Annotated in this window: 45 protein-coding genes and 2 pseudogenes (1 of these 47 only partly in view); 21 read left to right on the forward strand and 26 right to left on the reverse strand. The window is 69.9% G+C overall.

What is annotated here, in order from left to right; translation table 11 throughout:
* Window positions 1-495, forward strand: the 3' portion of a protein-coding gene (locus ACZ60X_RS24410; RefSeq protein ID WP_469602145.1) for a golvesin C-terminal-like domain-containing protein. 3,786 nt of this gene lie to the left of the window's left edge; the window shows 495 of its 4,281 coding nt (coding positions 3,787-4,281); the start codon falls outside the window, past its left edge; the stop codon is at window positions 493-495.
* A gap of 75 nt (window positions 496-570) precedes the next feature.
* On the opposite strand, the gene ACZ60X_RS24415 is transcribed toward ACZ60X_RS24410, so the two are convergent.
* The gene (locus tag ACZ60X_RS24415) at window positions 571-1,179 is read right to left on the reverse strand and encodes an SMI1/KNR4 family protein (protein ID WP_469602148.1); all 609 of its coding nucleotides are present in this window, start codon (window positions 1,177-1,179) and stop codon (window positions 571-573) included.
* 583 nt (window positions 1,180-1,762) lie between these two features.
* Here ACZ60X_RS24415 and ACZ60X_RS24420 point away from each other — a divergent pair.
* Window positions 1,763-2,464: a hypothetical protein gene (locus ACZ60X_RS24420; protein ID WP_469602151.1), complete on the forward strand. Its 702-nt coding sequence runs from the start codon at window positions 1,763-1,765 to the stop codon at window positions 2,462-2,464.
* A gap of 302 nt (window positions 2,465-2,766) precedes the next feature.
* On the opposite strand, the gene ACZ60X_RS24425 is transcribed toward ACZ60X_RS24420, so the two are convergent.
* Genes ACZ60X_RS24425 through ACZ60X_RS24440 form a run of 4 tightly spaced genes read right to left on the reverse strand, consistent with a single transcriptional unit; the run spans window position 2,767 to window position 7,737 of the window.
* A complete protein-coding gene (locus ACZ60X_RS24425; RefSeq protein ID WP_469602154.1) occupies window positions 2,767-4,050 on the reverse strand; it encodes a hypothetical protein in 1,284 nt (427 codons plus the stop codon).
* Window positions 4,047-4,313 carry a hypothetical protein gene (locus tag ACZ60X_RS24430; protein ID WP_469602157.1) on the reverse strand — a complete coding sequence of 89 codons (267 nt, stop codon included), beginning with the start codon at window positions 4,311-4,313 and terminating at the stop codon, window positions 4,047-4,049. Before ACZ60X_RS24430 ends, ACZ60X_RS24425 begins: the two co-directional genes overlap by 4 nt.
* Window positions 4,310-6,964: an SUMF1/EgtB/PvdO family nonheme iron enzyme gene (locus ACZ60X_RS24435; protein ID WP_469602160.1), complete on the reverse strand. Its 2,655-nt coding sequence runs from the start codon at window positions 6,962-6,964 to the stop codon at window positions 4,310-4,312. Before ACZ60X_RS24435 ends, ACZ60X_RS24430 begins: the two co-directional genes overlap by 4 nt.
* On the reverse strand, window positions 6,961-7,737 hold the full coding sequence (locus tag ACZ60X_RS24440) for a class I SAM-dependent methyltransferase (protein ID WP_469602163.1): 777 nt from the start codon (window positions 7,735-7,737) through the stop codon (window positions 6,961-6,963). The genes ACZ60X_RS24435 and ACZ60X_RS24440 overlap by 4 nt, the downstream gene beginning before the upstream one ends.
* Before the next feature lie 654 nt (window positions 7,738-8,391).
* On the opposite strand from ACZ60X_RS24440, the gene ACZ60X_RS24445 reads away from it, so the two are divergent.
* The 6 genes from ACZ60X_RS24445 to ACZ60X_RS24470 all read left to right on the forward strand — a co-directional run bounded on the left by ACZ60X_RS24445 (window position 8,392) and on the right by ACZ60X_RS24470 (window position 17,789).
* Window positions 8,392-8,895 (forward strand): hypothetical protein, encoded by a 504-nt coding sequence (locus ACZ60X_RS24445; protein WP_356127052.1) that lies wholly within the window; start codon window positions 8,392-8,394, stop codon window positions 8,893-8,895.
* Window positions 8,896-10,621: 1,726 nt separating this feature from the next.
* Window positions 10,622-11,785, forward strand: a complete 1,164-nt coding sequence (gene mycP / locus ACZ60X_RS24450) for a type VII secretion-associated serine protease mycosin (protein WP_469602166.1) — start codon at window positions 10,622-10,624, stop codon at window positions 11,783-11,785.
* A gap of 95 nt (window positions 11,786-11,880) precedes the next feature.
* Window positions 11,881-12,303 carry a hypothetical protein gene (locus tag ACZ60X_RS24455; protein ID WP_469602169.1) on the forward strand — a complete coding sequence of 141 codons (423 nt, stop codon included), beginning with the start codon at window positions 11,881-11,883 and terminating at the stop codon, window positions 12,301-12,303.
* 55 nt (window positions 12,304-12,358) lie between these two features.
* A complete protein-coding gene (locus tag ACZ60X_RS24460; RefSeq protein ID WP_469602176.1) occupies window positions 12,359-14,617 on the forward strand; it encodes a hypothetical protein in 2,259 nt (752 codons plus the stop codon).
* Between the two features lie 20 nt (window positions 14,618-14,637).
* The gene (locus ACZ60X_RS24465) at window positions 14,638-15,141 is read left to right on the forward strand and encodes a hypothetical protein (protein ID WP_469602179.1); all 504 of its coding nucleotides are present in this window, start codon (window positions 14,638-14,640) and stop codon (window positions 15,139-15,141) included.
* Between the two features lie 872 nt (window positions 15,142-16,013).
* Window positions 16,014-17,789: a recombinase family protein gene (locus ACZ60X_RS24470; protein ID WP_469602182.1), complete on the forward strand. Its 1,776-nt coding sequence runs from the start codon at window positions 16,014-16,016 to the stop codon at window positions 17,787-17,789.
* On the opposite strand, the gene ACZ60X_RS24475 is transcribed toward ACZ60X_RS24470, so the two are convergent.
* Window positions 17,784-17,981, reverse strand: coding sequence for a hypothetical protein (locus ACZ60X_RS24475; RefSeq protein WP_469602185.1), 198 nt, complete (start codon window positions 17,979-17,981; stop codon window positions 17,784-17,786). The two genes, ACZ60X_RS24470 and ACZ60X_RS24475, sit on opposite strands and share 6 nt — an antisense overlap.
* Window positions 17,982-18,367: 386 nt before the next feature.
* On the opposite strand from ACZ60X_RS24475, the gene ACZ60X_RS24480 reads away from it, so the two are divergent.
* From ACZ60X_RS24480 to ACZ60X_RS24510, 7 genes and pseudogenes are all read left to right on the forward strand, one after another.
* Window positions 18,368-20,401 carry a hypothetical protein gene (locus ACZ60X_RS24480; protein WP_469602188.1) on the forward strand — a complete coding sequence of 678 codons (2,034 nt, stop codon included), beginning with the start codon at window positions 18,368-18,370 and terminating at the stop codon, window positions 20,399-20,401.
* Window positions 20,402-20,403: 2 nt separating this feature from the next.
* On the forward strand, window positions 20,404-21,723 hold the full coding sequence (locus ACZ60X_RS24485; RefSeq protein ID WP_469602190.1) for a hypothetical protein: 1,320 nt from the start codon (window positions 20,404-20,406) through the stop codon (window positions 21,721-21,723).
* A 5-nt stretch (window positions 21,724-21,728) separates the two neighbouring features.
* On the forward strand, window positions 21,729-22,709 hold the full coding sequence (locus tag ACZ60X_RS24490) for an alpha/beta hydrolase family protein (RefSeq protein ID WP_469602193.1): 981 nt from the start codon (window positions 21,729-21,731) through the stop codon (window positions 22,707-22,709).
* Between the two features lie 842 nt (window positions 22,710-23,551).
* A complete protein-coding gene (locus tag ACZ60X_RS24495; RefSeq protein ID WP_469602196.1) occupies window positions 23,552-23,821 on the forward strand; it encodes a helix-turn-helix transcriptional regulator in 270 nt (89 codons plus the stop codon).
* Window positions 23,822-23,931: 110 nt separating this feature from the next.
* The gene (locus ACZ60X_RS24500) at window positions 23,932-25,266 is read left to right on the forward strand and encodes a tyrosine-type recombinase/integrase (protein ID WP_469602200.1); all 1,335 of its coding nucleotides are present in this window, start codon (window positions 23,932-23,934) and stop codon (window positions 25,264-25,266) included.
* A gap of 32 nt (window positions 25,267-25,298) precedes the next feature.
* Window positions 25,299-25,418 (forward strand): annotated as a pseudogene (locus tag ACZ60X_RS24505) (3-hydroxyacyl-CoA dehydrogenase family protein); the annotation flags it as partial.
* A 208-nt stretch (window positions 25,419-25,626) separates the two neighbouring features.
* Window positions 25,627-25,884: a hypothetical protein gene (locus ACZ60X_RS24510; RefSeq protein WP_469602203.1), complete on the forward strand. Its 258-nt coding sequence runs from the start codon at window positions 25,627-25,629 to the stop codon at window positions 25,882-25,884.
* Here the strand turns inward: ACZ60X_RS24510 and ACZ60X_RS24515 are convergent.
* The 10 genes from ACZ60X_RS24515 to infC form a co-directional block, all read right to left on the reverse strand.
* A complete protein-coding gene (locus ACZ60X_RS24515; RefSeq protein WP_469602206.1) occupies window positions 25,881-26,417 on the reverse strand; it encodes an NUDIX hydrolase in 537 nt (178 codons plus the stop codon). The genes ACZ60X_RS24510 and ACZ60X_RS24515 overlap by 4 nt on opposite strands.
* Before the next feature lie 65 nt (window positions 26,418-26,482).
* Window positions 26,483-27,823, reverse strand: a complete 1,341-nt coding sequence (locus ACZ60X_RS24520; protein ID WP_469602209.1) for a transcriptional regulator — start codon at window positions 27,821-27,823, stop codon at window positions 26,483-26,485.
* 105 nt (window positions 27,824-27,928) lie between these two features.
* A complete protein-coding gene (locus ACZ60X_RS24525) occupies window positions 27,929-28,915 on the reverse strand; it encodes a PP2C family protein-serine/threonine phosphatase (RefSeq protein WP_469602212.1) in 987 nt (328 codons plus the stop codon).
* 161 nt (window positions 28,916-29,076) lie between these two features.
* Window positions 29,077-31,638 carry a phenylalanine--tRNA ligase subunit beta gene (locus ACZ60X_RS24530; RefSeq protein WP_469602215.1) on the reverse strand — a complete coding sequence of 854 codons (2,562 nt, stop codon included), beginning with the start codon at window positions 31,636-31,638 and terminating at the stop codon, window positions 29,077-29,079.
* Window positions 31,638-32,759 (reverse strand): phenylalanine--tRNA ligase subunit alpha, encoded by a 1,122-nt coding sequence (pheS, locus tag ACZ60X_RS24535; RefSeq protein WP_469602218.1) that lies wholly within the window; start codon window positions 32,757-32,759, stop codon window positions 31,638-31,640. Before pheS ends, ACZ60X_RS24530 begins: the two co-directional genes overlap by 1 nt.
* Window positions 32,760-32,907: 148 nt before the next feature.
* Window positions 32,908-34,050, reverse strand: a complete 1,143-nt coding sequence (locus ACZ60X_RS24540; protein ID WP_469602221.1) for a sensor histidine kinase — start codon at window positions 34,048-34,050, stop codon at window positions 32,908-32,910.
* A gap of 51 nt (window positions 34,051-34,101) precedes the next feature.
* Entirely contained in the window at window positions 34,102-34,959 is an 858-nt protein-coding gene (locus ACZ60X_RS24545; protein WP_469602224.1) for a TrmH family RNA methyltransferase, read from the reverse strand.
* A 194-nt stretch (window positions 34,960-35,153) separates the two neighbouring features.
* Window positions 35,154-35,537, reverse strand: coding sequence for a 50S ribosomal protein L20 (rplT, locus tag ACZ60X_RS24550; protein WP_006141703.1), 384 nt, complete (start codon window positions 35,535-35,537; stop codon window positions 35,154-35,156).
* 105 nt (window positions 35,538-35,642) lie between these two features.
* On the reverse strand, window positions 35,643-35,837 hold the full coding sequence (gene rpmI, locus ACZ60X_RS24555; protein ID WP_003977225.1) for a 50S ribosomal protein L35: 195 nt from the start codon (window positions 35,835-35,837) through the stop codon (window positions 35,643-35,645).
* 124 nt (window positions 35,838-35,961) lie between these two features.
* The gene (gene infC / locus ACZ60X_RS24560; protein ID WP_225098250.1) at window positions 35,962-36,624 is read right to left on the reverse strand and encodes a translation initiation factor IF-3; all 663 of its coding nucleotides are present in this window, start codon (window positions 36,622-36,624) and stop codon (window positions 35,962-35,964) included.
* Window positions 36,625-36,997: 373 nt separating this feature from the next.
* On the opposite strand from infC, the gene ACZ60X_RS24565 reads away from it, so the two are divergent.
* Entirely contained in the window at window positions 36,998-37,354 is a 357-nt protein-coding gene (locus tag ACZ60X_RS24565; RefSeq protein WP_071377581.1) for a DUF1844 domain-containing protein, read from the forward strand.
* A gap of 1 nt (window position 37,355) precedes the next feature.
* Here ACZ60X_RS24565 and ACZ60X_RS24570 read toward each other — a convergent pair whose 3' ends face one another.
* The gene (locus ACZ60X_RS24570; RefSeq protein ID WP_469602229.1) at window positions 37,356-38,087 is read right to left on the reverse strand and encodes an SseB family protein; all 732 of its coding nucleotides are present in this window, start codon (window positions 38,085-38,087) and stop codon (window positions 37,356-37,358) included.
* Window positions 38,088-38,429: 342 nt separating this feature from the next.
* On the opposite strand from ACZ60X_RS24570, the gene ACZ60X_RS24575 reads away from it, so the two are divergent.
* Window positions 38,430-39,167 (forward strand): serine hydrolase, encoded by a 738-nt coding sequence (locus ACZ60X_RS24575; protein WP_469602232.1) that lies wholly within the window; start codon window positions 38,430-38,432, stop codon window positions 39,165-39,167.
* Between the two features lie 141 nt (window positions 39,168-39,308).
* Entirely contained in the window at window positions 39,309-40,490 is a 1,182-nt protein-coding gene (locus tag ACZ60X_RS24580) for an alpha/beta hydrolase family protein (protein WP_469602235.1), read from the forward strand.
* 4 nt (window positions 40,491-40,494) lie between these two features.
* Here ACZ60X_RS24580 and mycP (ACZ60X_RS24585) read toward each other — a convergent pair whose 3' ends face one another.
* The gene (mycP, locus tag ACZ60X_RS24585; RefSeq protein ID WP_469602238.1) at window positions 40,495-41,655 is read right to left on the reverse strand and encodes a type VII secretion-associated serine protease mycosin; all 1,161 of its coding nucleotides are present in this window, start codon (window positions 41,653-41,655) and stop codon (window positions 40,495-40,497) included.
* Window positions 41,652-42,539, reverse strand: coding sequence for a hypothetical protein (locus tag ACZ60X_RS24590; protein WP_469602241.1), 888 nt, complete (start codon window positions 42,537-42,539; stop codon window positions 41,652-41,654). The genes mycP (ACZ60X_RS24585) and ACZ60X_RS24590 overlap by 4 nt, the downstream gene beginning before the upstream one ends.
* A gap of 1,312 nt (window positions 42,540-43,851) precedes the next feature.
* Between ACZ60X_RS24590 and ACZ60X_RS24595 the strand changes: the two genes are divergently transcribed.
* Window positions 43,852-45,054, forward strand: coding sequence for an amino acid deaminase/aldolase (locus ACZ60X_RS24595; RefSeq protein WP_469602244.1), 1,203 nt, complete (start codon window positions 43,852-43,854; stop codon window positions 45,052-45,054).
* Window positions 45,055-45,063: 9 nt separating this feature from the next.
* Here ACZ60X_RS24595 and ACZ60X_RS24600 read toward each other — a convergent pair whose 3' ends face one another.
* From ACZ60X_RS24600 to ACZ60X_RS24610, 3 genes are read right to left on the reverse strand one after another with little or no spacing between them, the layout of a single operon-like run.
* Window positions 45,064-45,846, reverse strand: a complete 783-nt coding sequence (locus tag ACZ60X_RS24600) for a 3-oxoacyl-ACP reductase (RefSeq protein WP_469602247.1) — start codon at window positions 45,844-45,846, stop codon at window positions 45,064-45,066.
* Window positions 45,843-47,231 (reverse strand): aldehyde dehydrogenase family protein, encoded by a 1,389-nt coding sequence (locus ACZ60X_RS24605; RefSeq protein WP_469602250.1) that lies wholly within the window; start codon window positions 47,229-47,231, stop codon window positions 45,843-45,845. The genes ACZ60X_RS24600 and ACZ60X_RS24605 overlap by 4 nt, the downstream gene beginning before the upstream one ends.
* 11 nt (window positions 47,232-47,242) lie before the next feature.
* Window positions 47,243-48,601 (reverse strand): glutamine synthetase family protein, encoded by a 1,359-nt coding sequence (locus ACZ60X_RS24610; RefSeq protein WP_469602253.1) that lies wholly within the window; start codon window positions 48,599-48,601, stop codon window positions 47,243-47,245.
* A gap of 97 nt (window positions 48,602-48,698) precedes the next feature.
* On the opposite strand from ACZ60X_RS24610, the gene ACZ60X_RS24615 reads away from it, so the two are divergent.
* Together ACZ60X_RS24615 and ACZ60X_RS24620 are read left to right on the forward strand one after the other, a co-directional pair.
* The gene (locus tag ACZ60X_RS24615) at window positions 48,699-49,436 is read left to right on the forward strand and encodes a FadR/GntR family transcriptional regulator (RefSeq protein WP_469602256.1); all 738 of its coding nucleotides are present in this window, start codon (window positions 48,699-48,701) and stop codon (window positions 49,434-49,436) included.
* 54 nt (window positions 49,437-49,490) lie between these two features.
* On the forward strand, window positions 49,491-50,189 hold the full coding sequence (locus tag ACZ60X_RS24620; protein WP_469602259.1) for a gamma-glutamyl-gamma-aminobutyrate hydrolase family protein: 699 nt from the start codon (window positions 49,491-49,493) through the stop codon (window positions 50,187-50,189).
* On the opposite strand, the gene ACZ60X_RS24625 is transcribed toward ACZ60X_RS24620, so the two are convergent.
* From ACZ60X_RS24625 to ACZ60X_RS24640, 4 genes and pseudogenes are all read right to left on the reverse strand, one after another.
* Window positions 50,164-51,126, reverse strand: coding sequence for a phosphotransferase (locus ACZ60X_RS24625; protein ID WP_469602262.1), 963 nt, complete (start codon window positions 51,124-51,126; stop codon window positions 50,164-50,166). The two genes, ACZ60X_RS24620 and ACZ60X_RS24625, sit on opposite strands and share 26 nt — an antisense overlap.
* A 566-nt stretch (window positions 51,127-51,692) precedes the next feature.
* Window positions 51,693-52,616 carry a LysR family transcriptional regulator gene (locus tag ACZ60X_RS24630; protein WP_469602264.1) on the reverse strand — a complete coding sequence of 308 codons (924 nt, stop codon included), beginning with the start codon at window positions 52,614-52,616 and terminating at the stop codon, window positions 51,693-51,695.
* Window positions 52,617-52,654: 38 nt separating this feature from the next.
* Window positions 52,655-53,282: pseudogene (locus ACZ60X_RS24635) on the reverse strand (helical backbone metal receptor).
* Entirely contained in the window at window positions 53,279-53,851 is a 573-nt protein-coding gene (locus ACZ60X_RS24640) for a helix-turn-helix domain-containing protein (protein ID WP_469602267.1), read from the reverse strand. Before ACZ60X_RS24640 ends, ACZ60X_RS24635 begins: the two are co-directional and overlap by 4 nt.
* Window positions 53,852-54,296 lie beyond the last annotated feature (445 nt).

Here is a 54,296-nt window from a genome sequence, read left to right on the forward strand (position 1 = left end):
CCGGCCGCCGCAGCTTACTACTGGATTCTGATGGAGAAGCTGGCATCCCACCCGGGAAGCAAGAAATACAACAAGCCACTTCACCGCCTTGCGGATGACACGACCGCGTATGGCAACCGTCAGAAGATGTGCCTCAGTGCGGTAGCCGAGTGGAATCCGAACCCGAACGCGATCGGGAAGAGCTGCGACGAGTACCCCTTCGCCAAGTCGCGTGAAAGCGGCGGCATGACACTGCCATCAGGTAAGGCGTGCGTGCAGATGTACGCGGTGAAGAACCCCAACGGCACCTTCACGCTCAAGCTCGACGAGAACTACGCCTACCCCACATGGAACGAGATCTGCGGACGAGCGGCCATCACGACCACCCAGAACACGGCAGCCGGCGGTGAGCTCGGCCGGTTCACCACAGCGGTGAGACTGTTGGACAACGACGCCTACTACGTCAACACCGGTTTCGAAACCTGCGATCTCAGCCAGGTCTGCAACATCAACTGACCCGATCGCTGACTCAAACAAGCGGCCCGCTGGATGATTCCACATCCAGCGGGCCGCTCCACACCCGTCAGGAGGCTACTCCTGCGCCGATCGAACATTCCACTCAATCATGCGCCCCTCATGCACAGAAGGAGCTCGAGGAATTACCGTTACCGGGGTCAGGGCCTTAACCGCTTTACACAGATCTGCCATCATGAGATCCATACGCGGCCACAACATCCGATACTCGGGATCACCGAACGAAATTTCCCCTACTTCTCCCGAATAATGATACCGATGGTCCACGAACAGCAGGTCACCGGACATATTCTGAGCGAGAGGGACCCACCGGCTGTCGGCGATGCGGCCGACGACCAGATCCTCGTCGCCCTCCTCGCGAGCATCCTCCACCATCGAGACGAGATCTCGATAGGCCCCCAGAATGCTGTCAACGTCCAATAGGCTGTAGCCGAGGAGGAAGGCTCCCGGATCCGTACTGGCGCTACGCATGGTCACGCCGTTATGGAGCCTGAGGATTGTCCTCATGTCCTCGTGGATGGAGAAGCCAAGCCCGTCTTCCAGGCGCTTAATATCGCCCTCCGAACTTCCCGGCAGCAAGGACTCATAGTCTCCGGGAGCGTGCTCGGCCAGCCAGTTCTCGAAGTTACGCCACAGTTGGGCAAGGCCCGGTATTTCGGTCGCCATGACCACTTCTATATCACGTGCACGGTTTCACCGGCCGCGATCGGAGCCTTCTGGGGGGACCGGTCGGTCAGCAAGGTGCCCGGAACGCCGGCCACTCTCGTCTTCAGTGCGCCGATCCTGCGTCTGAGCCCGGTCGACTACACCGGCCGCACCAGGCGTCCTCGCAGTGGCGCGCCAGGACGCGGATCAGAGGAGATGACAGACGGACGCGGCTCCAGGTCGCCGCATGCCCTACCCGAGAGGCTGCGGGCCTCGTTCACCCGCCGCTCATGGATCGCGTTCACTGCGTACGCGGACAACACCGAGGTGCACGACATGAGATGGGGCGGGTAGCCGGGGTTGACCCGGGTGTCCAACGCCTGATGACGGGCCTACCTGCATGACCGTTCCCGGCAACGCCGCGGCGCGTCTGTACGCGGACACCCTGGAGGCCGCGCTGGGCGCCTGGCCCAAGAAGCAACCCTGCCAGACCGTGTGGGGAAGTCCAACAGAGCTTCCCCACGCGGTTTTTGAGTACACATACTCATGCTGTCGGCCGCACGTGGGCTGCATGCTGAGGGCGGACGGGAGGAGACCCACGTTCATGAAGCGGGTCAAGCAGGTCAAGACAGCGCCATTGATGCTTCTGGCGCTGGTGGTGTCCGCGTGCTCGGCGGAGGACCGAGCTGTACCGGAGAAGACTGTCCGCGAACTTGCCGGAAGCCCGGAAGCGGTCAACGCCAGGCAGAAGTCGGAAGCTGGGCTCAGAGAAGCGGTTCAGGCGTACGTCGAGCACACGCCCTTGAAGCTCGGCCTGGTCGTGGTCAGCGACGCCTGCTGGGGCGGAACGGCCAGGGGATGGCTGGAGGCCAGGGACAGCGACCTGTACAAGATCAGCTGCGGTCTGAATGTCACCGCCTACTTCGGCGCCGACCCGAAACACATCGTGCCCGTCCTCGACGGGATCCTCACAGCCGGCGACCGGAACGTACCCGGCATTGAGTTCAACCACGCAGCAGACGAAGCGCTCATCGACTACTACCGGAAACCGTACGACAAACGCAATCCTGAAATACCTTCGCGTGACGCCGTCAGTCAGAGTCTGAAGTGGGATCCGGTACGCGACCGCCAATGGAAACCCAATTTCATCGGCGAACCGACAGGCCCGTGTGAAAATGATCCACCGGTCAAACGGTGTCTGCGCGAACCGTCTTCCGCCACGGTGGCTGCCATCCGCAAACAGTACGGCATGGTGTTCCAGCTCAACCTGGGCACAACCTACTTCAAAATCATGAAGAAGCACTAACCTCGATCTTGCATGAGGGTCCGTCAGCTTGCTGACGGACCCTTTCTGCCTGTTCAAGGCGGGGATTTCTGTCACGTGGGCAGGCTGATGACCCGGCTGTCACGCCGGGTGGGCGCCGGGTTCCACATCGGCGATCGGGGTGTGCTTGGTGTTGGTGGCGAAGCAGGTTAACCGTAGCCCGTCGGCGTCGGTGAAGCTCAACTGAGCACCCGGATGCGGTGCGACGGCAGTCCGTCTCGGGATCGACCGAAGGCCGACTGGTCGGTCTTACCCGGCCCGGTCACCTGGCAGGTTGCAGCGTCCTACGCCTTGTCATCCCTGCCTCGCAGGGATGACAAGACCAAGCGCCCATACCGTGTGGTGAGGGCCCCGGCTGCGGCGGCGACCGACAGTGTCAGTGCGATGAGCAGGTCTGCCACGGAGTTGTCGCCGAGGACTTGCAGGATGCTGAGGGCCGTGCCGAGTGGCAGGCCGAGAATGGTGAGGACGCCGAGGGCCCCACTGATCTGCTGGCTTTCCTGAGTTTGTACGAGTCTGCTGTAGTCGGCGGCTTCAGCGAGGATTTCATGGAATCGGGCTGGGAGCCGGTGCTGATTCTGGAAGGCGAGCAGCAGATCGTTCGCTGCCCCGTGTGCCGTGAGGTGCTGCCGCCAGTAGGTGCTGCGGAAGACAGCGATATTCCTCTCCAGTGCGGCAACCCGGCGTGCCAGCTGTGATGAGTTGAACACCTCGGAGAGTTCGTCGGTGAGTTCGTCGATGTGATCGCGCTGGAGTGCGCCGAGGAGCAGGGCGTCGAGATAGACGGTGCGGGAGTGCAGTGCGGCGAATTCGAAGAAGTCGCCGGCGCCGGTATCGGCCCGGTGGCCGAGGAAGGCTGCCCCTTGACGTAGTACGAGGGCACTCCAGTCTGCCGAGATCCTGACAACGTCCTTGAGCTGGTCGCCGGCAGTCTCTGGGGGCAGGGGAAAGTCGTCCGGAGTGGAGCGTGACGCCAGTTGCCACAGCCAGCGATCCGCGCTTGCAGGCAGCGCCCCTTCCAGGCCGGAGCGGAGGGCTGAGGCCTGCTGTGACGTAGGGGTCATGAAGGCGATGGTGTAGGGCCTGGCTATGGCGAAGGGTGCGTCTGGATTGCGGACGTCGGCGATGCCGGCGAGAAGCCCGGCTGGGTCAAGGGGACCTGCGAGCGGATCGTCGATGGGGCTCGGCCGTCGGCCGGCCAGAGAGCGCAGTACGGGCAGCAGCGGTCTTTCGACGCTCAAGTGCAAGACGGCCAGGGCATGTTCTGGATTGCGAGCTGTGGCCGCGCGGAGAAGTTCCATGCCCAGCAGGTGGAGTCCGTCCTGCTTGACGTCCAGCGGCAGGTGCCAGCGGCGTGGCCGCCCGGGTGCCCCGTAGATCGCGCGGGCGGAGGCAGGGGCGAAGTAGGTGGACCGGGTGCGGGCGTCGGTGCGGCGACTGCCCAGTTCGAAAGGGAACGGACCCTCGGGCCAGTTGGGGACGTGTAACAGCCGCACGGGCAGGATGACGGTCAACTCCTGGCGTGCGCCCGTGACATCCTCAAGCAGCGGAACTTCATGGGGGTTCACCGGTAGTACTCGGCTGGGTCGGGCTGGTCGAGGCGAATGACGAATTCGGCCCGGTCGGGGCTTTCGTTGCTGGCGTGAAAGCGGACGCGTTCGCCTGTGCGGATGGTTCGGAATCCCTCGGTCACGATCTGCCGGTAGTCGAAGCTGTAGTAACGCTCGTCCTCGTCGTCCCGGACGATGTAGGAGCCAAGCGCACCACTTATCCCTCCGCCACTTGGACGCCTGTCCACAATGGTTCCGTGACGCGGCCCGCCTCCGCTCATGCCGTAGTCTCCTCTGCCTGGGACGTGTCGACGTCTTGCACGCACCGGAAGCCGACTGCGTTGCTCGCACCGCGCTTGCGGTAGATGCCCTTGCTGCTGCTCTGCACCGCCCGCATCGGGTTGTCGTAGCTGCCACCGCAGATGACGGCCTCGCCGGGGTCGTCCAGGCTGGTGGATGTCCATTCCCAGCAGTTGCCCACCATGTCGAGGACGCCGAACGGGGAGCGGTTGCCTGGTCGCTCGTCCACGGGGGTCGCCCCGGCTCGGCGCACAGCGTCACCGGCGAAGTCCCGGTACCACGCCTGGTACGTCACCACAGGTCGACCGACCCACGTGTCGGCGCAGTTGACACGGGTACCGTCGGGGGCCTCGCCCCAGGGGAACAGGCGCCCATCGGTGCCGCGCGCAGCGGCCTCCCACTCCAGGGAGGTCGGCAGACGTTTCCCTTCGAACGCGGCGAAGGCGCATGCGCTCCACCAGCTGACGCAGATGGCAGGGTGGGCGTCGTAGCGCGGGTTCTCGTAGTAGTCGGGCTGCCGCAGTCGGTCGGTCCAAGGGCGGTGTGTGACGCCCGCCGGCTGGTCGGGGTGGTCCCACTGCGAGGTGCCGTCCACGTCGAGGGCATCGAGGAAGCGGCGGTAGCGCGCGACGGTCACGGCGTAGCGGTCGAAGCGAACGGGATGCTCGACTCGGCGCATCAGCAGCCGTTCGGGCGGCCCGACCAAGTAGGCTCCGGCAGGCAACACGCAGTCGCCAGTCCCTGGACTGCTGGGCATGCCGGCGAGGAATGCGCGCACCTGCTCGGTGAGGAAGGCGCCGCCCGGAAGATCAGCTGCAAGGTCTCGGTTCGCCCGCTCGGTCAGAAACCTGGCGGCCAGAAGTTCCTGGTAAGCCGTGTGCACGAACGCGACGTGATCGGGCCCAGCGGGCCGCAGCAGCGGAGCAAGGACACAGGCACCGAGATCGAGGCGTCCGTCCTTGAAGGCGTTGGCCCCCAGCTTCCGATGTATGTCGAGGACGGAGAACACGGCGCGGTCGGTGAGGAAGGCATGTCCGAACGCGGTGGGTAACCCCTTTTCCAGGTCGGGTTGACCACTCTCGGCCAGCGTCCGCGTGATGTGAGCGCCCAGGATGTCTGCGAGCGGCTTCCCCGCCGGAAGGTTCAGCGCCTTGGTGAGGCGCTTCTCAAGAGGTGTTGCGTCAGGCTCCGCCAGGCGTACGACATGGAAGTGGGGCACGCGGGAAGGATCCAGGCCGTTCGCGTACATCTGCTCGACCAACTGCTCGGAGCGGCCCGCGCCGCTGTCCAGCAGCTGACGTACCTGCGGCGAGTCCGCGAGGAAGGACACCCGAGAACTCATGACCACAGCCGATTCGGCAGACAGGACGGCCGCCAGATCGGTGAACAGGCGTAGAAAGCCGGCAGAGCTCGGTTCGTCGACACCTTCGTCGACGGCGTCCAGCACGCACAGCGCGGTCCCGGAACGGATGAGGTAGAGGAAGAGGTCGTAAGCACGCGAGCGGTCCGACATCATGGCCGGTGCGAGGAGGCGGGCCGCGTACTCGGAGAACGGCTCGTCCTTCGGTTTGAGACCGAGGTCGAAGTAGAAGCGGAAGCGACGGACCTCGGGGTTGGCAGCCAGCGAGCGCAGAAGCGTGCTCTTGCCGCTCCCCGGACGACCGGTGACCAGCACGTTCGCACTGCCGCACGCCAGGCGAGTCAGGAGCTTCGCCGCATCGCCGGACTGCTCCATGCTCGACTCGCCGGTGTGCGGGTCAATGGTCAGCGCTGCCGCGGCAACAGCAGACCGCGGCTCCCCCTGGTTGCCAGCGGTGGTGAGATCGGCGAGGTGGGTATCGAGATTGACGAGGGTGTCGACGAAGCCGTCGTAACGCACGATCCGGAAGTCCAGACCCAGCATCCGGTGGAGGGCTCCGGGCTCCGCACCGCCGTCGTCGTCCAGGACGACGAACCGCGTGAGCTTGGGTAACCGGGTGCGCAGCAGCTCCCCGTCGCTGGAGGAAAGGACGGTACTCAGGTCGTCGGCGTCCCGAGAGAGCATCAGCTCCACGTACTCCAGGCGCATCCCCGACTCACGGCAGAACAGCTGGTACACGGTGTCCGGGCTGAGGACGAACCGCTTGGCCTGCCGGTAGCCGAGGGTGACGTACAACCCGGCGAGGAACTCGCAGCGGCGGGCCACCTCGGGCGCCATGTCCGGCTCACCGCCAAGGAGCGCCGCGCTCCCGGTGTCGGTGAACCAGACCAGCACGTCGACGAGCCTGCGGACCGCCAGCAGCCCGTCCTCGTCGCTGATGTCGTAGCCGTCGTGGGTGGACCGGTTACGGAGCCGCCGGATGTCGTCGAGCGCGTCCAGAACCGTACTGCTGCGAATGTACGGACGACAGCGCTTGACCAGGTCGTTCAGAGCCTTCGTCGAAGGGTCGCCCTCGACGTCGTGGTGGCGCCACAGCTCCTTGAGCAGCTTCTCGGTCAGTTTCCCGACCAGGGCGACCGCGTTCTCGGGATAGCCGTCGTTGAGGGAGCGTAACGGCCGTTCCAGATCAAGCCCCAGACGATCGGCGATCCGGGAGTGGTCGTCGAGTTCACTCCGCAGGCGTCGCAGCCGTTCGTCGACGATGGCGCTCACAAAGACTCCCCACATCGCCGACCGAGGACAAATGCGAACCGATCGGGAAACGCCAGCACGGGCTCTGGGTGGGCGACGCGCATCTCTTCGATGCCCGTCTCGATCTCGCTGTCGCTGAAGGTGGAGAGCAGGGACATGTAGCGGGCGCGCACCATGCCGAGGAACTTGTCCCGGTCGATGCGCAGCTCATGCTCGACGTAACTGAGGCTGGCTTCCAGCCCAGCAGTGCGCAGATGTCCCTCGATAATGGCCGGGTCCGGCTGCAACTCCTCGAAGCGCGCAAGTGCCGCCTTGAACAGCGGGTACTGGATGGTGGCCGGAAGCATCACCACCAGCAGCCGGCCTCCGGGCGCCAGCCGGTCGGCCAAGCCGCGAAGCGTGTGCTGCTGATTGGCCACGTGGTGCACCGACTCTTTCAGCCACATCGCATCCAACTGCTCGTACGGCAGACGAGTACGCCCTTCGGCGACGTCCTCGGCGGAAGCAACGATCGGCGTCAGGTCGTGCGGAGGCGGCGTGCCGAGCTGACCAAGCATCGCCTCGGAAGGATCGATGCACAGGATGGGATGGCGAGGCTGGAGCTGGTTGGCCACTTCTCTGGCGAACAGGCCCGTGCCGGACCCGATGTCGGCGATCCGGTCCGTCGGGGCGAGCCGCAGCGCCTTGGTGACCTGACCGGACATCCAGGGAACGTAGTGCGGACCATAGACCCAGTGCTCGTCGTACTCTGCTGCCAACTCCTCGTAGTGACCTCGCACATCGCGCCGCTCCACGATCCCCCTCGGTGCCCCACGTGTGTCGCCGGTTGTGCCGCACAAGGCACAGGGCAGGCTATCGCGAGTGCTGACGCCGCAACAGTCCGTAACTGGCCGAGCGGTGCAGTGCCGCTCACGTCATCTGTGACGTTCGCGACCAGCTGCGGTGAGGAGCCGTGGCCCATCTACTTTTTCACGGCTTCGCTGGCGTGCCGCAGCCGTGACCCTGGGCTGATTGTGCCGCGAAGGCTACGAAAGCCTGGCGCTCGGAGACGCTGGCTTGGGAGGCGAGCGCTCGAGTGTGTACAGCGCCGTGCCGGTGGGGCATGGGGCGGTCGTCCAGGACTTGCCATCGTTGATGCCGTTGGCTCCGACGTAGTCGTACGGATCGCGCTGGGGTTGTGACGCGAGGCGTTGGTGTAGGGGCCGTAATAGGCGCGAGGCGGAAGATCGGTTTGCCCCGGCGCGGCCACCGACACGCGCTGGTATTGACCCTGGTTCCACGCCACCACTGACCGATTTCGATCGCCTTTGATACGGGACGAGCCGGGAGTGTCACTGGTCGTAGCTAGAGTGATTGGTGAGGCCTTGGCCTTTTGACCATAGGGGGAGGACGTTGTGCTGCCGAGTGACGCGGGAGCGGGTGGGCAACCGCAATCGTGGATGTCCCGCATGTTCGACGGGATGCAGGACGCCGTCGCCGACCTGGCCACTGAGCTGTCGTCGTTCACGAAGTTCCAGAAGCGGGTCGATGACCTGATCCGTGATCTGAAGGGCTCGGCGGCGGGACAGGGCAAGGTCGGGCAGGAACAACTCGTACGCCACCAACTCGGTGGCGGGGGCGCGGGGTGGGCGGAGGCGGCTGGCCTGTTCACCAAGTACGAGGCCGTGATCAGCGATCTGGAGACCCTGTCGAAGCTGCTCTCCGATTCGATGGAGGGTATGGGCATCGCGGTGCTGGCCTCGCACAAGGGCTACCAGAACATTGACCTGGACATCCGCGACCGCATGGCCGCCATCAGCACGGAGACGACTGAGCATTACGGCGGGAGCTACGACCCCTCTGCCCCGCAGAAGACGCACACGAGCGGCCAAGGCGGTGGCACTGAGGCAAAGGGCAGCCGGCCGCCGACGCAGACAAGCAGCAGCGGCGGCGACGCGGGAGGCACCATCTGATGCGGCACGGTGAGGGCACCCCTTTCGAGGACATGAGGCACGAGCAGATGCTCGCCTGGCTGGACCAGGCGGACCCCGGCACGGTGGAGTCCGCAGCCGACCGGCTGACCGCTGCGGCCAAAGAGATCCACAAGATCGCCGAGGAACTCAAGGTCCGCCCGCAGTGGGTGGAGTGGAAGGGCGCGGGCGCTGACGCCTTCCGCACATGGGCGGGCGACCTGGCCAACTCCACCCTCCGCCTAGGCGACTTCAGCGATGGTGCGGCTAAGTGGCTGCGGGAGGCATCCGCGGCGATCGGGAACGCGCAGGTGTCGATCCCCCGCGACACCCACAGCGCGCAGGCGAACCTCGACGCGGCAACAGCCGCGCGCAACGACCCCGACGCCGCTACCGTCAGTGCCAAGTCCAAGGCCGAGCTGCAGGCATTGGCGGTGCATAAGGAGAGGGTGCGCCTGCAGGCTGCGGCGGAGATGCGGAAGCTGGCCCAGACGTACTCGCATTCGGCCACGCAGATGGATGCGCTGGAAAGGCCCAAGTTTCCACCGCCGCCGAAGGCGCTTCAGCCGAAGGCACGGACAGTCGATGAAAACGTCGTCGCGAGCGGGGGAAGCGGGGCTGGGACGTCCTCATCTGGAGGCGGAGCACCCACGCCTACGGACGTGGGAGGAAGGCACCAGACGGTGCCCGGAGTCCATGAGGCCAGATCTGCCGCAGCCAGTGCTCCCGATGTGCGCGACGGTACCGACCGTGGGACAGTCCACCAGCCGGTGCCTGAGCCCCCAGCCCACGTAGGCACGAAAATCGACGAAACGGTGGTTTCGCCACCGGCACCGACCACACCGACGGCTCCGGGCCCGGTCGACGTGCCGACAGGGGGCCGGGCTGGAGGCGGAACGCCGCCGCCTGTAGGACCTCTTCCTCTGCCCTCAGGCCGCGGTTTCGGCCCGCCAGTGAGGGCTGGAGGCACGGGGCGTGCGTTGACGGGCGGCCGTCCGATGCCCATGCCACGACAGGAGATCTCGGAACCAACGCCGACACGTGGACCAGCCACCGGCGGCACGACCACGCCCAGAGGCCCCGTGGGTCCGGCGCAGCCGGTGACGGGAGGCCGTACTGCGATGCCGGGGCGAGCGGTCGCCGGTGAGGCACCCGGACGTGCGCCCGTCAGCAAGGGCATCATCGGCGGTCGCCCGACCGCACCCACCACGGGGCAGCCGGCCGGCAGGTTGCCGCGGGGTACCGTCGTGGGCGGCGAGACGCCCGTGTCCGGCACGACCGGGCGTGGGTCCACCGGTCGGAGTATGGGCGCTGCTCCCAGAGGGGCGAACCCCGCCCAGGGGCCAGTCTCGGCCGAGCGGCGAGGTGGGTTCCTGCCTGCCGAGAAGGGCATCGTGGGAGGCCGCCCACAGAAGCAGGCGCGTTCGACCGGCCGGCCGTTCAGCCGCACCACGAACCAATCGGGAGGCACGGAGACCCCTGCCGCATCGGCGAACGGCTCCCGGCCGTCCATGTCGCGCCGGAACGGCGAGAAGAGCGAACCGACCCGCAAGCGGGCCGAGCGGCGGAAGAACGGGCGCCCGGAAGACCCCCGATCAGCGCCTCCCGCCACCGACTGACGCCTTCATTCACAGCAGCCCGAATCACGAGAACCACCAGATGCAAGAGGAAGCGGATGCCTGCCGACAGGTTGAGGAACAGCCGTCTCGGGAGCGTTGTCTCCGGAGTCGTGGGTTTGCTGCTGGTGGGCATGACCGCGGTACCCGCCCAGGCAGAGACCATCCGCGAACAGCAGTGGTACCTCACGGCCATGAAGGCCGACCAGATGTGGCGGACGAGCACAGGCAAGGGCATCACAGTCGCGGTCATCGATACGGGCGTTGACGACAGCCTTCCTGACCTCAAGGGACAGGTGCTGCCCGGCCTGAACGAGGCACCGCAGTCGTCCGGGGACGAACACACGAGCTACGACGGTCACGGGACCACGATGGGCCTCCTCATCGCGGGCACCGGCAAGGCGAACGGTGGTAATGGCACCTTCGGTCTCGCACCCGGCGCCAAGATCCTTCCGGTCCGCGTACCGGACCGAGGCTTGGACTCCGACAGATACACCGATGAGTTCAGCAAAGTAGTGAGCCGGGGAATCCGGTACGCCGTCGACTCCGGCGCCCAGGTCATCAACATCTCCATGAGGGCGTACAAAGGCTCTGACGAACTCACGGCTGCCGTGAAGTACGCCCTGAACAAGGGAGCACTGATCTTCGCCGGATCCGGTAATGACGGCACCTCGGAAGTCGAATACCCCGCAGGGACTCCCGGGGTGGTGGCGGTGGGCGCCGTAGGCCGTGACCTCAGCAAGACGAAGGAATCCCAGTACGGCCCGCAGATCGACATGGCCGCCCCCGGCGACGAGATGTACCACGCCTGCCCGAACGGCAAGGACCTCTGCCGCTCCCACGGCACCAGCGACGCCACCGCCCTCGCCTCCGCCAGCGCCGCCCTCATCTGGTCCAAGCACCCGACCTGGACCAACAACCAGGTCCTCCGCGTCATGCTCAACACCGCCGGCGCCCCAACGGACGGCGCCAAGCGCAACGACTCCATCGGCTACGGCATCGTGCGGCCGCGCATCGCCCTGCAGAACCCCGGTGACCCCGGGCCAGCCGATGCCTACCCCCTGCCGGACTTCTCAGCCGCATCCTCAGCGTCGCCCTCTCCCGGCTCTGCCGGTTCCAAGGACTCCGCCTCACAGGCGAAGGATGGCAAAGCGGCGGCCGAAGCTTCCTCCGACACGGGCGGAAGCGACACTCTGTGGGTCGCACTGGGCATCGCAGCTGCGGTACTCATCGGCGGAGTTGTTGCGGCTGTTGCGACAAGGAAGCGTCGCCACTGAGAAGCACGAGTGCGGTTGCTAGCCTGGCAGGCGCACGCCAACCGAGGTGTAACGGGGAGAGAGGGTTTATGTCCGAGTCGGCAGGAGATCGGGACATGGCGCACGGTCATGCCACGCACCCGGTGGGTATGCGGCTCAATCACCTGCAGGACATCCCGGGTGGTGGCGGGCCCGACCTCGCGCACTCTCCGGACGAGAAGAAGGCCGCAGCGGACACTCTCCGCAAGGACATCGAACCGGATACCAAAAAGGCCGGGCAGCAGGCGGACGACGAGACGGGCGCCGTGGTGAAGGCGTTCGATGCGAAGGACGGACACGGCTGGCTCACGTCCACTGCCGTGAGCAAGGCGCACAAAATCTGGGGCGAACAGGTCCAGAACTTTCTGAACCGGCTGGCAGGGGATGAATCAGCCCTCCGGAACAGCAACACCGTGTTGACCGGAACGGACACAGGAGTGGCCGGTACGGCGCGCAAGGTATCCGTGTTCGACACGTACTCACCGCCGCCGAAGCACTGACAGACAGCCGAGCCATCTCGCACGCCACCGAATTCACTGCTTCCAACGGGGACCCATGCCGACCTACCACGAGATCCTGACGACCGACCTGTCCACGCTCACCACGGCCGCCGAACGCTGGGACAGCATGGCAAAGGACTTCAACAAGCAGGAGACCGCGTACCGGCGGGACGTCCACGGCATCACCCTGCGCCCGACGTTCACGGGCGAGAGCCAGCAGGCCGCCAACGCACGATTCGGCGTCAGGCTCACGGAGTTCCAGAGCGCCCAGACCGAGGCCAAGGCGATCGCCTCGCTCCTCCGTGAAACGCACACCCAGTTCGTGAACCTGCGCAAGAAGCTGGAGTCGGCCCGCGACGACGCGATCGCCAAGGGCATGAAGGTATCGGACCAGGGCGTGGTCTCGTACGACACCGAGAAGATGAGCCAGGGCGAACGGATGGCCTACGTGCACAACCCTGAATACCAGGACAGCATCCAAAAGGAAGTCTCCTCCTTCCAGACCCGCATCGACCAGTGCGTGAAGGACGTGGACGACGCCGACAAGGGCGTCGAGGTCGCTTTCACCGCCGTCGTGAAAGGCCCCGACATGGGCGACGGCGCGACCCCCGGCTTCAACGGCAAGGCCCAGGGCGACATCGACAAGTACGAGGCTCAGGAGGCGGACGACATCGCCCGGCGGGTCGCCAAGGGCGAGAAGGTCTCCGCCGCCGACCTCGCCGAACTGCGTCGCGTTTTCCGGGACAACAAGGGGGACAAGGCGTTCAGCCAGACTTTCCTGGACGGGCTGGGGCCGGACGGAACGCTCAAGTTCACGAACAGACTAGAAGACCTGGCGTACTTCGACGACACCAAGAACAGGGGCACCTACCTCGAAATCAACGGCGGCCTTGCGGACTCCCTGGCAGTCGCCACACGAGTGCCGGACTTCAAGGACTCCGAGGGCAGACACCTGCGCTTCGGGACCGCCGCGTACAACGAGGCGTTCCAGGCCTGGACGAAGACCGATGACGCCCGGTTCTACAACAAGTGGCGCGAGGGCCTCCGTTCACAAGGTGACGCCAGTTACGCCCTTGAGGCGGCGGGAAAAAAGAATCTGGTTGGCATGGGGGCCGGCCAGAAAATCCGTGGGTACCAGAGCCTGGCCACGCTCATGCAGCAGGGCCACGGCTACTCGCCCCAGTTCGTAGCCGACGTCACCGACGACATGATCTCCATGGAGAAGAAACATCCGAATGTCTGGGATCTCTATGGAAAGTTCAGTGAGAAGGACGGTGCAGGCTGGTTCGCGAACGATCCCGTTGACGGCGCCCTCGAAGTCATGTCACATACTCCGGAAGGGGCGGCCGGCTATCTCGACCCTGGTACGGCTGCGGGGAAGGAGCGCATGGACTACCTCCTGGGCAATGGCCACGACAGCCGAGACTGGAACATCGTCAACACCACGCACGATCAGGCCAAGGTCGAGGCTCCCGGACCGGATGTACAAGATACCGACGACCGCAAGGGGCTGGGCGACGCCCTGACCGCAGCAGCCACCGGCATCGATCCGCATGGGTCTCGCCCATTGGGCCCGACGTCGCACACGGACGCCAACAACCGGGTGTTCGTGCACGCGCTCGATGTTCTCTCCAAGCAAAGCGACGACATGCCGGCCTCGCTGCGCGACGACATGGCGAAGATCATGACCAATCACGGGCACGAGACGTATGTCGCGATGAGCGATCCGAGCGGCAGGCGGCATCCCGACGTCGGCCCCACACTGAAGGGCGAGCAGGTGATGGAGATAGCCAAGCAGATCTCCCGCAGCGAGAATTCGTACGGCCTGCTGCACCAAGGAATGAACTACGCAATCATGGACGATATCCACAACAGTTCACGGAAGCCGGAAGACACTCTCAGCTCAGCAGGATACGCGGTGGGCTTCATGGAGGACGCTCGATACGCGGCGCTCAAGGATGATCAGCACGACTACACCTGGGACAAGGCGTGGAGTTATCACGTTTCCGGAGGGCTGCTCAATTTGATCCCGGTATATGGAGATGTAGCGCAACGCGGTGCCGACGTGGTCACCAGCGCGTGGATCATGGATGAGCAACAGCATCAAGCAGAGAAACTGACCAGTGATAGTCAGGCGACGTATGAGCTGCGGAAGAACCAACTCAATGCAATCGCCGACCAATGGTACACCGCCAATTCGGACTGGGCCTCCAACCACACTGGGTACTCTCGGGACGATGGCGTGTACAAGCAGATCGCCGGTTTCGCCAATGACGGCGGCTCCCAGTTCCGCGGGTTGGCGGGGATTCACTGATGATGAGGTTTCGTGGGGCCGTGGCGGTTATCCTGTCCGTGACCGTGATGGGAACTGCCGCAGCCTGCAGCAAGGAGTCGATCGCCATTCCGGAAGATTTCTGCCGTGTGCCTGTGCAGACTCTGTCTCCTCTTGTTCCGAATGGTGATTCGCTTAAACAGGACTACACAGCGCTGGAGGCACGCCCCGGCGCAGCATGCAATCTGTGGGTGGACGGTCATAATATCCTGTCCGCCAATTTGATGGTCTCGGATCGCGCCCCAGATCCGACGAATTGGAACGAGGTCGGTACCCAGTACAAGTATGTTGCCCAACGGAAAGTCGCCTTTGCCGGGCATGCCGCGATCGGAAGCGACCACGCCGTTGTCGAGGCGACGTGCAGCACCCACACCGGCTATCTGTCCGTTTCACTCTCCTTCTCCGGCGACCGTGTCGAGGACATTCCCACGGGTTATAAGAAACTTCAACGTTTCGTCGATGATTTCGTCCCGAAGGAAACCAAGAAATTCGGCTGCACAAAGTAGGTCGGAGAAGAAAACCTCATGCCTGGGCGGGGCATGACGACCGGGGCGGTGGCTGCAGCATGGTCGGGTACCGCGTAGAAGCAGCGGTGGGTCAGTCGGCGACTGAAGCTGTGAGGACGTCCAGGAAGACGACCTGGCCGTTGTTGTGCGCGTTCAGCGGATTGCCCGTGGCCTCGATCCGCCGCCGGCCTCCTCAACCCCGCCCACGCCCTGCGCACCGCCCGACGGAGCGACCGTTATCGCGGGTGTCAAGGATTGCGGTGACTGAGCTCTCCGCTTCCAGTCCTCGGCCGCAAACCCTGCACCGAGGGTGGGCCATCCGCGAGGTACCTGTTGGTCAGGCCCCTGTCCGAACTTAAACGGCCTCCACTCGATCGGTTGAGAAATCGACACCTCAGAACCGTCGTCCGATTCGCCATGCCTAACCTGGTGTTAGTCGGCCTCGTGGCCTTCCTACGCTGCTTGCCGGGTCTGGCCTGGCTCCAGCACCAGTGACCTGTAGGTGATAGCCATGCAGAGTCAGAGCCCGATGCGTGAGAACAAGTCAAGGCGTCAGCAAGCCGTCCCCGCCAACTGCTCAACTGCTTCGTGGCGGTACCAACAGTCACAGGGCCGTAGCGATCTGACCTTCTCTGGTTTCGTGCGCACCGGCGCGGGCTGCACGGAGTCATGCATGCATGCCGAGTTAGCCGACATCATCTACGACCTCCTCGTCTGGGCGCACACCGCCCAGCAGAGCGCCACGAAGCGTTCCTGAGTGGATGGGGCGGGAAGCGCCGCATGAATCTGCTGCATGTTGCACGGCCCGGGTGGTCGGCGTCCAGCGTCGTCCGGCATGTGGCTGGCGATCGTGGATGTCGTCGGAGGTGGCCGTGAACGTGGACCTGGCTGCGGGGCTGTCGGATGTGGCGGTGTCGCCGTTCGCCGCGCCGGGCGGGTTGCTGCACGGGGAGGTACGTCTGGCCTGGCTGGGGCGGTGTTCGACACAGGAGCAGCAAGATCCGCGACAGTCGCTTCTGCGGCAGTTCGAGCGGTGCCGGACGGCGCTACCGGTGCCGTGGGTGGTGGTGTGCCACTTCTACGACGTGGAGTCCGGACGGCTCGGGCTGGACCAGCGGGGCCAGGACGGGAGGAGTGCCGAGCGCTTCGATGTGCCCATTGCCCGGGACGGCGGCATCCGGGAGCTGCTGGCCGAAGCCGTGCATCCTCGGCGCCGGTTCGACGCGGTGATCTGCGAGAGCACCGCCCGGGTGGCGCGGCGGATGTTCGAGAGTTTGTCGGTGGAGCGGGCGCTGGAGGAGGCGGGCGTGCCGCTGTTCGCCTGGAACGAGCCGATCAAGATCGGGGGCGGGCGAGCGCAGCAGATCCTGCAGCGCCGGATCAACCAGTCGGTAGCCGAGTACGAGGTCTTCAACGCCCTGGAGACCTCCTGGGGCGGGCTGTGCACCCACGTGCGGGAGGGCTGGAATATCGGCAAGCCCCCCTACGGCTACACGGCCAAGCGCTACCGGCACCCCAACCCGGTCAAGGCTGCCAAGGGCCAGACGAAGTCGCGGCTGGAGCCAGACGGCGCCTGCGCCCGCACCGTCACGCAGATCGCTCACTGGCGCTATCACGACCGGCTTGGCTACGCCGCCATCGTCGATCGCCTCAACGCCGACCCCGTTGAATTCCCGCCGCCGCTGCCGCCCGGTGGCGCCGCACGGGCACGCGGCGCATGGGGCAAATCGGCCGTCGCCGACCTGCTACGCAACCCCAAGTACACCGGCTACCAGGTCTTCAACCGGCGCGCCAGCCGTTCCCGCAACGGCGCTTGCAACGATCCCGCCTTGTGGGTGTGGTCACCTCAGCCAGTGCACGAACCGCTGATCCCCAAGTGGATGCACGACGCGCTCTCCGCGCGCCGACAGGCCAACCAAGGGCTCCGCAGGGCTAACCATCCTCTCAACCTCCATCCACAGGCCCACCGCACCTACGTCCTGCGCGGGATGCTGCTGCACTCCTGTAACCGACGCATGTTCGGCAAACACCGCAAAGGCATCACCTACTACTGCTGCCAGCCTCAGGCCAACAACCGCGGCGTCCCCGATGCCTACGCCGGCCACCCCAAGACCGCCTACGTCCACGAGGACATCCTGATTCAGGCTCTGGCCGCCTTCTACACCGCCCAGTTGCTCCGCCCCGATCAGCCCGAACGGCTGGCCGCCGCAATCGAATGCGCTCAGCGCCGTAGCTCGGCACAGCAACAAGCCGAATGCGACCAGTTGGACCAGTTGCTGGACGACTACACTCGCCGCCAGCACAACCTCCTGCAGCAGGCGCAAAACTGCCCCGCCGACGACCCCTACGCCACTGCCCTTCGCCGCACCTACAACGACCTCGAAGTCCAGCGCACCAACACACTCGCCAGGCTCCACAACTTCACGGCGGCCGACCCCGCCGAAGCGACCGGCGCCATCCCTGGACTCCTCGGCGCCTTGCCCTTCCTCGCGAGTCATCTCGCAGACGCGCCCGAGCAGCTGTTGCGCCGCCTATTTGAGATCACTCAGCTCGTCATCCGCCTGCACCCCGACGGTGATCACGTCTCCTTTCACATCACCCTGCCGGACCACCACCTGGCACCTATCCGAGTCGGGTGGTCCTCATGAGTGAGCCGGCATTCCGTTCATATGCGCCCAGTCCACCGTGCTCGGGGTCTTGCCCACCCGGCGCCAGCGGGTCAGCACCACCCAGCCGTAGTTGTTCGTGCCCGCCACCCGATCCAGCTCCGCATCACTGGGCACCCGTCCGACAGCCAACTGCCGCTGGAAGCACTCCCCCATCGCCTCTCTCGCCGTCACCCCAGACGCCCCAGCCCGATCGCCTCGTGGCAGAGCCTGCTTCTCTCGCTCGCCATCCTCTGTCCCCTCTTGGCTACTCCTGTCCCGTCTCGGCTCCTTTCACGTTCACGCCACCGTCTCGCTCCCTCTAGCTGGACGGCGTCGACGGACCGCGAGCGCTGTCGTCCCGGGCTCTGCGGCCGGGGCGGTATGCCGACATACCCATCGTTGTCGCAGCACAGGGCTGAGGTTGAGGTCCGGCTGACCGCTGGTGCTCGACGGATGGCCCAGCGGGGCCGACCCTCATCGGTGGCCCTTAGTCCGAATGCCGCGGAATGAGACAACTTCCGTCGGCGTTCGAGGTGATGGCGCTACTCTGGCTTGGGGACGATGCACTGTGGGGGGGCATGATGGCAGGTCCGACGCGTGCTCTCTTGGTCGGGGCGGGTTCTTCTTCCCAGTCCGCTCTGCGTCTGCCGCCCGGGGCCGATCGGAATGTCAGCGCGTTAGCCGAGACTCTGACCGATCCGTTGGTCGGGGGGCTGGCGCCGGATCTGTGCCAGATGGTCCGGCCTGCCGCAGAACAGAGCGTGCTGCGCCACATGGCGAAGGCATCCGCTGGTGACGGTGGTCTGATCGTCTACTGGACGGGGCACGCCACCCTCTCCGCCGAAGGCGCGCTCTACTTGGCCCTGCCCGGCTCACTGCCAGGGGACCTGACTACATGGGTGCCAGCACGTCGGGTGACCGAGGCGATGACCGTCCACCGCTCCGCTACGGCAGACCGGCTGTTGATCCTGGACACCTGCTTCTCTTCTTCGACAGGGATCGTCTCCGGGAACTATGACGGACTCGTCCGACGCGCGGTGGAGCGGGTGTCGCGAAGCGGAGTGGCCGTGCTGTCGTCCATGGGCACCACGCCGACCGGATTCGCGGCCAACAGCCATGGTCTTTCAGTCTTCACGCGTCAGCTGATCGCGCAGTTGCAGGGTGGCGCTGATGCCCCATCCGATGGGCTGCGTCTGGAGACGCTGCACCGTCTGCTGGGGACGGAACTCGACCGCAATGGTTACCGGCGTCCCTGCCTGCGGAATGCGGCCGCGTTCCGCAGTCCTCTGGCCGCGGCAACAGGCGCGGCTCTTCAGGAATCCTCCGCGCTACTGCCCGCACGGAAATCTTCCCCTCATCTGACGGCCGACGTGATGCGTTACGCCCTCGCCGTGGCAGGCGCCGTACGCACAGCGGGGACCGCTGAGCAGCCCCTCCATGACGCCCAGAGGGTCTACCAGGCCCTACTGAAAAGCCGTTGCGGGTTCACCGAGCGCAGTTCCACTCTGCTCGATTCCCCGCCCACCTTGCATGCATTGCGCACGAGCCTGGAGAAGATGGCCCGTCAAGGTCGCAACATGCTCCTGGTGTACCTGTCGAGTTCGGGAACAGTGGATGCGGATGCCGATGGTCTCGACCTGCGTCTGGGGCTGGCGGGGCAGGAGAGTGTCTCCGTCAGTGACCTGGTCAGGGATCTGCAACGCGCCCGGGCCGAGCGAGTAACGCTGCTCATCGACGCCTGTCAAGCGCATGCGGTGGGTGAGTCACAACCGGACACCTACGCGGACGATGCGTCTCGTCCGCCATGGGGCAAGCGGCCCGGGTTCACGCAATTGGCGATTACGTGGAGCACTTCAGCCGCTTCGCGCTGGCTTTCGGGGCTCGACCCGGTGGCGCTATCCGCTCAGGAACAGATGCCGCTTTCCTCCGCCTGGTTGACGCACTCGGCTCTGCTCAAGCAGCGCCCGCAGCAGCCTGTCGGCCAGGCTCGCTGGAAGTTCTACTTCCCCGGCCTCGACATCAGCTGTGTCGACGACCAGGGTCCGTTGTCTCCTTGGCTCGCTCTGCCCGCAACGAGCCCGGCATCGGCCGACACAGGCGTAGCGCACTGGCTGCTGTCCGACTTTTCCGCGGCAGTCGCTGTGCCGACCACTGCCGCCCCGGACGAGGAAACCCCCCGGTCCACGGCTGCGGATGAGGTGGTGGAGGAGGCGGCACCGCTATCGAAAGCCCGTCGGCGGCGCGGCCACCGCGCCCGGCTGCGCGTGTTGGACGAGGATCCTGCTGCGGTGGCTGAGGCAGGCGTCCACGTCAGCTTCCGCTATCAACCTCTCGACGAAGAGGGCGAGATCTTGGCGGCGCCGGCAACCGAGGACGTGCCCCTGGATATCACGCTGCGGATCAGGGCCACGTCGGCGACCGTGCAACCGTCGTTGATTCATACCCACCTCACCGATGAACGCGGATCACCCCCCAGCGACTTCCGTGTGGTCCCGGAGTCTCAAGACTCGGTCACCTTGCGCATCGATGTCCTGCGGCGCGCCGACGGGGCCTTGATCCAGCAGTTGAGAACAGTGCTCCCAGCATCCGAGGCGGAGGGTTCCAAGCTCTAGCGATGTCGCAAGAACGTGAACTGGACTACTCGGTAACCGCTGATCCGTACGACTCGCTGCGCGCTCTTCCGCGCCTGCGGTCCGAGGACTGCGAGACGCGGACCATGCTCTTGACCATCGACCTGCGCGACGGCGGGAGGGCATATGACGTCATGGCGTGGGGCGACGCCTTGCCCTTCGACGGCAACGCCCCTTTGCGCGGGGTGATCCAGCGCAACAGGGAGGAGATCGCATCCGAGGTCGGCCGGCTGCTGCGGACCTGGCTGGAGAAGGTGATCCAACATCGAAGACCAGGAACATCTGGCTACACGTTCAACGGGTCCCCGGCAACCGACCTCGGCATGGACGCCGCCAGAACCGCGCTGTCCGACATAGGACTCGGTCTGGCCCGGTCGGGACACGCACTGTTCGAGTTCCTCTTCTCCCGTGGAGACGCGGGGCTCTCGCGCCTGCGTGAAGCAATCTCCGCCGCACTCCGCGCCGGCCCGCAGATCGTCACGATCACCTCCAACGACCTCTTCGTTCCATGGGGAATGCTCTACCTCCCGCCCGACCCGACCACCCGGCTGTTGCAGAAATCGGCGCCCTGGGACTGGAGCGGCTTCCTGGGATACACCCACCTCATAGAGCACACACTCGGATACGTGGAGAACTACCACCCGCTCATCGAGCACGGTACGGAACGCCCCCAGGCAGGGCTTCAGTTCGATCTGCGGATGCAGGACAGCCACGCGCCCGGCACAGGACCGATCGGCACCGTACGGGCCGTCGTCGAAACCCATGCCGACATCACCGAACGCTCCTGCAAGCAGGACCTCGGTGAGGCACTGAGCGACCCGTCCGTCCGCGACCACATCCTGGTCTTCGGAGCCCACGGCTGCGGTGAGCGACAGGACCAGCGAGGCACGACACAGGCTCAGCTCACCCTCACCGATGGCGAGGCCATCTGCAGCTCCGACCTCGAATACTGGCGCAACGCCCGGCAGGAACGGCTGCCCGACCCCCTGTGCTTCATGATGGTCTGCGAGGGAGGCCGCACCAGGACCTTCGTCCACGAGGGGCTCGGCCGCCCGCTGTTCGACCTCGGCGTCGGCTGCCTGATAGGCCCCGAGATAGAGATACCGAAGACCTTCGGCAGCCTGTACACCTGCCGATTCTTCGAAGAGTTCTTCAAGGGCGAGCGCGCCGCTCCCGTCGCGCGCAGCCTCACCCGGGAGTTCCTGACCAAGCACGCCAACCCGCTGGGCCTGGTCTTCACCCTGCTCCGGGGCATCGACAACCGTCTCGTGGACGCGTCCGTGGCAGGCAAGGAGCTGGCATGACAGTCGTGGACCTGCTCGACCTCGACGACAGCGGTCACCTCCTCGACCCCCATCATGGCGACCCGGTTCCCTCCGAACAGGTGCTGGCAGCCATCGAGAAACACCTGCGTCTCCACGACGACACCTCGGACATCTTCCTCTACGTCCACGGATGGCGCACCAACGCCGACAAGGCCGAGCAGGCCGCCACCCGGCTCTTTCAGCTCATGGAGGACCTGTCTGCAGAGCAGCCCGATGCCTACCCGCGCATCAGCCCGTTCCGTCCCCAGTACGTGTGCGTGCGCTGGCCGTCGAGCAGCGCACCGACCAAGGCCGGCTACCGCACCATCCGCGACCGAACGGCCGCCATCGCCCACAGTGGACATGCCTCCCACGTACTGGCTGCCGTCCTGGGCTACTTCAACGAGCGTCGCACCCTGCCCGAAACGGGCCCGGACGTCCTGCGGGGCTCGTACGGGCAATATCTGCACGCCATCGGGCACTCCTTCGGCGGACGCTTCCTGTGCCACGCCATCGAACAGGTCAGCAACCGACTGGCGGACGGACCGGACACGTTCGCCTGGCCATGGAAGTCCGACGCATACCCCTGGACCCTTGACAGCCTCACCGTGTTCCAGATGGCCACCCCCGCCGACGTCTTCACCGCCGGACCCTACGCCCGCCTGCTCGACGACAGCGTCCTCAACGCCCCCGTCACCATGACATTCTCCCCCCACGACCGCGCCCTGGGTCTGTGGCATCGTCAGACGGAAGACGGAAGCAACGGCATCGGCTTCCTGGGGGCGACCGGACCACGGGAGCACCTGCACACCATGTCCCTGCACCGCACCACCGACAGCTACGCCTTTCCCACCAACCGGCTCATCAATGTCGACGCTAGCGCCTACTACCGCAGCTCGCCTTGGCGGATCGAAGGCGCACACTCCGACTACTTCCACCCCGAGTCGGCGCATCTGCTTCTCTCACTGGCCAATCACGCACGCTGACCTCAGCACCCCGCTCGATACCGCCTGGAGCAGGTTCACCAGGCAGTCTCGCGGGTCAGTCGGGGCGAGCGCAGCTGATCCCCGACCGGCGTGTCCCCGTCCGCGTCGGTACATCAGCTCCCGGTGAGCAGGTGCCGGACAACGTATCCGGCGGAGTCAGCCCCGGAGCTGCCGCCTTCGACCAGGGCAGCGACGGCGATGCTGGAGTTGTACACGGTCAGCCAGCCGTGGGTGTGGTCGCCTTCCTCTGCGGTGCCGGTCTTGGCTCCGACGCCGACGCGGCGGTGGTCAGCACGTCCTCGCTTTGCCGCTCCGGAGACCACGTGGCGAGCTTCATCTCGACAGCCGTCGCACGCCAAGCAGGCCCTTCCCGCAGCCGTCGTGAACATACGCCGCCGAGACCGGCTCACCGGAGTGATCCACCCGTACCAGCCTGACCTGGTCGGATGAAATATTCGGTAGCCGCAGCCCGAGAGCTGCCTCCCTGGCCTCCACCTCCGCGCCTCAATGATCTGGATCAACGGCCTCCTTCAGGCAACTGGTTGATCGCAACATCACGCCGGCCACAGCTGGCGTTTGACGGAAGCGCCGTGGCTATCAGCCCCCGGTTGTTTCACCCGTTGCTAACGCTCACGGCAGTTCGCCTACGGCAGACGACCATGACTTGAGACCTGCTCGAACACCATGCCAACGTACGGGTGCTGGCAAAACCCCAGCTCAACAAGAGGAGGATCCAGCGCCAGGGACTGCTAAGCCCGCGCTACCACAATTTCCCGGTTCCACCAATTCCGGACTTCTCCGGATCGTGAGTGCATCAACTCTTCTCACACTGGAGACCGGACATGCACGACCAGATCGCATCCACGCATGAAGCCGCGTTCTTGAACCTGAACAAGGCGGCAGAATACCTTGGCATTTCACCGAACACCCTGTATGTCTGGCGTCACCGGCGGCAGGGTCCGCCGAGCTTCCGCATGGGCCACCGCGTCATGTACAGGATCTCGGCGCTGAATGAGTGGGTCATAGCGCAGGAGCAGGCGGATTCACGTTCCAACGCTGCTCTCAATCCTCTCGCCCAGAAGCCGATGAAGCGCGCCGTACGCACTCCTTGATTGCTGTCCACGAGCCCGAAGTCGGTGCGTCGATCTTTCGGAGTCCCGGCGCCCAATTTCCCACCATGCCACACGACCATACCCAACTGAGTTCATAGGAGAACGTTCCCTTGGCGGGGTACATAGAAGACCGCTGGCTCAAGAAGAAGCCCAACAAGGACACCGGTAAGCGGGAGCGAACTGCTCTCTGGGGTCAAGGCAAGCGCTATCGGGTGAAGGGCATCCCGGGCGTCCGGGACCGCTCGTTCGACACGAGCGAAGACGCGAAGCAGTGGCTCGCCAAGGCGCAGACCGACACCACACGTGGCGAATTCGTCGACCCTCGCGACGGGGCGATCCCCCTCGCCCAGTACATCGAGAAGCACTGGTGGCCGAGCCGATCCGACGAACCGTCGACCGCCGCCCCCATGCGCAGCAAGATCTGGAACCACATCATCCCGTTCCTGGGTACAACCGCGCTCCGGGACATCGACGCTGCCGTGCTGCGCACCTGGAAGGCCCAACTGCTGACACGGGTCGAGGCGTCCACGGCCCAGGTGATCTGGATCCACCTTTCCACGATCCTCGAAGCCGCCGTCGACGACGGCCGCCTGGTCAAGAACCCCTGCAAGGCCCGCCGGACTGTCAAGGCACCCAAACCCGCGAAGAGGAAGGCCAAGGCATGGGCAAGGCCGACCGTGGAAGCCGTCCGGGCGGGCCTCCAGGAGCGATACCGCATCGCGGTGGACCTCGGTGTCGGCCTCGGCCTGCGCCAGGGCGAGGCGTTCGGCCTCGGCGAGGAGGATGTGGACTTCGATGCGGGTGTCGTGCACGTCCGCCGACAGCTGCGGTGGGACTCCAAGGGAAGGCCGTACTTCTGCCTGCCCAAGGGCGGCAAAACGCGAGACGTTCCCCTCTCCCCCAACCTCGCCAAGCGTGTCCGTGACCATCTGCGCCGCTTTCCTTCGGTCGGCTGCACGCTCCCGTGGCGCAACCCTGAGCCGCCGACGACCGAGTTGGAGGCGCGGCAGCGCAAGCCGATCAGCGTCCGGCTGGTCCTGATCACCTCGCAGGGCAATCGCATCAACTACTCGATGTGGAACAGGCTGAGCTGGCGGCCCGCACTCGCGACGGCCGGCGTACTGAAGAAGGTCGGCGAGAAGGTCAGGACGAACGGAGGCCGCAGCCGCCGGTACCCCGTCTACGAACTCTCCAGGGAGGACATGTTCCACGTCCTCCGGCACACGTACGCGAGTACGCAGCTTGAGGCAGGCGAGTCGATCGTGAGCGTGTCGGCGTGGCTCGGGCATGCTTCGCCGCAGACCACACTGACGCACTACGCTCACTTCATGCCCGGGGCGGGCAAGCGGGGCCTCGCCGCCATGGACGAGTGGTTCGGCCAAGATCCACAACCGAATGTCCCTGAGAAGTCCCTGGGCGTCCCACAGGCCCACACTAGGCCATGAAACCGCAGGTGAGGGCAGTGATCGCACACACTGACAACGTGTACGCCGAGTACAAGGAGCCCCTGTACGCCGCTCCCCCGCTGCTCCAGCGCATGGTCGAGGCGGGCCGGCTGGGGCGGAAGACCGGCTCGGGGTTCTACACCTACGCCTGATCGCCCCTGCGTCTGATCACACAGAGCCACCGGTCACGGCCCGGCACCGCACTCGGTGCCGGGCTCTTGTGTTTCACACACCGTGTGCGCGCCGGGCACGCATATGCCCGTCGCACACGCTCCCCACGTGCCCACCAGGCGAGTTGACTCCTCATGCACATGCAACGGATGTGGAGGACCACATCCGGTCACAGAGAGGAATGAAACCGTGACCACCGATTCCGATCATTCCGTGGTCCAGGAGGAACTCGCAGAGTTACGTCGCCGCCTCGACGTGGCCTACGCCCGTGTCGAGGGCGGGCTGGCGCTGCTCACCCACCGCACCAAGGAGACCGCCAAGGAAGTGGACGAGCTGAACTCCCGGATGGTCTCCCTGGAACACGCGCGCTGGCCACTGCCGTCGGTCGCCGCGCTGACGGCCCTCGGAGCCCTCATCGTGACGATCTGGCAGGCGGTGACCCACTAGCCCTCCGCGAGCCTGAGGTGGTGCAGCAGCAGTAACGCGGCCGCCATGTTGGCGGCCGGGACCTCCCCACGGGCGATCAGGTCGGGGACGAGTTTGAGGGGGACCCACTCCCGTCGGTCCGACTCGAAGTCGTCCACGGGATGTCCGACGTACTCACCCCGGTCGGACCAGTAGATGTGGTGCCGGGCGTCGGAGAGGCCGTTGGACGGCTCCACGGTCATGAGGTGGTGCAGGGGTCCCGGCCGCCAGCCGGTCTCCTCCTCCAGTTCCCGGGCGGCCGCCACGGCGATGTCCTCGCCGTCCTCGACGACGCCCGCGGGCAGTTCCCAGCCCCAGCTGTCGGTGATGAAGCGGTGCCGCCACAGCAGCAGCACCTCGTTGGCCTCGTTGACGACGGTCGCCACGGCCACCGGCCGCAGCCGGATCAGGAAGTGGTCGAGATGCCGGCCGTCCGGCAGCGCCACGTCCGCGAGATTGACGCTGAACCAGCGATTTGCATACACCGTTTGTTCGTTCTGTTTCGTCCACTGCACGGTTCTGCCACCTTTCGCCGAGTAAGTGGCAATATCGCAGCAGGGACGAGGTACCCACAGAGGGCCTACAGCGGGACGCGCAGTGCTCCGTCGATGAGTTCGGCGGCCTCGGCGGTGCCGGCCGAGCCGCATCGCGCCAGGTGTTCGCGCACCGCACGCAGCCGGTCGCGCAGCCGCTGGGACTCCATTCCGCGCGCCTGCTCGGCCATCTGCACGGCGGTGGACACGGCCTTGTCGGCCTGCCCCTGGCGCAGTTCGATGGTGCAGAGCATGGCGAGCCGGTGCACCCGCCCCCGGTCGTGGGCGGGGTTGTCGACGGCCGCCACGGCATGCTCGCGGGCCGCGGCGAGTTCACCGAGACTGAGCAGCGCCTCGGCCACCTGCACATTGACCAGACCCGGCTGCACATAACCCGTCTCGTCGGGCTCGTACCCGCGCCGGATCCGGTCCGCGGCCGTCTCCGCGCGCCGGATGGCCGCCAACGCACTGCCGGCGTCGCCGAGATGGGCGTACGCCTTGGCCTGCATCGCGTACAGGTCGGAGGCGAGCGCCGGGGTGATGTGCTTGCCGGCGGCCCGCAGCGCGGCCTCCGCGAAGGCGACGGCCTGCCGGTACTCCCGCATGAACAGCGACTGGTTGACCAGCAGCGCTATCACGTACGCCCCGAGTCCCCGGTCCCCGCTGGCCTTCGCGAGCCGCAGCGCCTGATGGAAGTAGCGCTGGGCGAGCCCGTGGGCGTCGGAGTCGTAGGCGCAGATCCCGGCGATCGCCACCAACCCGCCGGTCGACCGGTGCAGTTGGCGGCCGGTGGCGTCGGTGTAGCTGCCGCGCAGCAGCGGCGCCGCCTCGGCGTTGAGGAAGCCGATGATCCGGGTACGGGTCGCGATGCCGCCGGTCTTGCGGTACATCTGCTCGTAGTGCGTCCGCGCGGCCCGCAGCATCTCGATGTCGGCCGTCGTCACCCGGTGCCGGCCGCCCCGGGAGACGTCGGTGTCCTCGGGCGGATTCTCCCACTCCCACACCGGCATGACCGCCGGCGTTCCGGTGACGGCGGGGGCGCCCAGCACATGGGGCCGCTGCTGTTCGTCCGATCGCCACAGGGCGGTCGCACGCTCCACGAACCCGGACAGCGAGCCGGTGTGCCCGGCGCTCGGCTCCCCGGGGACGCCGAGGCCGATGTCGTCGAGGGTGACGGGGCGGTGCAGCCGGGCCGCCAGGACTTCGCAGATGAGGTCGGGCACCTGGCCCCGCGGCCGCTGTCCCTTCAACCACCGTGCCACGGCGGTGTGTTCGTACCGCAGCGCGAGGCCGCGCCTGCGGCCGGCCTGGTTCACGTGGGCGGCGAGGCCGGCGTGCGAGATCCCCGCCTCGTCCAGGATCGCGTCGAGCAGAGTGTTGGGCTGCATGGGTGCCCCTCCCCGAGGTGGCCCGGTGCGGTTCAGCGTAGTGTGGGCGCTTTCACACGGGGTGTGAACGGAACGCCTGCATCCGGGGTGTGCACGCGGTGTCGCTCAGCGTGTTCTGCCGGTTGACTGGGGTCCCGGCCAAGCCTCCGGCTCCCCCTCGAACATCGGCGGCTTGGCCGGGGTGGCCCCGGGGCCGGTGCACACCGCCGCGCCCCGGTCGTTCCGCAGGACCAGCAGCGCCATGTCGTCCGCCGGCCGTCCCGTGGTGTGCCGCAGGAGGGCCGTGAACAGCGTCCGCAGCACGGCCCGGGGCGTCATCTGCTGCGCGCATACGGCCTCCCGCAGCGCCGCCTGGAGGGAGAAGAAGCGGCCGTCGGCGTCCCGTGCCTCCGCGGCGCCGTCCGTGTACAGGAGGAGCGAGTCGCCGGGCAGGAACCTCCCACAGGAGTGGGCCGCCAGCTGCGCCGGCAGCGGGAACGGGCCGAGAGGCGGCAGCGGGTCGACGCGCGTCAACGGCTCGACGCTCGTGCCGCGGATCCGGTACGGCCAGGGATGGCCGCAGTTGAGGGCGCGCAGTTCGCCGTCCCGGCCGATCTCCAGGAGCAGCACGGTGACGAACTCCTCCGTGACCGGGTGTCCGGTGCGCGCCCGCTCGCCCAGGTGGCGGGCGAGGGCGCGGTCCAACCGGCGCAGGACACGGCCGAGTTCGGGCTCGTCGTGGGCCGCCTCGCGGAAACTGCCGAGGACGGCGGCGACGGTGCCGAGCGCGGCGAGCCCATGCCCTCGTACGTCGCCCATCACCACCCGCACCCCGTACTCGGTGGCGACCGCCTCGTACAGGTCCCCGCCGACCCGGGCACCCCGGTCGGCGGACAGCTGGGCGGCGGCGACGTTCAGCCCGTCGAGACGCGGGGGCAGCGGACGCAGTACGACACTCTGCGCCACGCGCGCCACCCGGCGGGCCTGCCGCAGCTCACGCAGCAGGGTGCGCCGGGCATGGACCATGAGCCCCGTGCCGACGGCGAGGAAGACGGCGCTCGTGGGCAGCGCCGCCCGCCGTGCGGTGGGTGCCCGTGCCTTCATGCGGATCATGCCTCTGGTCCCCCATGGAGTCCCTGACAAGCAGACGGACCGACCCCGAAAGGCCGGTCCGATTCTTTCGAGGCATGGTCCGCACGGACCAGATCACTCCGGATTCCCACCCGAACGAGTGAGCCCCGCGCCCGGTGAGGGGCGCGGGGCTCTGCTCGGGGTCAGCCCCGGAGCACCGCGCCCGTCCGCTCGCCCGCCAGGGCGACCGCCGCGTCCCGCGCGGCCGACGCCTCGTCCACGGTCAGCGTGCGGTCCCCGGCCCGGAAGCGGAGCGCGTACGCCAGCGACTTCTTGCCCTCGCCCAGCTGCTCCGCGTTCTCGTACACGTCGAACAGCCGGATGGATTCGAGCAGTTCACCGGCGCCTTCGGCCAGCGCCGTCTCGACCTGCGCGGCCGGGACGAACTGGTCGACGACCAGGGCGACGTCCTGCGTGGCGACCGGGAAGGTGGAGATGCCCGGCGCCTGCGGGGTGCCGTCGCCGACCGTCTCCAGGGCGTCCAGGTTCAGCTCCGTCGCGCAGGTGCGCTCCGGCAGGCCGAGGGCCTTGAGCACCCGCGGGTGCAGCTCGCCCGCGTGGCCGACGACCCGCTCCGCACCCCCGGCGGCGATCACCAGCTCGGCGCAGCGGCCGGGGTGCCACGGGCCGTACTGGCCCTTGCGCACCACCAGTTCCGCGCCGGCCTCGCGGGCGACGGCACGCGCCGCCTCGACCGCGTCGGCCCAGTCGGCCGGACGGCCCTTGCCCCACCAGCCGGCCTGCTCGCGGGCACCGCTCAGCACCACGGCCACGTGCCGCGGCTGCTCGGGCAGCGCGGCGTTCAGCGCGGCGATCTCCTCGTCGGTCGGCCGCCGGTCGACGGGCAGGTGCGTCGTGGCCGCCTGCTCCTCGCGCGGGTTGAAGACCAGACCGGTCTCGAACAGCGCCAGGTCATGGCTGCCCCGGCCGACGTTGCGGCGCAGCGCGCCGAGCAGGCCCGGCAGCAGCGTCGTACGGAGCGCGGGCTCCTCGTCGCTGAGCGGGTTGACCAGCTTGACGACACGGCGGGCCGGGTCGTCGGCGTCCAGGCCGAGCTGGTCGAAGACCTGCTCGCTGACGAAGGGGTAGTTCGGCGCCTCGACGTAGCCCGCGCCGGCCAGCGCGCGGCCGACCCGGCGGTGCAGCCGCTGCCGGTGGGTCAGGCCCCGGCCCGAGGGGGGCTTGGGCAGCGTGGAGGGCAGGTTCTCATAGCCCTCCAGGCGGATGACCTCCTCGGCGAGGTCGTTCGGGTCGGCGAGGTCGGGCCGCCAGGACGGGACGGTGACGATCAGTTCGTCCTGCCCGTACACGTCGCAGCCGACCTGCTGGAGGCGGCGGACGACCGTCTCGCGGCCGTAACCGACGCCCGCGACCTTGTCCGGGTGGTCGGCCGGGATGGTGATGGTGTGCGGGGCCGAGGGCGCGATGATCTCGGTGACACCGGCCTCCGCCGTACCGCCCGCGAGCAGTACCAGCAGGTCCACCGTGCGCTGCGCGGCGGCCGCGGCGGCCTGCGGGTCGACGCCGCGCTCGAAGCGGCGGGACGCCTCGGTGAGCAGCTTCTGGCGGCGGGAGGTGCGGGCGATCGCGACGGCGTCGAAGTGGGCCGCCTCGATGACCACGTCGGTGGTGGCGTCGACGCGGTTCTCGGTGACCATGGGGGTCCCCCCGGCCCGCGCGGAGCCGAGAGCCTGGGGGAGGTCGGCGATCTCCGTGTTGGCGCCGCCCATGACGCCCGCGAGGCCGATCGGGCCGCGGTCGTCGGTGATGACCAGGTCCTCGGAGTGCAGCGTGCGCTCGACGCCGTCGAGGGTGACGAGCTTCTCGCCCTCCTGGGCGCGGCGCACGCCGATGGTGCCCTGGACCAGGGAGCGGTCGTAGGCGTGCAGCGGCTGGCCCAGCTCCATCATCACGTAGTTCGTGACGTCGACGGCGAGGGAGATCGGCCGCATACCGACCTTCTGGAGCCGGCGCTGGAGCCAGATCGGAGAGCGTGCCTCGGGGCGCAGGCCGGTGACGGTGCGCGCGGTGAAGCGGTCGCAGCCGAAGGGGTCGGTGACCTGGACCGGGTAGCCGTAGGCGTTCGGGGCCGGGACGTCGATCAGGGCGGGGTCGCGCAACGGCAGGCCGTAGGCGATGGCGGCCTCGCGGGCGACGCCGCGGATGGACAGGCAGTCGCCGCGGTTGGCGGTGACGGCGATGTCCAGGACCTCGTCGACCAGTTCCAGCAGCTCGATGGCGTCCTTGCCGACCTCGGTCTCCGGCGGCAGCACGATGATGCCGTGGGTGCCGTCGTCGCCCATGCCCAGCTCGTCGGTGGAGCAGATCATGCCGTGGGACGTCTTGCCGTACGTCTTGCGGGCGGAGATCGAGAAGCCGCCGGGCAGCGTGGCACCGGGCAGGACCACGACGACCTTGTCGCCGACCTGGAAGTTACGGGCGCCGCAGACGATCTCCTGGGGCTCGCCGGTGCCGTTGGCCTGGCCGACGTCGACGGTGCAGAAGCGGATCGGCTTCTTGAAGCCCTCCAGCTCCTCGATGGTCAGCACCTGGCCGACGACCAGCGGGCCCTTGAGGTCGGCGCCGAGCTGCTCGACGGTCTCGACCTCCAGGCCGGCCGAGACCAGCTTCTCCTGGACGTCGCGGCCGGTTTCCGTCGCCGGCAGGTCGACGTACTCCCGCAGCCAAGAAAGCGGGACCCGCATCAGATCTCCATCCCGAACGGCCGGGTGAACCGGACGTCACCCTCGACCATGTCTCGCATGTCCTCGACGTTGTGGCGGAACATCAGCATCCGCTCGATGCCGAACCCGAAGGCGAAGCCGCTGTACTTCTCCGGGTCGACGCCGCAGGCGGTGAGCACCCGCGGGTTGACCATGCCGCAGCCGCCCAGCTCGATCCAGCCCTCGCTGGAGCAGGTGCGGCAGGGCCGGTCGGGGTTGCCGACGGACTCGCCCTTGCAGACGTAGCAGAGCATGTCCATCTCGGCGCTCGGCTCCGTGAAGGGGAAGAAGTTCGGCCGCAGCCGGGTCTTCATGCCCTCGCCGAACAGGGACTGGACCATGTGGTCCAGGGTGCCCTTGAGGTCGGCCATGGTCAGGCCCTCGTCCACGGCGAGCAGCTCGACCTGGTGGAAGACGGGCGTGTGGGTGGCGTCCAGCTCGTCGGTGCGGTAGACGCGGCCGGGGCAGATCACGTAGACCGGCAGGTCGCGCTCCAGCAGGGAGCGGATCTGGACCGGCGAGGTGTGGGTGCGCAGGACGACACCGGACTCGGTGCCGCCGTCCTGGCCCTGGACGAAGAAGGTGTCCTGCTCGCCGCGGGCCGGGTGGTCCGGGCCGATGTTGAGGGCGTCGAAGTTGAACCACTCGGCCTCGACCTGCGGGCCCTCGGCGACCTCGTAGCCCATGGCCACGAAGATGTCCTCGATGCGCTCGGAGAGCGTGGTCAGGGGGTGGCGGGCGCCGGCCGGGACGCGGTCGTACGGCAGCGTGACGTCCACCGACTCCTCGACCAGGACGCGGGCGTCGCGCTCGGCCTCCAGTTCGGCCTGGCGCGCGGCCAGGGCCTTGTTGACGGCGCCGCGGGCCATGCCGACGCGCTTGCCGGCCTCGGCCTTCGCGTGCGGGGGCAGGGCGCCGATCTCGCGGTTGGCGAGGGCCAGCGGGGAGGCGGGGCCGGTGTGGGCGACCTTGGCCTCGTGGAGCGCGTCGAGGGAGTCCGCGGCGGCGAAGGCGGCGAGCGCCTCGTCCCGCATGCGCTCGATCTCTTCCGGTTTCAACGCCTCGACCTCGACAGGGTCGTACGACTTATTGGGTGCCGACATCTCTTCCCGTGCTTCCGATTAGCTGGCGGATGGTCCCCGTCACCGACTCTCGGCGCTGTGCCGGCCGCGTGAAGGACACAAAGGTGCCAAAGGCCGAGTCTAACGGGGCGGAGGTGTACGAAGAGCCCGTGGGCCGCTCCGGCTCTCGTCAGGCGAGGTAGGCCGGGGCCGCCACGGGCAGCGTAAATCGGAACTCGGCGCCGCCGACGGGGGCGCGGCCGACCGTGATGGTGCCGCCGTGGGCCTCGACGATGCCCTTGACGATGTACAGCCCGAGGCCCGTGCCGCCGCGCTTGCTGCCCCGCCAGAAGCGGGTGAAGACGCGGTTCATGGACTCCTCCGGGATGCCGGGACCTTCGTCGCTCACGGTGAGCGACGTGCCGGTCTCCTCGCCGTCGCGCGGGGACGCGCAGGGCGTGACGTCAATGGTGACGGTTCCCTCGCCGTGCCGCACGGCATTTTCGATGAGGTTGCTCAGCACCTGGTCGATCTTGTCGGGGTCGGCCCACAGGGCGGGCAGCGGCTGCTCGATGCGCAGCAGGAACCGGTCGGCGGGCTGGCCGGCCGCGACGTAGGCCTGGATGTGCCGGGAGACGGCGGCCCCGATGTCGACGGGCTGCCGGCGCACCTCCAGCCGTCCGCTGTCGATCCGCGAGATGTCGAGCAGCTCGGCGATGAGCCGGGTGACCCGGTCGGCGTCGGCGTCGACGGTCTCCAGCATCAGCCGCTTCTGGTCGTCGGTGAAGCGCTCCCACTTGGCGAGCAGGGTCGCCGTGAAGCCCTTGACGGAGGTCAGCGGGGAGCGCAGCTCGTGGGCGACCGTCGCGATCAGCTCGGCGTGGCTGCGTTCGGTGCGCCGGCGGGCCTCGGTGTCGCGCAGGGAGACGAGGACGCGCTGGACGGGTCCGAGGGGCTCGGCGCGGATGTAGCGGGCGGAGACCAGCACCTCGCGCCCGCCGGGCAGCAGCAGGTTCCGCTCCGGCTGCCGCACCCGGATGGCCAGCCCGCCGTAGGGGTCGGTGAGCTGCCACCACCGGCGCCCCTCCAGGTCCTCCAACGGCAGCGCCTTCTCCAGGGGCCGGCCGAGGGCGTCGGCGGCGCGCACGGCGGTGATCCGGCCGGCGGCGGCGTTGAAGCAGACGACACGCCCGTGCTCGTCGGCGATGACGAGGCCGTCGGGCAGCTGATCGGGGTCGAGGCCCGTGTGATCGCCGCACGGGGACAGGGCCGCGTCCCGCGCGTCCCGTCCCTCCGGTCCCCCCGGCGCGGTACTCGTGCCGGCCACACTCATCCCCGTACCCCACCTCTCAGACGGCGCAGGGCCCCCGAGCTGGTCACCCTACTAGCTCTCGGTGACGGAGCGGCACCCTCCGGAGGCGCGCTGTGCACGGGCCGACGCGTAGAGACATACGGCGGCGGCCGTGGCGAGGTTCAGGCTCTCGGCCTTTCCGTGGAGGGGGACGCGGACGACGGCGTCGGCGAGGGCGCGGGTCTCCTCCGGCAGGCCCCAGGCCTCGTTCCCGAACACCCAGGCGGTGGGGCCGCCCATGGTGCCCTTGTCCAGCTCCTCGTCGAGGTCCCGGTCCCCGGCGCCGTCGGCGGCGAGGATGCGCACCCCGGCCTCCTGGAGGCCCCGTACGGCCCGCTCGACGGGGACGCCGACGGCGACGGGCAGATGGAAGTGGGAGCCGACGGAGGCGCGTACGGCCTTGGGGTTGTACAGATCGACGGAGGCGTCGGTGAGGATCACGGCGTCGGCGCCGGCGGCGTCGGCGCACCGCAGCACGGTCCCGGCGTTCCCGGGGTCCCGCACGTGGGCGAGCACGGCGACGAGCTTCGGCCGGGCGGCCAGCACGTCCTCGAAGGGGGTGTCCAGGAACCGGCAGACCCCGACCAGCCCCTGCGGGGTCACGGTGGTGGAGATGTCGGCGATGACGTCCTCGGACGCGAGGTGCACCCGGGCGCCCGCGCCGCGCGCCTCCCCGATGATGTCGGCGTACCGCTCGGCGGCCTCGACGGTGGCGAACAGCTCGACGAGCGTGGCGGTGCCGTCGACCCGATGCGCGGCGGCTTCCCTGACGGCCTGCGGTCCCTCCGCGAGGAACAGCCGGTCCTTGCCCCGGAAGTTCCGCTTGGCGAGCCGCCGAGCGGCGGAGACACGTGCGGAGCGGGGGGAGATCAGCTCGGGGGCGGGCGTCATCCTCTTCTTCACCTTCGAGAACGTCTTCTGTTTGTGGCGCCGAGGGCTGCAGCGTCCCGTAAGGGGCGCGGGGAAGTGCGCGAACAACCCCCACCGGGCCGCAGCCGAAAGACGAACGAGGGGGCCCAACAGCAGGACCCGCAAGCCGTACAGCCTGCGGGTCCCTCAGTGAACGTCGGCGAGCCGGCGCGGCGTCAGGCGGCCTTGGGCGCGTTGACGTCCGACGGCAGCGCCTTCTGCGCGACCTCGACGAGCGCCGCGAAGGCGTTCGCGTCGTTCACGGCCAGCTCGGCCAGGATCTTGCGGTCGACCTCGACGTTCGCGGCCTTCAGACCCTGGATGAAGCGGTTGTAGGTGATGCCGTTGGCGCGGGCAGCGGCGTTGATGCGCTGGATCCACAGCTGACGGAAGTCGCCCTTGCGCTTCTTGCGGTCGTTGTAGTTGTAGACCAGCGAGTGGGTGACCTGCTCCTTGGCCTTGCGGTACAGGCGCGAACGCTGACCGCGGTAGCCGGAGGCCTGCTCGAGGATCGCCCGGCGCTTCTTGTGGGCGTTGACTGCCCGCTTGACGCGTGCCACTTGTTAACTCCTTGTAGCGGGGTCGTGGGGGTACTCACACGACCCGGAAACGACTGGGTCCCGGTCCTGACGTACGGCGCTCAGTGGTGGCGAGCGCCGGTCGCGTCACTTGCCGAGAAGCTTCTTGATCTTCGCGGCGTCGCCCGGGGCCATCTCGGCGTTGCCGGTGAGGCGACGCGTGACGCGGGACGACTTGTGCTCGAGCAGGTGGCGCTTGCCGGCGCGCTCGCGGAGCACCTTGCCGGAGCCGGTGATCTTGAAGCGCTTGCTGGCACCGCTGTGCGACTTGTTCTTCGGCATAGCGCCGTTATCTCCTCGTCGGTGGCGCTCCGGTGCCCGGTCGCGAAAACCGGGCACGGTGGAGCGTCGCTCTCTTTATCGGTTACATCCTCGGGGACGCGCGGTGACGCGCATCCCCCGGGGATCACGCCTCGGCGGGCTCCTCGGCGGACGCCTCGGCCTCGGCGGGGTTCTGCGAACGACCGGGGTGGGCCTTCGCCTCCGCCTTGCGGGCTTCCTGCGCCTGGCGAGCCTCGGCCATGGCCTCGGTCTTCTTCTTGTGCGGACCGAGGACCATGATCATGTTGCGGCCGTCCTGCTTCGGGTTCGACTCGACGAAACCGAGGTCCTGGACGTCCTCCGCGAGCCGCTGCAACAGTCGGTAGCCCAGCTCGGGCCGGGACTGCTCGCGACCACGGAACATGATCGTGATCTTGACCTTGTCGCCCTGCTTGAGGAACCGGACGACGTGACCCTTCTTGGTGTCATAGTCGTGCGGGTCGATCTTCGGCCGGAGCTTCATCTCCTTGATGACCGTGTGCGCCTGGTTCTTGCGCGCCTCACGGGCCTTCATGGCCGACTCGTACTTGAACTTCCCGTAGTCCATGAGCTTGCACACGGGCGGACGGGCGTTCGCCGCGACCTCGACCAGGTCCAGGTCGTACTCCTGCGCAAGCTCCAGTGCCTTAGCGAGCGGGACGATGCCCACCTGCTCGCCACTGGGACCGACAAGTCGCACCTCGGGAACGCGAATCCGGTCGTTGATGCGGGGCTCGGCGCTGATGGATCCTCCTCGGTAGCACCACACGGTTGTCTGGCGGACAGCCGCGTATGTCTCTTTTCGTAAGACCTAACCGCGCCGAAGCACAAAAAATGCCCCGGACGATCACAGGCGGGGCTCCACACACAACCGGAGCACCGCCGCGATGCCGCGGGGCGCGCTTCGGACGACTCCATCGTCCGTACGGAACGATGGGGGCCGTCTGACCGGATGACCCGCCGTCCCGGAGGACGGTCAGGTGGGAGAGCGGAGCCTCCACTTGTGGGCTGGGCACCCCGTTGTTCGCAGGGCGGGTCCAGCCGGTCGTTACACAAGGTTAGCAGCCCCGCCGGTGAAGGGCTAATCGGAGGGGTGACGGGCTCGTCGAAGGGTGCGCGGGCGCACCGCTTATCGTGTGGGCATGAGTGAGACCCCTCCTGAGAACCCCGACTTCGACGCGATGACCCGGGACATCGCCGAGGTCCCCGCCGTCGAGGTGATCGTGACGGTCGCCGTCAACCTGATGAGCGCCGCCGCCGTGAAGCTCGGGCTGAGCGAGGAGGGCGAGAAGTACAAGGACCTGGACGAGGCCCGCAAGCTGATCACCGGTCTCGCCGGTCTGCTGGACGCGAGCGCGACCGAGATCAGCTCCTTCCACGCGGCCCCGCTGCGCGACGGTCTGAAGTCGCTCCAGCTGGCGTTCCGCGAGGCGTCGGTCGTCCCCGACGAGCCTGGCCAGGGACCGGGCGAGAAGTACACGGGCCCGGTCTACGGCTGACCTACTCCTTCACGTACAGGGGCTCGCCCGGAGGCGTGGTCCCGGCCGGCAGCAGTGCCAGGTCGAGGCCGCGCACCAGGCGGGCCCTCAGTGTGTCGTCGGCGGCGAGGCGCTCGGCGACCGCACGGGCGGCCTCGGCCGGCACCGCGCCGGGGTCGAGGACGAGGGCGAGGGTGCCGTCGGCCCGGCCGGGCCCGAGATGGGCGCGCAGCACGGCGGGCTCGGCCGCCACGGCCGTGCGCACGGCGTGCCGCACGGCCGGGTCGGCCAGCGGGTCGGTGGTCGTACGGCCCTCGGCGAGGGCGAGCAGCGTGGGACCGGTCAGCTCGAACGGCACCGGTCCGGCGAGGTCCAGCACGACGGTGTCGGCCTTCTCGTGCGCGGCGGCCTGCAGCGCCTGGTGCAGGGGGACGGCGACCGGGCGGGCCTCGGGGTCCCAGCGGGCCAGGGACTCGGTGGAGGTGAAGGCGGGCAGCGCGGTGCGGCCGCCGGCCCTCAGGGTGGGGACGGCCATGTCACTGGTCTTCTCGCGGCGCAGGCCCCTCTCGTCCTCCTCGACCTCGCCCAGCACGGCCACGACCGGTACGAGCAGGCGGGCGCCCTTCAGCGCCACCAGCACGGGCCCGAGGGCGCCGCGGTCCTCGGCCCAGGCGGCGAGCGCGGCGCTCAGCCGGGGGTCGGCGGAGCCGTCGTCGTCGGAGAAGCCGGGGTCGGGAATGTTCTTGTTCGCCACGGTCACCGACCCTATCGGGGGGATGCCGCCGGGCCGGTGCCGGGCCGCCGGCCCCCGCGCTTTCGCCCCCTCACGGGAATCCGAGGCTGCGCTGACGCCCGTCTCACCTCCGTCCCACCGGGCGCACAGGCCACCGCGACCTCGCGGCCAGGGAGTCCCTGAGCCCGCCGTCGCCCGCGCCCGTCCCGGCGCCGACCGCTGCCGTACGCCGGGCTCGCCGTGGTCGCCGCCGTCGCCGGCACGGTCTGTGTGAAGGCGCGGGCGCACCCGGGACCGCGGCCGTATCGTCGTCGGCGGCGCCTTCGGCCTCCTCCTGGGCCGGGGCGGGCGAGGAGGCACTCGGTGACGAAGGCGGCGGTGGACCGGGACGCGCGGCTGCGCGAGGCGATGGCGGCGGTGAGCGTGCCGTCGGGCGCCGAGGTGTCGGTGGCCGTGCTGGCGGTGGACGCCGGCGAGAGCGCCCGGTACGGCGCGGCGGCCTTCGACACGGCGAGCATCGTCAAGGTCGACATCCTGGCCGCGCTGCTGCTCCAGGCGCAGGACGCGGGCCGGCCGCTGACGGGGGCGGAGCGGGCGTACGCCACGAAGATGATCGAGAACAGCGACAACGCGTCCGCGACCGAGCTGTGGCACTCGATCGGGCGGGCGGACGGGCTGGACGCGGCCAACAGGCGCTTCGGGCTGACGGCGACCTCGGGCGGGGACGGTGGGCTGTGGGGGCTGACCCAGACCACGGCGGCCGATCAACTCGCGCTGCTGCGGCAGGTGTTCGGGGACGGCGACGCCGTGCTCGACGCGGCTTCCCGGGGTTGCGTCCAGGACCTGATGGCGTCGGTGGAGGCCGACCAGCGGTGGGGCGTGTCGGCCGCCGGCGACGCCGGCTCCTGTGCGCTGAAGAACGGCTGGCTGCCCCGCGGCACCGCGCAGCTGTGGGACGTGAACAGCATCGGGCGGGTGACGGTGGACGGCTCGGGCTACCTGCTGGCGGTGCTGTCGAAGGGCACCGGGAGCCGGGCGGAGGGCATCGCACTGGTGGAGGCGGCGGCGCGGGCGGCGGTGTCGGCGGCCACGGGCAAGTGAACGGTGCGAACCGGAGATCGCGCCGGTCGCCGTCGCCAAGTGGCCTAGACTCCAGAGGACTTGACGATGAGCAGGCCGGACGACGGCGTCCTTTTCACCTCTTCGGTGTGCGCCTCGGGATCCGGCCGCGGAAGGAGCCCGGTGCTGCCCGTACGCCCGACTCGCCGATCCCTCCTGGCCGGTGGCCTCGCGGTCGCCGCGGCGGCCGCCGTCCCCCTGTCGGTGCCCGCCTCCGCCGAGGCCGCCGGTCTCGTCCCGGTCCGGCTGGCCGGGCCGACCGGCCCAGCGCCGGTGGGCGCGGTGGAGCTGCACCTGGTCGACCCCTCGCGCACCGACCCCTGGTCGGGGCGGCCGCGCGAGGTGATGGTGACCGTGGCGTACCCGGCCGGCGACGTCCGTGACCGCCCGGTGCTGCCCTGGCTGCCGACGGGGGCCGCGCGGGCGCTGAAGGCGCGGTACGGGGGTGCGCTGGACGGTTACGCGCTTCCCGAGACGCACAGCACGGACCGCGCCCCGGCCCGGCCGGGGCGGCGGCCGGTGCTCCTCTACTCGTCGGGCGCCGGCGAGGACCGTACGTTCAACACCCTGGTCGTCGAGGAGCTGGCCTCCTGGGGCTATGTCGTGGTCACCGTCGACCATCCCTACGACTCGGGTGAGGTGGAGTTCCCCGACGGCCGCGTGGTGCTCACCCGCGACGACGGAACCGATGACGCCACCGCGGCGGTCGCGGTGCGCGCCGCCGACCTGAGGTTCGTCCTCGACGCGCTGACCGTCCTCCACCGGGGCGGCAACCCCGACGTCGAACGGCGTCCGCTCCCCCGCGAGCTGCGCGGGACGCTGGATCTCGGGCGGGTCGGGGCCTTCGGGCACTCCCGGGGCGGCGCCGCGTCGGCGGCCGTGATGGACCTGGACGAGCGGGTCCGGGCGGGCATCGACCTGGACGGCGCGCTGTACGGGCCGGTGGTCGGGCGCGGCCTCGACCGGCCGTTCCTGCTGATGGACACGGCGGTCCACGACGGACTGGAGAAGGACCCGACCTGGCCGTCGTTCTGGCGGAACCTGCGCGGCTGGCACCGCTGTCTGCGGCTCGCGGACGCCGAACACCTCTCCTTCACCGACACCGTGGCCATCGCCCCGCAACTGCCCGAGGCGGTGCGGCGACAGTTGCCGGTGGGGACGATCCCCGCCGACCGGGCCGTCGCCGGCGTGCGCGCCGCGGTACGGGCCTTCTTCGACCTGCAGCTGCGCGGACGTCCGGACACCGGGCACCTGCTGCGGGGCTCCTCCCCGCGCTATCCGGAGATCCTGTACATCGCCGGATAGCGGGTCAGGCGGGCTGTCTGCGGCCCCGCCACAGGACGACGCCCGCGACCAGCAGCACCCCTCCGGTGCCGCCGGCCAGCGGGCCCGCCCAGTCCGCGGTGGAGGAGGCGGCCTTGGGGGCGTCCGGGCCGGCGCCGAAGTACTCCTTGCCGTACGACGCCGCGCGCAGGCTCTGCGGCGTGAGCCGGTCGGCCGCCCTCAGCGCGGCCGCCGGGTCGATCATGCCGTAGCCGCGGGAGTCGTCCCGGCCGCCGGCCGGCGGGTCCTCGGCGGTCTCCTCCAGGAGCTTTCTGATCTGGGCGGGGCTCAGGCCGGGATGGGCGGCCTTGATCAGGGCCACCGCTCCCGAGACGAAGGCGGAGGCGGCCGAAGTGCCCCAGCCCTCGTAGTACTTGTGGTCGGGGTCGGCGAGGACCACGTCGACGCCGGGCGCGCTGACCGCCGCGTACCAGCGGCGGGTGGAGAAGGCGGCGCGGGTGCCGTAGCGGTCGACGGCGGTCGCGACGATGACCCCGGGGTAGGCGGCCGGGTAGGAGATGTGGTCGCCCTTCTCGCCGCCGTTGCCGGCCGAGGCGACGACGACCACGCCCTTCTTCAGGGCGTACTGCACGGCCTCGTCCTCGCTCCGCTCCGGGCGCGCGGTGTCCGAGTCGTCGCCGAGGGAGAGGTTGATGACGTCGGCGCCGTGGTCGGCGGCCCAGCGGATGCCGTCGGCGAGGGCGTTGCCGCGCATGGTGCGGGCCTCGGTCCGGGCGGGGTCGCCGTCCTCCAGGATCACCCGGACGGGCAGGACCTTCGCCTCGGGCGCGACGCCCATGACGCCCGCGGAGTTGCCCGGTCCGTGTCCGTGCCCGGCGACGATGCCGGCCATGGCGGTGCCGTGCCGGGCCCACGTGCGCTCGCCCTGCCGGGCGCCGAAGCCGATCATGTCCTGGCCGGGCAGGACGTTGCCGGCGAGGTCGGGATTGCCGGCCTCGACGCCGGTGTCCAGGACGGCGACGGTCACGCCCCGGCCCTTGGTGGTCTGCCAGGCCTCGTCCAGGTGCAGGGCGTCGAGGCCCCACTGCTGGGCGCGGATGCCGTCGGCGCGGGCCGCGCCGGCCGGCAGCAGGGCGACGGCGGCGGCGAGCAGCAGGCTCGCCGCCGCTCCGGCGGATCGCTTCATGAAGGTTTCTCCGTGGCCGTGCCGACGTGCCGGCGCAGGCCCCGTTCGATGCGGTCCTCCAGGCCCTGGGCCTCGTTGCCGAGACCTGCCTGGGCGGGTGCGGTGGTGGCGCTCGGGCTGACGGCGTCGGCGGCGGGCTGGGGCGCGTCGACGGTGCGGCCGTCGGCCCAGCCGGAGACGGCGTAGGCGACGACGGGGGCGTCGGTGAGTACGGAGACGCTCCAGGAGGCGCGCTGTCCGTCGCCGAAGCCGGCCGCGGGGGTGCCGGCGGCGGCGTACGGCCGGGGCATCAGATCGGTGCGCCGGCCCAGGTGTTCGGTGCGGTAGCGGGCGGCGAGCGCGGACATCGCGGCCGGGTCGGCGTCGGTGAACAGCAGTCCGACGGTGGTGACATAGCTCTGGGTAGCGTCGGTGTAGGTGGCGCGCAGCAGCCGCCGGCAGCCGAGCGGGGCGAGGAGCTTGAGGAGCAGCGGGTCGAAGGCGTGGGCGCAGCCGCTGTCCGGGGCCACGGCGATCCTGGTCCAGGTGCGGTCGGCGCCGCCGGGTCCGGCGCCGTTGCCCTGGACGGTGGGCGGGAACAGCTGGTCGACAGGCACGCTGTGCCAGAGCGCGGCGGCGGTGGTGAAATGGTCGGCGCCGGTGTCGTTCCCGCCGTCGCCGGTGAGCCAACTCCCGGTCACGGCGCCGCCGATGAGGCCGAGGCCGAGCACGAGACAGGCGGCAGCGGCGGCGGTGCGGGGGCCCAGCCGGTGCCGCGCCGGCTCGCTGAAGGCCTCGGGCCGCCCGAACGACACGACGGGCCGCGCGGCCGCGCCGGCGCTCCAGGACAGTGCCGGGTCGGGCCCGGCGGCGGACGGGGGCGGCCCGGCGGGATGCGCGGGCACCAGGGGGCTCCAGGCGGTGGCGGTGGCCGCTGCGGTGGGTCGGGCGGGTCCGCCGTTCCCGGTACGGCGCTCAGCGGCCGGTGCGGCGGGCGAGGGAGCGTGTGCGGGCGCGGGTGTGTGTGCGGGGGCCGGACGTGAGCCGGCCGGCGCGGAGCCGAGGCGCTGGGGCTCACGGGATCCGGGGACCGGGCGGAGCCGGGCCGTCTTCGCCGCCGCGGGCTCCGGCGTCGCCGGTTCGGACGCGGGTACGGGACGGAGCCGCGCGGTGGTCTCCGAGGGGCCCTCGGCGGGGGCTCCCGGCCGGCGGGGCCCCGGGCCGGGCCGGTGCGCGGAGCGCGCGGCAGGGCCGGTGGAACCGGTCGGGCCCGCAGAACCCGAGCCGTCCCGCCGCCCCTGGCGCCAGGCACGCGGCGGCGCGTCGGGGAACCGGGCGGAGGCCGGCGGCGGAGGCGGACTCACCGGATCGGCACCCTCCGGCACCACGGGCTTCACCCCGGCCCCGCCCGCCCGGTCCGCACCCGCCCGGTCCCCGGCGGACGGCCGGCCGGCGGGTGGGGTGAACACGGAGGGCTCGTCGTCGTGTTCGTCCGCCGGCACGGCATCCCCCCGCCCCACGGCCCCGGCACCGCCCGGACGCCCCGGACCGGCGTCACCGCTTCGCCGGACGTGGGCGCGGCCGGCGGTGTCCGCCGGCCCCCCGACGCCGGCCGAGGTGCCGGTGCGAGCGGAGACGTCGGTGCCGGCGGAGGCGGAGGCACCGACGGAAGCGGAGTCGCCGGTAACGGCGGAGGTGCCAGGGCGAGCGGCGCTCTCGGAGCCACCGGTACCGGTGGGACGAAGGGTGCCGGCGGCGCTGCCGGTGCCGTCGGAGGAACCGGGACCGCCCGGCGCACCGGTGCCGTCGGAGCGACCGGTGCCGTCGGGTCGGCCCGCCGGAAGCCCGGCACGCGGCGGGACGGACGGGCGCGGCGGGTTCGGCGGGGCGGGGGGAGTGGACGGTCGGGGCGGGACGGGGGCGTGGCGCGCTTCCGTGCTCATGCACCCCCCGTTTCCTCGTGCCCGGGCCGTCGTCGCGTACGCGGGCCGTTCCACTCCTCGGCCGCGCCCGGTGCGCAAAGCTCCGTCCGGGCACGCATACCCGTACGGCCGGACCGGCATCCCGGTTCAGCCGAAGCGGCCGGGGGCGTTCCGCCGTACGTGCGCGTCACTCTACGGGTTGTCCGGGAGAGAGCGGGAACCAGTCCGGGCCCCCGGGGCATCTGCCCGGAACGTCCCCCTACCCTGCGGTAATCCTGTCTGGCAGGCTTCCGTCATGACTGCGCTCGCCGCCGCCCGGGCCCGGTACGACCGGGCCACCGCCCATCTCGACGCTCCTCACGCGATCGTGGATCTGGACGCCTTCGACGCCAACGCGGCGGACCTCGTCCGCCGGGCCGCGGGCAAGCCGGTCCGGGTCGCCAGCAAGTCCGTGCGCTGCCGGGCCCTGCTGGAGCGGGTCCTGGCCCAGGACGGCTTCCAGGGCATCATGTCGTTCACCCTGGCCGAATCGCTGTGGCTCGCGCGGTCCGGGTTCGACGACATCCTGCTCGCCTATCCGTCCGCCGACCGGGCCGGTTTCGCGGAACTGGCCGCCGATCCCAAGCTCGCCGGCGCGGTCACCGTGATGGTGGACGACCCCGCCCACCTCGACCTCATCGACGCCTCCCGCGACGGCGGCCGTGAAGTCGTCCGCGTGTGCCTGGAGTTGGACACCTCGCTGAAGCTGCTGGGGGGCCGGGTGCGGGTCGGGGCCCGGCGTTCCCCGCTGCACTCCCCCGCCCAACTCGCCGACATGGCCCGGTCGGTGGCCCGGCGGCCGGGGTTCCGGCTGGTGGGCGTCATGGCGTACGAGGGTCATGTCGCCGGGGTCGGGGACCGCGTGGCCGGGCGGCCCGTGCGGTCCCGGGCCGTCCGGCTGATGCAGGCGGCGGCCCGCCGGGAGCTGGCCGGGCGCCGCGCCGCGGTCGTGCGCGCGGTGCGGGCCGTCGCCCCCGGCCTGGAGTTCGTCAACGGGGGTGGCACGGGCAGTGTGCAGCACACCGCGGCCGAGGACGCCGTGACCGAGATAGCGGCCGGTTCGGGGCTGTACGTGCCGCGTCTCTTCGACAACTACACGTCGTTCACCGGGCGTCCGGCGGCTCTCTTCGCCCAGCCCGTCGTACGGCGGCCGGGTGTCGGGGTCGTCACCGTGCTCGGTGGCGGGTACCCGGCCTCCGGTGCCGCCGGCCGCGACCGGCTGCCGGTGCCCTACCTTCCGCAGGGGCTGGCGTACGACCCGCAGGAGGGCCCCGGCGAGGTGCAGACCCCGCTGCTCGGCTCGCCCGCCGACGACCTGCTGATCGGCGACAAGGTGTGGTTCCGGCACGCCAAGGCGGGCGAGCTGTGCGAGCGGTTCGCGGCGCTGCACCTGATCGAGGGGGACACGGTCACCGCGACCGTGCCCACCTACCGGGGCGAGGGGCAGACCTTCCTCTGACCGGTGCCCCTACAGCGGCGTGACGTACGCGCCCGCGATCCCGCCGTCCACCAGGAAGTCGGTGGCGTTGACGAAGGAGGAGTCGTCGCTGGCCAGGAAGGCGACGGCGGCGGCGATCTCCTCGGCCTCGGCGAACCGGCCGAGCGGGATGTGCACCAGGCGCCGGGCGGCCCGCTCCGGGTCCTTGGCGAACAGCTCCTGCAGCAGCGGGGTGTTGACCGGGCCGGGGCACAGCGCGTTGACCCGGATGCCCTCCCGTGCGAACTGCACGCCCAGCTCGCGGGACATGGCGAGCACGCCGCCCTTGGAGGCCGTGTACGAGATCTGCGAGGTCGCCGCCCCCATGCGCGCCACGAAGGACGCGGTGTTGATGATGGAGCCCCTGCCCTGGCGCCGCATGTAGGGGATCGCGGCCTTGCAGCACAGGTAGACGGAGGTGAGGTTGACCTCCTGGACTCGCTTCCAGGCCTCCAGGCCGGTCTCCAGGATGGAGTCGTCGTCGGGCGGCGAGATGCCGGCGTTGTTGAAGGCGACGTCGACGCTGCCGTAAGTGTCGTACGCCGTCCTGAACAGCGCCTCGACCTGCTCGGGGTCGGTGACGTCGGTCTTGACGAAGAGTCCGCCGACCTCGTCGGCGACGGCCTTGCCGCGGGCCTCGTCGACGTCCGCGCAGACGACGTGGGCGCCCTCGGAGGCCAGCCGGCGGGCGGTGGCGAGGCCGATGCCGCTGCCGGCTCCGGTGACGACGGCGGTACGGCCGACCAGGCGGCGGCAAACAGATTCTGCGGTCACTGTGCGGGGCCCTCCGTGCTGTGGACGACGTTGCTGAGGAAGACGTTCTTGGTCTCGGTGAAGGCGGTCAGGGCGTCGGGGCCGAGTTCGCGGCCGAGGCCGGACTGCTTGTAGCCGCCGAACGGGGTCCAGTAGCGGACGCTGGAGTGGGAGTTGACGGACAGGTTGCCCGCGCGGACGGCCTGGGACACGCGCAGGGCGCGGCCGAGGTCCCGGGTCCACAGGGAGCCGGACAGTCCGTAGGGGGTGTCGTTGGCGAGGCGGATCGCGTCGGCCTCGTCGGTAAAGGGCAGCAGGACGGCGACGGGTCCGAAGATCTCCTCGCGGGCGGCCCGGCTGTCGTGCCGCTCGCCGGTGAGGACGGTCGGCGGGAACCAGAAGCCGGGGCCGTCCGGGGCGCTGCCGCGCAGGGCGGGGGCGTCCTCGGGGACGTACGCCCGTACCCGCTCCAGCTGCTGGCGGGAGATCAGGGGACCCATCTGGGTCTTGTCGTCGGCGGGGTCGCCCACGACGACGGCGGCCAGCGCGTCCGCGAGGAGGTCCCGGGCCTCCTGGAGGACCGGCTCCTGGACCAGGATGCGGGTGCGGGCGCAGCAGTCCTGGCCGGAGTTGTCCAGGAAGGAGAAGGGGTCGAGGGCGGCCGTGAGGTCGGCGTCGGCGAAGACGATGTTGGGGCTCTTGCCGCCGAGTTCGAGGGTGACCGGCTTGACCAGCGCCGCGCAGCGCTCCATGACCTCGCGGCCGGTGCGGGTGGACCCGGTGAACACGATCTTGGCGACGTCGGGGTGGTCCACCAGGGCGCGTCCGGCGGTGTGGCCGTAACCGGGCAGCACCTGGAAGAGGTGCTCGGGCAGCCCTGCCTGCAGGGCGAGTTCGGCGAGCCGCAGGGCGGTGAGCGGGGTGGTCTCGGCCGGCTTGAGGACGACCGCGTTGCCGGCCGCGAGCGCCGGGAAGGAGCCCCAGGCGGCGATGGGCATCGGGAAGTTCCAGGGGGCGATGACGCCGACCACGCCCAGGGGTTCCTGGAAGGTGATGTTCCAGCCGCCGGGGACCGGGATCTGGCTGCCGAGCAGGCGTTCGGCGCCGCCCGCCGCGTACAGCAGCAGGTCGCGGGCGTTGCCGGCCTCCCAGCGGGCGCCCGCAACCGTGTGCCCGGCCTCGCGGACCTCCAACTGGGCGAGTTCCTCGACGTGGGCGTCGACCACGTCCGCGAAGCGCCGCAGCAGCCGGGCCCGGTCGGCGGGGGCGAGGGCGGCCCACCCGTGCTGGGCGCGCACGGCCCGTGCGACGGCGGCGGCCACGTCCTGCTCGCTCGCGGCGGGGACGGTGGCGAGGACGTCTTCCGTGGCGGGGTTGAGGACCTTCAGCTCATGCGGGTCGGACACGTGATGACCTTTCACAGGCGTTCGAAGGAGCGGCGCAGCTCCCAGTCGGTGACCGCGGCGTCGAAGGCCTCCAGCTCGACGCGCGCCATGTTGCGGTAGTGCGCGACGACCTCGTCGCCGAAGGCGGCCTTGGCCACGGGGCTGTTCTCCCACAGCTCGGCTGCTTCGCGCAGGGTGGTCGGTACGTGCTCGAAGCCCGCGGTGTAGGCGTTGCCGGGGCACGGCTCGGGCAGTTCCAGCTTCTGCTCGATGCCGTACAGGCCCGCGGCTACCAGCCCGGCGACGGCGAGGTAGGGGTTGACGTCGCCGCCGGGCAGCCGGTTCTCGAAGCGCAGGGAGCGGCCGTGGCCGACCACGCGCAGCGCGCAGGTGCGGTTGTCGTGGCCCCAGGCGACGGCGGTGGGGGCGAAGGAGCCGGGCTGGAACCGCTTGTAGGAGTTGATGTTCGGGGCGTAGAGCAGGGAGAAGTCGCGCAGGGCGGCGAGCTGTCCGGCGAGGAAGTGCCGCATGACGTCGGACATGCCGTCGCCGTCGGCCATCGCGTTGTTGCCGTCGGCGTCGGCGAGGGAGAGGTGGATGTGGCAGGAGTTGCCCTCGCGCTCGTTGTACTTGGCCATGAAGGTGAGCGAGACGCCCTCCTGGGCGGCGATCTCCTTGGCGCCGGTCTTGTACAGGGCGTGCTGGTCGCAGGTGACGAGGGCCTCGTCGTAGCGGAAGGCGATCTCGTGCTGGCCGGGGTTGCACTCGCCCTTGGCGGACTCGACGGTCAGGCCCGCGCCGGCCATGTCGTTGCGCAGTCGGCGCAGCAGGGGCTCGATGCGGCCGGTGCCGAGGATGGAGTAGTCGATGTTGTACTGGTTGGCCGGGGTGAGCCCGCGGTAGCCGGCGTCCCAGGCCGCCTCGTAGCTGTCCTTGAAGACGATGAACTCCAGCTCGGTGCCGACCTGCGCGGTGTAGCCGAGGGCGGCGAGCCGGTCCAGCTGGCGGCGCAGGATCTGGCGGGGGGCCGCGGCGACCGGGGAGCCGTCGTTCCAGGCGAGGTCGGCGACGAGCAGGGCGGTGCCGGGGTGCCAGGGGATGCGGCGCAGGGTGGCGGCGTCGGGGCGCATGGCGAAGTCGCCGTAGCCGCGCTCCCAGGAGGACATCGCGTAGCCGTCGACGGTGTTCATCTCGGTGTCGACGGCGAGGAGGTAGTTGCACCCCTCGGTGCCGTGGTGCAGGACCTCGTCCAGGAAGAACCGGGCGGCGAACCGCTTGCCCTGCAGCCGGCCTTGCATGTCGGGGAAGGCCAGGACGACAGTGTCGATCTCACCGCTCGCGACGAGGGCGTGCAGTTCCTCGACGCCGAGCGGGGGTGTGCGGTCTGCCACGGGAGAGCCTCCTTCGGCGCCTTCGCGCTTTTTTCGGCCGGGCCGGGAGCCATAAGGTATTGCTCAGAACCATTGCTTGGGAAGGGGGTACGGCCGGATGTCGTGGGACAGCGATGCGCAAGGGGTGGGCGACCGGCTCGCTCCGGTGCTGCGGCCGGTGCGGGCGGGCAACGGCTTCGAGGAGGCGCTGGAGCAGATCCTCCAGGTCGTACGGCTCGGTCTGGTGCCGGGCGGGGAGCGGCTGCCGGCCGAGCGGGAGCTGGCGGAGCGGCTCGGGATCAGCCGGGTGACGCTGCGCGAGGTGCTGAAGGTGCTCCACGACCAGGGGCTGGTGGAGGCTCGGCGCGGGCGGTACGGCGGGACGTTCGTGCTGCCGCGCGCGGACGCCGGCGGCGAGGACGAGCTGCGGCGGCGGATCGCCGAGACCGACATCGAGGACGTGCTGCGCTTCCGCGAGGTGCTGGAGGTGGGCGCGGCCGGGCTGTGCGCGGCGCACGGGCTGACGGACGAGCAGGCGGACCGGCTGCGCGAGGCACTGGCCCGCACGCACGACGCCCCGCTCGCGGACTACCGGCGCCTGGACACGCTGCTGCACCTGACGCTGGCCGAGCTGTGCGGCTCGCCCTCGCTGACCGCGCAGTACGCGGCGGTGCGGGCGACGGTCAACGATCTGCTCGACTGCATCCCGCTGCTGGTGCGCAACCTGGAGCACTCCCAGCGCCAGCACACCGCGCTGGTGGAGGCGGTGCTGGACGGGGACGCGGACGGCGCGCGGGAGATGATGCGGGAGCACTGCGCGGGCACGGCGGCGCTGCTGCGGGGCTTCCTGACGTAGCGGCGGTGCGGTAAAGGTGTGATGCGAGACCTTTGAACTTCCGGGGAGGGCGGCATGACGACCGTACGACCGCTGATCGGGATCAGCACGTATCTGGAGTCCGGCGCGCGCTGGGGCGTGTGGGAGCTGGAGGCGGTGCTGCTGGCGGCCGGCTATCCGCGGCTGGTGCAGCGGTCCGGCGGGCTGGCCTGCATGCTGCCACCGGACGCGCCCGAGCGCGCGGCGCAGGCGGTGGCGCGGGTTGACGGGCTGGTCATCGCGGGCGGCCCGGACGTGGACCCGGCCCGCTACGGCGCCGAGCGCTCGCCGCGCACCGGGCCGCCCGCGCCGGAGCGGGACGCCTGGGAGCTGGCCCTGATCGAGGCGGCGCTGGCGGCGCGCGTGCCCCTGCTGGGCGTGTGCCGGGGCATGCAGCTGCTGAACGTCGCCCTCGGCGGCACGCTCGTCCAGCACCTCGACGGGCACACCGAGGCGGTCGGCGTCTTCGGCAGCCATCCCGTCAAGCCGGTACCGGGCACGGCTTACGCCGGCATCGTCCCGGAGGAGACCGCCGTCCCCACCTACCACCACCAGGCCGTCGACCGGCTCGGCCGCGGCCTGGTCGCCTCGGCCTACGCGGCGGACGGCACGGTCGAGGCGCTGGAACTGCCGCCGGCCGAGGGCTGGGCGCTCGGGGTGCAGTGGCACCCGGAGATGGGCGAGGACCCCCGGTTGACGCGGGCGTTGGTCACGGCAGCCGCAGCCGCTTCCTGAGCCAGGCCAGCGCCGCGTCGCCCTGGGCCCGCTGGAACGGGCGCAGGGTGGGCAGTCCGGGCGGGGCCGGGGCCAGCGAACCGCGCAGGAAGAAGCCCGTGAGGGCGGCCAGCGCCGCGGTCACCGCGTCCGGGTCGGCGTCCCGGCCCAGGGGGTGCGTGGTGAACACCTCCTCCGGGTCCGGCCCGCCCTGCGCCCGTACGCACGGCAGCAGGACGAGCAGGTCGAACCAGGGCGCGGCGCGCATGGCGTGCGGCCAGTCCACGAAGACCACTGCCCCGTCGGCCGTGAGCAGGACGTTGTCCGCGCGCAGATCGGCGTGGACCAGGGTGTCCCCCGAGGCGCCCTCGGGCCAGCCGGTCTCCAGCGCGGCGAGGAGGGGCAGGTGGCCGGCGGTCCACGCGCCGAGCCGGTCGCGTACGTCACCGGCCTCGCCGTCGAGGAGCCCGCGCCAGCCGCGGAAGGACTCCGCCAGGTCCTCGGCGACGGGCGGGACGTCCAGGGGGCACGGGGTGCCGGTGCGGGCGAGCACGGTCACGGCGTCGAGCACCCGGCGCAGCTCCTCGCGCCGCCAGGGCACGTGCGGCTGACGCCCCGGTACCTCCTCGAAGACCAGCGCCACCCAGGTGCCGTCGTCGTACGTCCCCAGCAGCCGGGGCGCGGGTACGGCGGCGGGCAGCGCGGCGGCGTTGCGGGCCTCCCGGCGGTGCAGGCCGGGGCTGTGCGGATTGGCTGCGCCGCTCACCGCCTTGACGAACCCGGTGCCGCCCGCGGCGGTGCGCACGCGCGCGGCGACGCCGGGTGAGAAACCGCCGTTCTGCGTCACGGCGTGCACGACCGGCGCGCCGAGCGTCTCGCCGACGGCGTGCCGGACGGCGGCCGGGAGTTCCTCCCAGGGCGTACGGACTCCTGCGGCGGGCGGGGCGATGCTGGTCATGCGGATCATGGTGCCGGGGCGGGCTGCGCCGGGCCACGGCTTTTCCGCGCACGGGTGCTGCTGGGTGGTCCGGCGGCGCCGCCGAACTCGGAACCATCCGCCGGGTGACGCGGGGCGTGCCTCGACTTCGTTCGCGTAGGGCGCTGCCCCGTCGCGGCGCAGCCGCACAGCGATACCGCCGTCGGGTTCGGGGCCGTCTGCCGGGTGACGCGGGGCGTGCAGGGGCTGAGGGCGGTGCCCCCGTCGCGGCGCAGCCGCACAGCGATACAGCGCGGCGCACTCACCGAGTCACGGCTACCGCGCGCTCGGCACACCCGGTCGGTGCCGGGACGCGGCACCGTCGGGCTACGGGGCCATCCGCCGGGTGACGCGGGGCGTGCCTCGACTTCGTTCGCGTAGGGCGCTGCCCTGTCGCGGCGCAGCCGCACAGCGGGGTGAGGGCGGTACCCCCGTCGCGGGGCAACCGCACAGCGGTACGCCCCACGCACTCACCGAGTCACGGCTACCGCGCGCTCGGCACGCGCCGCCGTTGCGGACAGGTGCCGCCGCATGCCGAAGACAGCGCGTCAGCCCCGCGTCAGCGACAGCAACTCCCGTGCCGGGCCCGTCGGTCGATGGCCCGTGGGCCAGACCGCGCGCAGGTCGCGGCCGAGCGAGACGCCGTCCACCGGGATGCTGACCAGCCGGCGCATCGCCAGCTCCTCGCCGACCGCCAGCTCGCTGAGGACGGAGGGGCCCGCTCCGCTGACCGCCGATGCCTTGACGGCCGTGGTGGAGGACAGCTCGATCAGCGGGCGGGCCAGGCCGCCGAGTGCCGCGTCCAGGACCTGCCGGGTGCCCGAGCCGCGCTCGCGCAGGATCAGCGGGGTCTCGGCCAGCTCCCGGGCGGTGAGCGGGCGCCGGCGGCGGGTCCAGGGGTGGCCGGGAGCCGTGACGACGATCAGGCAGTCACGGCCGATGACGGCGGAGTCCAGCCCCGTCGGCACCGTCAGGCCCTCCACGAAGCCGAGGTCCGCCTCCCCGGTCTGCAGCAGTTCGGCGACCTTCGCCGAGTTGCCGGCCAGCAGGGACACCGCCGTGTCGGGGCGCTCGGCGTGCAGCGCGAGCAGCCAGCCGGGCAGCAGGTACTCGGCGATGGTCATGCTCGCCGCGACCCGCAGGCGTGAGTCCCGCCGGTCCCGCAGCGCCCGCGCACCCGCGTCGAAGGCGGCCGCCGCCTCCACCACCCGGCGGGCCCAGTCCGTCACCAGGGCGCCGGCGTCGGTGAGCCGGGAACCGCGCGGGGAGCGGTCGACGAGGGCCACGCCCAACTGCCGTTCCATGGAGCGGATCCGGCTGCTGGCGGCGGGCTGGGTGATGCCGACCTCGCGTGCCGCCGCCCCGAGACTGCCGAGCCGGGCCACGGCCAGCAGCAGTTCCAGCGCGGCCAGGTCCGGCACCCGGTGCGCCAGCGGTCCCGTGCGCTCGTGCGGCCTCTCCACCTCGCTCATAAGACCAGCTTATGCCCTGTGAGATCCGTACCCCCTGGTCAGAGGCGCGGTATTCCGGGTGCTGGGCCCGCTCGGGCAGTGCACCAGCGTAAGGAACGGCTCGGACGCGGACCGCTCGGCGAAGAGCTGCTCGCAGCGCCTCGCCCGGCACCCGCGGCGAAGGCCTCCGGGCCGTCGTCGGCGGTGAAGCGGTAGGGCTCGTCGGCGGCACCCCCGTCGGGGTGGCGGGCGTGGATCTGGTCCATGCCGAGGCCAGCCAGGACGTCGCCCGCGAAGGCGTCCCGGCCGAGGACGGTCCAGGGCGGCGCCAGACCTGTACCACCGCCGTCACACGCTCCGCCGGCCCCGGGAGCGCGTCCCAGGCGGCCTCCGCGGCCCCGAGTCGGCGCGGGCGGCGGGGTGCGCCGCACGCGGTGAGCACCCGGGCCGGCTCGCCGAAGGCCTGCGGCACCCCGCGCACCTCGGTGACCAGCACGTCGATCCCCGCCGCGCGCATGGCGTCCAGGTCGGGAGCGAGCGCGACGATCCGGTCGACCCGGGGTTCTTCGTACCGCCGATCCGGGTGACGTCCAGGTCGGCCGGACGGGCGCACCAGGCGGTGGCGCCGGGGAGGGGGGCGGCGACCGCTTCGGTGAGGGACGGGACGAGGGAGACGACCCTCGTCAACGGGACCGGTCCTGCACGGCCTCGATGTGCTCCGCCACCGCCACCACGACCACCCGGGTGTCGGGCACCGTCGCCCGCCACCGGTGCCGCACCCCGCCGGTCAGGTACAGGGTGTCGCCCCGGCCGAGGCGGTACGCGCGCCCCTCGGCCTCGATCTCCACCGCGCCGTCGGCGACGTACATCAGCTCGTCGTTGCGGTGCTGGAACTCGCGGCCCGCCTCGTGGTCGCCGGTGAACTCCGAGGCGTGCAGCTGGTGATGGCCGCGGACCAGGGCGCGGGTGCGCGGCGCGAAGTCGCCCGCGGCGGTCGGCTCGGCGCGCACGACGTCCACGCTGGCGGCCGGGTCGGCGGCGGCGAGCAGTTCGACGGCCGTGGTGCGCAGGGCGTCGGCCAGCTTCTCCAGGGAGGTGCGGCTGGGGCGGGCCCGGTCGTTCTCGACCTGGCTGAGGAAGGGCACGGACAGGCCGCTGCGCTCGGCCACGGCCGCGAGGGTCAGCTCCAGGGCGCGGCGCCGTCGCCGCACGGCCGCGCCCACCCGCACGGGCTGTTGCTCTTTGTGGTCGCCCATCGCTCCGGCTCCCTCCCTCGCTCGTCGTGCCCCGGTGTGTTCTGATGACTTCTCTGCACCCTACGCATGTTCGGCAAACCGTTTCACGCGCCCGCCACATCCCTGTCATGTCCCCGCACCCCACCCTCACGGTTCGCGCCAGTGTGCCGGGGCCGGGGGGCCGCCTGGAGGGGTGCCCCGACCGGGGGCGAACACGCCGGCCAGCTGGGCCGGGAGCCCGCGGCCGGGCCGAGGGGGTTGACGTTCGGTGATTGGCCGGATCCGTCCGGTAGGCGACGGTCCACCCGGATACACACTCCGCACGCGGCCGGTGGAGCCGGAACGCCGGAAGGGGCGGGGGGGGGGCGGCCGCCCCCCCCCCCGCCCCCGGGCCCCCCCCCCCCCGGGGGGGCGGGGGGGGGGCCGCCGCCCCCCCCCCCCCCGGGGGGGGGGGGGGGGGGGCCGG

The organism is Streptomyces sp. NPDC104106, from assembly GCF_055584345.1.

Excerpts from the sequence above, each read along its gene's own strand:
- ACZ60X_RS24420 (WP_469602151.1), top strand. The coding sequence starts at position 1,763 with ATGAAGCGGGTCAAGCAGGTCAAGACAGCGCCATTGATGCTTCTGGCG.
- ACZ60X_RS24430 (WP_469602157.1), bottom strand. The coding sequence starts at position 4,313 with ATGAGCGGAGGCGGGCCGCGTCACGGAACCATTGTGGACAGGCGTCCA.
- ACZ60X_RS24630 (WP_469602264.1), bottom strand. The coding sequence starts at position 52,616 with ATGAGCGAGGTGGAGAGGCCGCACGAGCGCACGGGACCGCTGGCGCAC.
- ACZ60X_RS24640 (WP_469602267.1), bottom strand. The coding sequence starts at position 53,851 with ATGGGCGACCACAAAGAGCAACAGCCCGTGCGGGTGGGCGCGGCCGTG.
- ACZ60X_RS24615 (WP_469602256.1), top strand. The coding sequence starts at position 48,699 with ATGTCGTGGGACAGCGATGCGCAAGGGGTGGGCGACCGGCTCGCTCCG.
- mycP (WP_469602238.1), bottom strand. The coding sequence starts at position 41,655 with ATGAAGCGATCCGCCGGAGCGGCGGCGAGCCTGCTGCTCGCCGCCGCC.
- ACZ60X_RS24445 (WP_356127052.1), top strand. The coding sequence starts at position 8,392 with ATGTTCGACGGGATGCAGGACGCCGTCGCCGACCTGGCCACTGAGCTG.
- ACZ60X_RS24530 (WP_469602215.1), bottom strand. The coding sequence starts at position 31,638 with ATGCGGGTCCCGCTTTCTTGGCTGCGGGAGTACGTCGACCTGCCGGCG.
- ACZ60X_RS24545 (WP_469602224.1), bottom strand. The coding sequence starts at position 34,959 with ATGACGCCCGCCCCCGAGCTGATCTCCCCCCGCTCCGCACGTGTCTCC.
- ACZ60X_RS24415 (WP_469602148.1), bottom strand. The coding sequence starts at position 1,179 with ATGGCGACCGAAATACCGGGCCTTGCCCAACTGTGGCGTAACTTCGAG.
- ACZ60X_RS24495 (WP_469602196.1), top strand. The coding sequence starts at position 23,552 with ATGCACGACCAGATCGCATCCACGCATGAAGCCGCGTTCTTGAACCTG.
- ACZ60X_RS24455 (WP_469602169.1), top strand. The coding sequence starts at position 11,881 with ATGGCGCACGGTCATGCCACGCACCCGGTGGGTATGCGGCTCAATCAC.
- ACZ60X_RS24540 (WP_469602221.1), bottom strand. The coding sequence starts at position 34,050 with ATGAGTGTGGCCGGCACGAGTACCGCGCCGGGGGGACCGGAGGGACGG.
- ACZ60X_RS24480 (WP_469602188.1), top strand. The coding sequence starts at position 18,368 with ATGATGGCAGGTCCGACGCGTGCTCTCTTGGTCGGGGCGGGTTCTTCT.
- ACZ60X_RS24520 (WP_469602209.1), bottom strand. The coding sequence starts at position 27,823 with ATGCAGCCCAACACTCTGCTCGACGCGATCCTGGACGAGGCGGGGATC.
- ACZ60X_RS24485 (WP_469602190.1), top strand. The coding sequence starts at position 20,404 with ATGTCGCAAGAACGTGAACTGGACTACTCGGTAACCGCTGATCCGTAC.
- rpmI (WP_003977225.1), bottom strand. The coding sequence starts at position 35,837 with ATGCCGAAGAACAAGTCGCACAGCGGTGCCAGCAAGCGCTTCAAGATC.
- ACZ60X_RS24625 (WP_469602262.1), bottom strand. The coding sequence starts at position 51,126 with ATGACCAGCATCGCCCCGCCCGCCGCAGGAGTCCGTACGCCCTGGGAG.
- ACZ60X_RS24460 (WP_469602176.1), top strand. The coding sequence starts at position 12,359 with ATGCCGACCTACCACGAGATCCTGACGACCGACCTGTCCACGCTCACC.
- ACZ60X_RS24595 (WP_469602244.1), top strand. The coding sequence starts at position 43,852 with ATGACTGCGCTCGCCGCCGCCCGGGCCCGGTACGACCGGGCCACCGCC.
- ACZ60X_RS24525 (WP_469602212.1), bottom strand. The coding sequence starts at position 28,915 with ATGATCCGCATGAAGGCACGGGCACCCACCGCACGGCGGGCGGCGCTG.
- pheS (WP_469602218.1), bottom strand. The coding sequence starts at position 32,759 with ATGTCGGCACCCAATAAGTCGTACGACCCTGTCGAGGTCGAGGCGTTG.
- ACZ60X_RS24620 (WP_469602259.1), top strand. The coding sequence starts at position 49,491 with ATGACGACCGTACGACCGCTGATCGGGATCAGCACGTATCTGGAGTCC.
- ACZ60X_RS24565 (WP_071377581.1), top strand. The coding sequence starts at position 36,998 with ATGAGTGAGACCCCTCCTGAGAACCCCGACTTCGACGCGATGACCCGG.